The organism is Aminobacter sp. DSM 101952, from assembly GCF_001424795.1.
Classification (GTDB): Bacteria; Pseudomonadota; Alphaproteobacteria; order Rhizobiales; family Rhizobiaceae; genus Aminobacter; species Aminobacter aganoensis.
Map to the genome: position 1 here is coordinate 56,028 of NZ_LMCL01000012.1, position 53,775 is coordinate 109,802.

Below are 53,775 nucleotides of genomic sequence, written 5' to 3' on the forward strand. Positions count from 1 at the left end.
TTGCCTTTTTCGCTAAATTTCATTCCCCTGTTAAAATGAACATATCCGCGCTTTGTAACGCGCGGATGCTGATCAGAAGAGCCTAATGCAACAATCCAGAAACCACAAAACCAGTCAGCAATACTGCCAAATCGGTCACAATGATCCGCAATTTCCGTCACATCGACCAATTGTCTGTACCATTTTGAGAAATGGCCCACGTCACCCGTGTAACAGCTCTTGCAGTGAGCGGACAAAATTCGAACCAAACGAAAGGGCCGATGCAACTGCCTTGCATCGGCCCTTTCGAGTTCACCCGTTCGTGCGGATCGGCTCTGAAGCCCGCCGCCTTTGTCAGCTCTTCAGCACATCGGCCCATTCTGGATGTCGCCGGAACTGTGCCGCGGCGAACGGGCAGAGCGGGATGATCTTCTTGCCCGCGGCCCGCGCATCGTGCACCGCCCGGGTCACCAGCCTCAGGCCCGCGCCCTGGCCGCGGAAGGCATCGGGCACCCCGGTGTGGTCTATTATGATCTGGTCGTCGCCGACCTTCACGAACGTCATTTCCGCCTCTTCGCCGTTCGGAGCGCGAATGACGTAGCGTCCCTTGGCGCCATGATCCTCGAACTCGATCTCTTGAAGTTGTTCCGACATCATTCCTGCTCCGTCTTGGCGAAGAACCGCTTCGCGGCTTCGATTTCATTGGGCCGTACTTCGTGCCCGCCTTCATGCCATTCCAGGCTGACAGTCGCACCTGCGTCCCGCAGATGGGACTCGAGCCGGCTGGTCATGTCGGGCGGGCAGATCGGGTCGCGCCGCCCGGCCGTGATCAGCACGCGGCGCCCGGCCAGGCTGCCCTTCACGTCGGGTGCGAACGGGATCAGTGGATGCATCAGCGCCGTCGCATCGAACGCATCGGGCGCGGCAAACAGCACCGAAGCCAGGATGTTGGCGCCGTTGGAATAGCCCAGCGCGTAGACTTCCGAAGGCTTCTCCGCCTCGACATGAGCCTTCACGAACCCGGCCATCTTCGCCGTCGCCCGGGCAAGGTCGTCCATGTCGTAGACGCCCTCGCCGGTACGGCGAAAGAAGCGCGCCGCCCCCATCTCGGAAACGTCGCCGCGGGGCGACACAACGGTCGCCCCCGGCACCAGGTCCCTGGCAAAGCCGATCAGCTGGTTTTCGTCGCCGCCGGTGCCGTGGAAGGCAAAAACCAGCGGGCTGCCCGGATTGCCGGGCAGCAGCTTGTGAATGTAGGCGTCCTTGCTCATCTGTCCCTCCTCAGTCGCCCAGCGGCTGCAGGTTCTTTTCCAGGTAGTCGCGCAGATGCGCATGCTGCGATGGCAGCTTCAGCGCTTCGCCGAGATGAGCCGTATCCTCGTCGCGGTCGAAGCCGGGCTCGTTTGTCGCCACCTCGAACAGCACGCCGCCAGGCGTGCGGAAATAGATCGCCCAGAAATAATCGCGGTCGATCACCGGCGTCACCTGGTAGCCCGTATCCATCAGCGCCTTGCGAACTTCGAGCTGCTTTGCCCGGTTCTCCACCGCAAAGGCGATGTGATGAACCGACCCGGCGCCCAGTCCCGCTGCGCCGGCGCCCGGCAGCGTCTCGATGTCGATGAAGTCGGCGCCATTGCCATCCTTCACCGCCAGGCGCTTGGTGTTGCCCGACGCATCGACGTCCTCATAACCCATGAACTTCAGCAATTCCTCGGTAGCGCCACCATCGCGCAGCCGGAGCAAAGCCGAATGAAAACCGCGGATCGCCTCGTCGGCGGCCACGCCGCCCTTGACCCACGGGGCGCGGTTGTCGCCCTTGGCCTCGACGAGCGCGAAACCGTCGCCATCCGGGCCGGCAAAGCCGAGGCGCTGCTCGCCGAACTTTTCACCGCGGGCGAGCCCGCTCACGCCTGCATCGGTAAAACGCTTTTCCCAGAACGCCAGCGTACCCTCGGGAACGGAGAACACGGTCGTGCCCACCTCGCCGACGCCGGGGCGGCCCTTGCCGATATTGGGGAACGGGAAATAGGTCATCACTGAACCCGGCGTGCCGAGCTCGTCGGCATAATAGAGATGATAGACGTCGGGCGCGTCGAAATTGACCGTCTTCTTGACCCGGCGCAGACCGAGCTTGTGGGTGAAGAACTGATTGTTCTCGGCCGCATCCCTGGCCATCGAAGTGACGTGGTGAAGGCCCTTGATCTGGTTGAGCATGGTCTCGCTCCTTTCGCTTGCCCGGCCCTTGCCGCGGCGTCGGGAGGAATATGGGCGCATCGACCGGTGCGGCATAGGCGCCGGTCGCAGAATGGTCTGTACTCATTTTGTGAACAATAAAGACAAATCCGTTCACACTTTTTGGTATGGTTGTTCGTCGCACAATGGCGCTTGTCCGGACCGGTGAATCCCGCTTCCTTGGCCACGCTTCTGAACATTTGGGGACCAGCGTGGCAAACACCGGCCGACGAAAGAACATCCTGCTCATCACCTGTGACCAGTGGCGCGGCGACAGCCTGTCGGCCGTCGGCCATCCGGTCGTCCGCACGCCCAATGCCGACGCGCTCGCCCGCGAAGGCGTGCTGTTCAGCCGCCATTACGCCGGCACCGCGCCGTGCTCGCCGGCACGTGCCTGCCTCTATACCGGCCTCTATCAGATGAACAACCGCGTCTGCCGCAACGGCACACCGCTCGACGACAGGCACGACAACATCGCCCGCGCCGCCCGCCGCGTCGGCTATGACCCGACCCTGTTCGGCTACACCGACGTCTCGCCCGACCCGCGCACCCGCGCGCCCGGCGACCCGTTCCTGCGCACCTATGAAGGCGTCTTGCCCGGCTTCACCACCAGGCAGCTTCTGCCCGAACACCAGAAGGCCTGGCTGTCCTGGCTCGCCATGCGCGGCATCGATTCCAGCGCCGGCTTCCCCGACATTCATCGCCCGGCCGACACCGGGGCACCGGAAGTGAGCTCCGCCGTGCCCGTCTATTCCGCCGACGATACCCCGGCCGCCTTCCTCGCCGGCGAATTCCTGCGCTGGCTCGGCGAACAGGACCAAAGCGAGCCCTGGTTCGCCCATGTCTCGTTCCTCAGCCCGCATCCGCCCTTCATCGTCCCGGAGCCGTTCAACACCATGTACGACCCGGCCGAAGGGCCTGCCTATCATGGCGCCGCAAGCGTCGAAGCGGAGAAGGCCAGCCATCCCTTCCTCGCCTATCACCTCGAGCATCACCAGAAAAAATCGAGCTTCATCCCCGGGGCAACAGGCACCGTCGGCGATTGGAGCGAGGACGAGTTCCGCAAGATCCGCGCGCTCTACTACGGCATGATCTCGGAGGTCGATTCCCAGCTCGGCCGCATCTGGCAGGGCATCAGGGACAAGGGCGACTGGGACGACACCATCGTCATTCTTACTTCCGACCACGCCGAGATGATGGGCGACCATTTCATGCTCGGCAAGGGCGGCTGGTTCGACGGCAGCTATCACCTCCCGCTCATCGTCAAGGCGCCCGGTCACGACGCGGCGGCAGGCACCCGGGTCGACCATTTCACCAGTGCCGTCGACATTATGCCGACCCTGCTCGACCTGATCGGCGGCGAACCCTTGCCGCATCTCGACGGCCAGTCGCTGAAACCATTCCTGGACCGCAAAGAACCCGAAACCTGGCGCGACGCAGCCTTTTGGGAATATGACTTCCGCTCGGTCGCCGAAGGCACCACCGAAGCACATTTCGGCCTCGGCTCGCGCGCCCTCAACCTCGCTGTCATCCGCACGGTAGCGGTCAAGTACGTGCATTTCGGCGGCGGCCTGCCGCCGCTGCTCTATGACCTCGCCAACGACCCCGGCGAAACGCGCAACATGGCCGATGATCCGGCCTGGCTACGCATACGCCTGGAATTCGCCGAGCGGCTGCTTGCCTGGCGTGCACGGCATCTCGACCAGTCGCTTGCCCTGTCGGAACTCGCCGCCGGCGGCGCTACCGGCCATTTTGCCAGGCTGCCCTGAAACGCTCTCCTGAAACGCAGAAGACCCGCGCCGAAGCGCGGGCCTTCCGGCTCCGATGCCGCGCGACGGTTCTGTCGCGCGGCACCTGGTCCGCCGCATCTACTGGGTGATGATCAGGCGCTGCTCGTCACGCTTCGCAGCCCAGCTGCTGGCGTCGTAGGCCGGCTGGGCCTCGAGCTGCTCCTTGTTGAAGTTCGTGTAGAGATACTTGTTGCCATCGGCGTCGACCATGAAGGCAAGGTTGTCGCTGCCGACCGCGACCTTCTTTTCGCCCATGCCGAGGAAGCCGCCGACATCGATGACATAGGCGTCGATCTTGCCGTCCGCCGTCATCAGGATATCGCCGATCTCGCCGATGTTGGCGTCATCGGCACCATAGACCGTGGTGCCCATCAGCTCTTCGGCACGCAAGTCGGCGGCAGGCATTTCCTTGAGCGTCGACTTGTCGATCGCCGCGGTCTTGGTGTCGTCGGTCGTGGCCGCGTCAGGCGTCGTCGCCGCTGGGGCCTCGGCACTCTGGTCGGCCGGCGGGGTCGTGGCTTCCGGCGTTGCCGGCGCAACCGGTGCCTGCGCGGTCTGGTCGGCCGCCGGCGCTGCCGGATCGGTCGCCGCTACGGGTGCAGGGGCGGGATCATAGCCGCGGCGGTCGAAATCGGGCAGCGCCTGCAGCTGTTCCTTGGTCGTCGCCATCACCAGCCAGCGGTCGCCGTTCTTCTCGGCCCAGTCGAATTCCTTGTACGGCAGGGCGACGTTCTTTTCGCCGATGCCGAGGAACCCGCCGACGCCGATGATCAGCTGGTCGGCCGTGCCGTCGGCGGCAAGCACGATGTCGTTGACGTTACCGATGTTCTCGGCGTCGTCGGCAGCACTGTTGTAGACCTTCTCGCCGATGATGTTGGTGGCGAGGAAGCCGTCGGCGTGCGGAATCACCTCCGGGGTTGCCGGAGCTGCTTCGGTCGGGGCGGCCGGAGCCGGCGCAGGAGCCGTGGTGTCCTGGGCATAGGCTCCGGTGGCGAGCAGGGCTGCGATAGCGGTCGTGGCCAAAAGATTGCGGATCATGGTAAAGTCTCCTCGTGCGTGTTTCATGCATGCCGCGCCTGGATCAGTCTTTTGCGGGAAGGGTCCGGCGCGGCCCTTACCGGTTCACAACGTCGCGATCCCGTCATGGTTCCGAATTTTGCCCCGCTGATTTCCCCCGATACGGGTTCCGGTACCATGCTTCGCTGACCCAGCGGGCAATTCGAAAAGTTATTTGCTGACGTCTACTTAGCCCGGCGTCGTGGTCGACTGGGTGGCGTTCTTGTCGATCATCTCGCCGTAGAATTCTGCGCCGCCCCAGGCAGCGAAGGCCAGCAGCATTGCCGCCAGGAGCACGAGCAGCACATGGCGGCCGCGCGTCCCCTGACGCGCTTTCCGGGCTGGAATGATCTTGGTCATCGGTACTCTCCCTTCGGGTTCGGATAGGGCTAACGACCGTCTTCCGGCATGGTTCCGCTGTTTCGGCCAAGGCTTTTCAAGCGCGCTTCGCCCGTCTAGTTTCCATTCTGGGAAGGGGGCCGTCGTGCAGGACAACGAAACCATCGACGCTGGCGTGGTCGAAAGCGACCAGGACAAGGCAAGCGTTGCCGGCGCTGCCGAAGCCCTGCCCGATCCGGATTTCGACCGGCTGACCAGCCTCGCGGCGGCACTCTGTCAGGCACCCGCCGTCCTGCTCACGCTGGTCGATACGGCAGGTGTGCAATCGATCCACTCGCATGTCGGCATCGATGCCGGCGAGGCCGCCTACGTGATCGCTGCCGCTTCGCCGAGCCCGGCTTTCGCCTTCCGCTTCGCCGTGCCGATTGTCGCCGCTGGCAGCCAGGTCGGATCGCTCATCATCCTCGACCGCGAGCAGCGTCCGCCGCCTGAGCCTGTACAGGTCCAGCACCTCGAGGCGATCGCCGGGATCGCCGCCAGCCTGGTCATGCTGCGCACCCGATCGCAGGCTGGCGCCCGCGCCGAGGCCGCCCTGGCCCATGCCGAGACCCGCCGGGCGGTCGCGCTCGAAGCGGCAGCGCTGGCAAGCTGGGTCTGGGATCCGCGCACGGGCGTGGTCGAATGCGACACGCTCCTGCCCGAGCTCTTCAACATGCCCCCGGCAACCAGGATGCGGGCGCGCGACATCGTCGTTGCCATCGACCGGCGCGACATCGACAAGACGCGCAAGATGTTCCGCGAGGCGCTCGAAGGCAGTGACGACTACTCCGGCGAATACCGCATCAAGGGTCCCCATCCCCTGCGCTGGCTGGCGGCCCGCGGCCGGGTCGTCGAACGCGATGCCGACGGGCGGCCGACGCTGGTCTTCGGCGTCAACTACGACGTCACCGAACGCCGCCACGCCGAGGAGCGCCAGCGCCTGCTGCTGCGCGAGATCAACCATCGCGTCAAGAACACGCTGGCGACCGTGCAGGCGCTCGCCACCCAGACCGTGCGCTATGCCCGCGAGCCGCGCGAGTTCCTCGACGCCTTCAGCCAGCGGCTGCGCGCCCTCGGCCTCGCCCATGGGCTTCTGTCGGAATATGAGTGGCGCGGCATCGGCATCCGCGATCTCTCCAGGATGGAGCTCAGCCCGTTCGACGACGCCGACGTGCCGCGAATTTCGATCGTCGGCCAGGATGCGCTGCTGACGCCCGACCAGGCGCTGGGCCTCGCGCTCATCCTCCACGAACTCGCCAGCAACGCGCTGAAATACGGCGCGTTGTCGGTGCCGGGCGGCAAGGTGTCCCTGTCATGGACGATCAGGGGCGGCAAGGGCGCAAAGCGCCTGCACCTCGAATGGATGGAGCGCGGCGGCCCGGAAGTCGAACCGCCCCAGCATCATGGCTTCGGTTCGATCCTCATCCGGCGCAGCCTGGCCAAGGTGATCTCGAGCGAGGTCAGGCACGAATTCCCTCCCGAAGGCGTGCGGGCGGAGATCTCCTTGCCGTTCGGCGAGCCCGCAGAAACCACCGCCTAGCTAGGCGGTCATTCGCCGGCCACCCCGTCGCTGTCGTCCGGCTTCCTGTTTTCGCGGTAGATGGCATAGGCAGCCAGTGCCACGACCGGCCCCAGCATCGCGCCGATGCCGCCCTTGCTGCGCAGCAATGCCGGCAGCAAGGCTACGGCCGCCGTAGTGCCGAGTGCGGCAAGGTCGGTGCGCCGGCGGTTCCGGTCGGCGCGAGCGCGGGAGCCGGCGGCGAGCTTGTGGATGAGCAGGATCAGTCCGGCGAGCACCAGGAAGCCCAGGCCGAAGCCGAGCGCTGCCTCGACGTGACCAAACCTTCGTGCCGCCCAGACGAAGGCGGCGCCGACAAGGAAGCCCACGCCGCACAATGCGGCCAGTCCGGCCGCCAGATAAGCGACCGCCGCCCTGCGGGCGCGCCGCAGGGCCAGTGTCGTCTCGCCGGTGGCGAAACCCGCAATCAGTGATGCCAGCATGGGTCCCCCGGCCACCGACTAGCGCCGCGCCAGAAGCGCGACGAGAAAACCGACGCCGGCGGCGATGGCCAGTGACGTCACCGGCTTTTCGCGCACGGTGGCCATGAACTGTTCCTCGATGTCCCTGGCATTGCTGCGCAAGGCCTTGACGGCTGCATCGCTTTGCGCCTTCAGCTGGTCCGCGCCTTGTGCCGCCGCCCGTCGCGCCGCGCCATAACCGTGCTCTCCGGTCGCCGCCAGCTGCTTGGCGAGCGCTTCGATGTCGGCCTTCAATTGCTTGATGTCGGCTTCGAGGTCCGGGGGCGTCTTGGTGCCGTTGCCGGGCTTTCCTGCGGCTGTCGCCATGTCGATACTCCTTGCGTTCGATGGGGTCGAAACGCCCTATGCGCCCGTCGGTTCCCGTCGCCGCAGGAACCATCGCCGACCGCCGGACGTTTTGCCAGTCCCGTCGAGCTGGAAACCGTCGATGTCGAACCGCACCATCAAGAAGGCACCGACCGTTCGCCTGCCGCCGAAATCGAACTTCGAACTGCTGCTGGTGCGCGGTTCGCAGGTGTCGATCATCTTCGTCGGGATCATCGCCACCGTGTTCGCGCTCCACGCCGGCGAGTTCATCCTCACCCCGATCGGCCTCGGCGTCGTCATCGGCCTGATGCTGGGCCCGCTGGCCTCCCGGCTCGAGCGGCCCGGCGTCCCGCCGGCGCTGTCCGCCGCCGTCGTGGTGTTGCTGTTCATCCTCGCCGTCGGCATCTTTGCGCTTCTGGTCGCCTCGCCGCTCAGCTTCTGGCTTCAGCGCCTGCCGCAGATATGGGCCCAGCTGGCCACGCAGCTGTCCGAACTGCAGGGGCCTCTCGAAACCTTCAAGAGCATGCGCGAGCAATTGCGCCAGGTCACCGGCGGCGAAGGCGTTTCGGTTTCCGTCGACGAAGGCATGGGTGTCGAGACGATGGCGACCCTCGCTCCTGCCGTCGTCGCCCAGGTGCTGCTGTTTTTCGCCAGTCTCTATTTCTTTGTAGCAACCCGCTACCAGACCCGCACCGCCATCCTTCGCGTCTGCTTCAACCGCCGCCTGCGCTGGCGCGTCGCCCATATCTTCCGCGACGTCGAACAGCTCGTCTCGCAATATCTGCTGTCGATCACCGCGATCAACTTCGCCGAAGGCCTGACTGTCGGCATCGGGCTTTACCTTCTCGGCGTGCCCTCGGCACCCCTGTGGGGGGCGTTGGCGATCGTCACCAATTTCGTGCCTTTCGTCGGCCCCCTGGTCATGGTGGTCATCCTGTTCGCCGTCGGCCTGACCGAGTTCGACACCATCGGCACCAGCCTGCTGCCGGTCGCGCTCTATCTCGGCGTCAACACCATCGAGGGCCAGTTCGTCACGCCGATGGTCATCGGCCGCACGATGACGCTCAATCCCTTCGTCGTTCTGCTCGCCCTGGCGTTCTGGATCTGGCTGTGGGGCGCCATCGGCGGCTTCATCGCCATCCCGGCGCTGCTCGTCGGCTACGCCATCATCCGCAACGTGCTGCCGGGCGTGAACTGGGGCGTCGACGACCTGGACCGCCAGTACGGACGCTAGATGTCGCGTCCCGGCATTGGCCGTTGCGACCTAAGCCGGCAGCCGAAACCACAGGCTGCGCCGGCAAACCGGCGCAGTCGGTGCGAGCCCGGCTAAGTCCGTGGAATATCTAGAAACGCCACGTTGCGCCCAGAACCGGACCGCTTAGGCGCGTGTCGTAGACATGGCCGCCGCTGTCATAGTCGACATCGAGCACCTTGTACCCTGCCGACACGGAAAGACGATCGGTGACGACGTAGTTGGCCGTTCCAAGCACTGACCAGGTGAAGTCGGAGCCCGCACCGAAGCCGCCGATATCGGCCTGCCCCTGCAAAGACAGCTTTTCCGTCACGGGCACGAATGCGCGCAGCCCCACCACGGGATCCACCCAGCCGAAGCTTTCGCCATGGCTGGCGGAGCGGCTGCCAATGAGGGCGTGACTCGCAGTAACCGTGACGTCGTTTGAAATGTGCCAGAAGCGTACGCCGCCAAGCGCGTCGAGGGTGAATTGCGGCGTGTCGATGACACGGTAGCCGCCCTGAAGCGTGGCCATGAACTGCTTGCTGTCGACCTTGGCATCGACGCTCGCGCCCGCCGGGATCGGCACGCCCAGGCCCGGAATCTGCATCGCCGGCAACGGACCGGAACCGTGGCCGTCCGATGTGTCGACATACATCACATCGCCCGAGAAGACGAAGCGGTCATAGCGTCCCCACACATTGACGAAGCCGCCGAAATTGAGATCGTCCATGACGTCGGAGAACGATTTTTCGACGTGCATCGTCGGGCCGCGCTGGAACGGCGAGATGCTGCCCTCAAGGCCGGCGGCCCACATGTAGGGCGTGATCCGCAGCGTCCGCAGCGGGCGCTCGGTCACCTCAGGCGCCGGCTCCTCCGGAAGGCCGAGGACGGTGTCGGCGGCGTGTGCCGCCTGCAAGCCACAGAGGGACAGGGCAACGATGATGGCAAATCGGTTCAAGGCTCTTTCCTCTGTCAGGCCGAAAGCGTGTTCTTGTGAATGCGCCCATCCTTCATGACGAGCGTCATCGTCCGGTCCGGATCGGCAATCAACGAGATGTCCTCCAGCGGATTGCCGTCAACGACGAGAATGTCGGCATAGGCTCCCGCCTCGATGCGGCCGAGCCGTGCCGGATAGGGATTGCGCGGACCCGACAGAGCCGCAAGTTCGGCATTGCCGCTGGTCAGGAGGCGCAAGACGTCCGCATTGTCGTACCAGCGGGCAAACTTGGCGAGTTGCCGCCCTTGCGTCGCGGTTCCCTTCGGGTTGAACAAGATGTCGGTGCCGAGTGCCATGTTGACCCCGTGCTTGCGCCCCAGTTCGACCGCCCTGGCTGTGCCCTCGGCGATCTGCTGCTGCTGCGCCCGCTGCTCCGCCGAGGCATAGGTGTTGGCATCCTCGTCGGCAAGAAAGGGTTGGATGCTCCACCACGCGCCCGCATCCGCCATGCGCTTGACCGTCTCGTCGTCGGCCAGTTGGCCGTGCTCGATCGATTTCACCCCGCAGGCGAGCGCCCGCTGCACGGCGGCAGCCGTGTAGGCATGGATGCAGACATATGTGCCCCAATCCGCGGCTGCGCCCACCGCCGCCTTCATCTCGGCTTCCGAATATTGCAGGGCATCGACAGGATCGTAGGACGAGGCCACTCCACCGCCGCCCATGATCTTGATCTGGCTGGCTCCGAGCATCAGCTGCTCGCGTACCCGGCGAAGCACTTCCGCCTCACCGTCGGCGATCGCCGAAATGCCTGCTTGCTCCGCAGTGCTGAGATCGCTCTGCGGCGTACGCGGCAAATCCGTGCGCATGCGAAAGTCGCCGTGCCCGGACGTCTGCGAAATCATGGCGCCGGAGGGATAGATGCGTGGTCCCGCAATGCGCCCCTCGTCGATGGCGCGCTTGAGGGCAAACGATGGCCCTCCCACATCCCTGACCGTGGTGAAGCCACGCAACACGGTGCGCTCGGCCTCTTGGGCGGCGACGAGATGGACATAGGGGATATCGGCGGTCATCGCCACCATCTGGGAGATGCCGGCAAGGATCGAATGCCAATGCGCGTCGATCATGCCCGGCATCAGCGTGCGTCCGCCGCAGTCGATCACGTCGGCATCGGCGACCGTATCCGCGGATGCGACCAGGGCCTTGATGAGCTTGCCTTCGATCAGCACGCCCTGGCCCTCGACGCGCTTGCCATTCGTGCCGTCGAAGATGTTCACGTTCGTCAGCAGGATCGGCTTTGTCGCGGTTTGCGCGAAGGCAGGGCTGACGATGCCGAGGACAGGGGCGGCAAGGCTTGCTGCAACCCCCTTCAGCACCGAACGGCGCGACAGCCCCGTATCGAGGCGTGCAAGCAGTTGCTGCGCTTGCGGGCTGTGGCAGGCGCAGCCCTTGCCATGGGCCAGGTGCTGATATCTCGGACCAAAGCGAAACAACAAGATTCGTCCCCTCTCACGCGTTCAATCGTTCTATGCCAATCCGGCGAAGATCAATCAACTCATCAAGTCGGCTGGCTTCCAATAGGCGGCCGGCCTGATAGTAGTCGAGCAGTCGACCGGAAATTGAGGGCAAGAGAAGCCATGATCTTGAAAAAACGTTCATTCGCCGCTGTCTGCATCGCTGCGCTCATGGCAACGACCATGCTGGTTGTGCCGGCGGCTGAAGCTTGCACGCGCTTCGTCTATCATGGTGCGAACGATGAAGTTATCACCGCGCGTTCCATGGACTGGAAGCTCGATGTCGGCACCAATTTGTGGGTGTTCCCGCGTGGCATGAAGCGGTCCGGAGAGGCCGGGCCGAATTCGGTCGAGTGGACGTCGAAACATGGCAGCGTCATAGCAACCGGCTATGACATCTCGACAACCGATGGCATGAACGAGGCTGGCCTTGTCGCCAACGTGCTATGGCTGGTGGAATCCTCCTACCCGGAATACGACGGCAAGAAGCCCGGCCTGACGATCGCGGCGTGGGCGCAATATGTACTCGACAATTTTGCGACCGTGCAGGAAGCGGTCGATACGCTGGCCAACGAACCCTTCACCGTCGTCACCGACAGTGTTCCTGGCGAAGAGAGGCTTGCGACCCTGCATCTCTCGCTCTCGGATGCCAAGGGCGACAGTGCCATCATCGAGTATATCGACGGCAAGCAGGTCATTCACCACAGCCGCGATTATCAGGTGATGACAAACTCCCCGGTCTTCGAAAAGCAGCTTGCGCTGAACGAATACTGGAAGCAGATCGGCGGCACGGTCATGCTGCCTGGCACCAATCGCGCCTCCGACCGTTTCACGCGCGCCTCCTTCTATGTGAACGCGATCCCGAAGAGCGAAAACCCGGTCGAAGCGATCGCAAGCGCCTTCAGCGTGATCCGCAACGTATCGGTTCCTTTTGGCATCACCACGCCGGATCAGCCCAACATATCCTCGACGCGCTGGCGCACCGTATCCGACCACAAGCGCAAGCTCTATTTCTTCGAGTCGGCGCTGACCCCGAATGTCTTCTGGGTCGACCTGACCAGGCTTGATTTCACCGCGGAGACCGGCAAGGTGATGAAACTCGACCTCGGCCCCAACCAGACGCATATCTACGCGGGCATGGCCAACGATCAGTTCAAGGAAACCGCACCTTTCGAATTCCTGGGACTTTGAGCCAAAGGCACGATGCGTCTTGTGCCGATGTCGGCATAAGACGCATCGGACGGCGGCACCGTTTGGCCAGGCAGCGAAGACAGATCGGCGCGGCGGCGGGCTCGTCAGTGTTGGACCAGCCGCTAGAGCAGCGGACGCACATGCTCGGCAAGGCCGCCCCAGTCGGCCAGCGCCATCAGCCCCTCGATGTCGAGCACGGTGCACCCGCCGTCGCGCCATTGCACCAGCTTGCGATCGATCAGCTTTCGGATCGTCTTGTTGGTATGGACCAGCGAGAGACCGAGCGTGTCGGCAACATGTTGTTGCGTGATTGGAATATCGACCTTGCCCTTGCCGTTCATGCCGACCTTGCGTGCCCGGCTCGCGATGAAGGCGAGAAGATAGGCGGCCCGCTCCAAAGCCGAGCGGCGCCCGATGCTGAGCAAGGCCTCGTCGAGCATGCGCTCCTCGCGCGCGGCGATCCATGTGATGTCGTAGGCGAGACCAGGATAATCGCGATAGAGCTCCATCAGCCTGTCGCGTTCGAACATGCACAGCAGCATGGGTGAGAGTGCTTCGACCGAGTGCTGCATCTCGCCCATCAGGCTTCCCTGAAGCCCGATCATGTCGCCCGGCAGTACGTAGTTCAGGATCTGCCGCCGCCCGTCCTCCAGCAGCTTGTAGCGAAAGCCCCAGCCCGACAGCACCGTGAAAAGATGCGCGCTGTTGCTGCCTTCCGACAAAAGCGTTGCACCCTTGTCCACCGCCAGTTCGCCCCGCTTGAAGCTGCTGACGAAAGCCAGTTCCGGCTTCTCGAATTCCCTGAACGCCGGCATCTGCCGCAACGGGCAGCTCTCGCACGGAACCTGCCGCGTCATCTCGGTTGAGTCACCCCGCCCTGTCATGCAACCTCCTGATTGTGCTCGGCAACGCCGCGGCTGGATAAAGGTTCCGGACCGTCCCGACCATGTCTTTTTTAAATGACACAGGCTTCGACTACCGCCATCTTCGGCTGCGATTCCATGGAGTGTCAGCCACGTGCCAGCCCCGCTTTCAGGACTGCGTATCCTTGTGCTTGAAGACGAGGCGTTGATTGCGCTCGATGTCGACCAGCTCTGCCGCGACCACGGCGCCGAGGACGTCATCCTCGCCGCCAACCTGCGCGAAGCCCAACTGGCCGCGATGCCCTATGACGTCGCCATCATCGACGTCATGCTGGACGGCGAGCCGACGCTCGACTTTGCACGCAGCATCCAGGCCGCCGGCGTTCCTTTCGTCTTCGCCTCGGGATACGACCAGCTGGACGAACTCTTTGCCGGCTTCCCGGATGTCCGGCTGGTCAGCAAGCCCTACTCCGGCGAAGACCTCGTCGAGGCCGTCACCGCGAGCATCCGCAAGCTCTCGGCGTCAGCTGACGGTTGAGCCCATGACCTGGGCGGCGATCGCGTCCGGCCCGTAGTCGGCTTCGCCCGAAATGTCGAGGATCTCCTGCAGCCTGTTGCGGGCGCGGCTGACGCGGCTCTTGATCGTGCCCACGGCGCAACCGCAGATGTCCGCCGCCTCTTCATAGGAGAAGCCCGACGCGCCGATCAGGATGATCGCTTCGCGCTGGTCTTCGGGAAGCTGCTCCAGCGCCTTGCGGAAATCGTCGAGGTCGAGCCGGCCGGGCTGGCTCGGATGCACCGCGAGCCGCGCCGTCAGCAGGCCGTCGCTGTCCTGCACCTCGCGTCCGCGCTTGCGCATCTGCGAGTAGAACTCGTTGCGCAGGATGGTGAACAGCCAGGCCTTCAGATTGGTGCCGGGCTGAAAGCTCGACTGCTTGTCCCACGCCTTGACCAGCGTTTCCTGGACAAGGTCGTCCGCCCTGTCGGCGTTCTGCGACAGCGACATCGCAAACGCCCGCAGGCCGGGGATCGCCGCGAGCAAGTCGCCTTTGAAACCAAGGGATGCTGCCATGCCTGCTCAGTCCTTCTGCTGTGCGGGTTCAGCTTCTTCCAGCTGGCTGAGCAACTGTGCGAAACGATCCGGCACGTCGTCGGACACCAGGTCATCGTAATATTGTTTGAGTTTTCTGCCGATTTCGGAATTGGCCCCGAGAGGTTCGCCGTCGCGGCGATGAATCGGCCCGGCGCTGCTGACGCCACTGGTCTGCCTGGTCATATGCTTGCTTTGCCCTTTTGCACCGTCAGACGTCCCGCTCCCGATATGACGGCGCGCAACTACCTTGTCCGGTTTCCCGAATTTTGCACCCAACTCCCCAAATGCGGATAGGTTCCACGAGAGAGGAACTTTTGCACAGGCAACGCGTTGTGCCTCGCTTCCATGAAGATATGACAGCGTCACATGAGGGAAACGTCTAACATGACCCTATCCACGAGAATTGCACCGCACCTGCCCTATCTCCGTCGCTTCTCGCGTGCGGTTTCAGGCTCCCAGGCAAGTGGTGACGCATTGGTGGCCGCGATGCTCGAAGCGCTAATCGACGACATTGACGTGTTCCCGTCCGCCTCCAATGACCGCATCGCGCTCTACAAGGTCTTTGCCCGACTGTTCACCTCCGTTTCGATCCGGGTCCCGCAGGAGCAGTCGCCTTTGGCATGGGAAAAACGCGCCGCGGCCAACCTGTCGGCGATCGCCCCGCGCCCGCGCCAGGCCTTCCTTCTTGTCGCCGTCGAAGGTTTCAACGACGTCGAGGCGGCCGAGGTGCTCGATACCGACCAGGAAGAGTTCGCCCTGTTGCTGCAGGAGGCGAGCGGCGAGATTTCGCGCCAGGTCGCAACCGACATCCTGATCATCGAGGACGAGCCGCTGATTGCCATGGACATCGAGGAGATGGTGGAAAGCCTCGGCCATCGCGTCGTCGGAACGGCGCGCACCCACGCCGAGGCAGCCGCGCTGTTCAAGCGCACGCGGCCGCAGATGATCCTCGCCGACATCCAGCTCGCCGACGGCAGTTCCGGCATCGAGGCCGTAAACGAGATGCTGGCGGCACGGCCGCTGCCGGTGATCTTCATCACCGCCTTTCCCGAACGCCTGCTGACCGGCGAACGCCCCGAGCCGGCGTTCCTCGTCACCAAGCCGTTCAACCCCGAAATGGTCAAGGCTCTGATCAGCCAGGCATTGTTCTTTGACAGGCAGGCAAAGGCTGCGGCATAGCGCTTTTTACAACCGCCCCAGGGAACCAACCTTGGGGCGGCACGTTTTTCATTCATCATTTGAAGGAGATAGATCATGCTTTATTGGGCGCTCGTATTCCTTGTCGTTGCGATCATCGCCGGCGCCCTTGGCTTCGGCGGCATCGCCGGAACGTCTGCCGGCATCGCTCAGATTCTGTTCTTCATCTTCCTCGCCTTCCTGGTGATCTCGCTGATCGCAGGTCTGTTCAGGCGCGCATGATGTCGCCGACACGCTCGTCAAGATGAAGAACCCTCCCGAAACTGGAAGCCGGCCCCCTCAGTCGGAGTCCAGCGCCGCCGGGTAGCGCTCCTCAAAGAAGCGTTGCCCGGCGGTACCGTTTCAGCCGTACCGGAATGCCCGCATCGCGTCACCGCAAGGCCGAGGAACCAACGAAGGCGGCTCGTCCATGGCCAATCCCTCACCAGCAATGGGAAAAAGCTCGAGACTGGACGCCGCCTTTTTGCATGCCTCCCGCAATGCCGGAATTGCCGTCCTCTACCAGGATCGCAAGCTGCGGACCGTGTGGTCGCACAATCTCCAGCCGCCATGGCAGGACGTCATCGGGGGACATGGAACCGACGGCAACCTGCTGCCGCCGCAGCAGGCCGACCGCCTGGTCGCCGCCAAGAAGAACGCCCTCGCCACCGGCAATTCCGGCGGCCTCGAAATCAGCCTGGCCGACAAATCCTCCGGCATGCGCTGGTACGACGTCTGCATCGACGCCGACCGCTCGCCGCAGGGCCAGGTCCAGGGCGTGGTCGTTACGGTCATCGAAACCACCGAGCAGAAACGGCGCGAACAGGCATTGACCGCGCTGTTGCGCGAAGTCAGCCACCGCTCCAAGAACCTGCTCGCCATCATCCAGAGCATCGCCAGCCAGACCGGCCACTATTCCGACTCCATCGACGGTTTTCTCGAACGCTTCCGCGGCCGGCTCCAGTCCATTGCCTCGTCGCAGGATTTGGTCACGTCGTCCGACTGGCGCGGCGCCGGCTTCCGCGAACTGGTGATCGGCCAGGTCGCGCGCTGCAGCATCGACACCGGGCGCACCCTGCGCATCTCCGGCGACGACCCCTACCTCAATCCAAACGCCGCCTTGCACATTGGCCTGGCCGTGCACGAACTGGCCGTCAACTCGGCAAGCTATGGCGCCCTCGCCCGCACTGACGGCTACGTCGAGGTGACCGCCCGCTCGGCGGCGGACGCCCACGGCGCGATGCAAGTCACAGTCTGCTGGATCGAGGCGATCGGCGCGGTTCCCGACGGCGAGGTGCGCAAGAAGCGCTTCGGCAGCGTGGCGCTCGAGCGGGTCGTCCCGGCCGCGCTCGACGGCAGTGCCAAGCTCGAGATCGGCCCCGACAGGCTGGAATATCGGCTCGTTATGCCCAGGGCCAATTTCCAGCTGGATTGAGTCGGCTCGATCGGTCGGTTTCAATCGATCGAGCTATGTTTTGCGGCGGAACCTTTGGCCCCGTCTCCTCGTTTCTTGGCGAAGGTGATTTGCCATGGAACACATCGCAGCACTTCTTTTTGTCGTTTCCTGCTCGCAGGATCTCTCCGGCTGCCGGGAAATCCCGGCGCCGACACCATTGTTCGAGGTTTTCGAGGATTGCCAGGCCGAACTGCCCAAGGCCATCGGCATCCTCGCGCCGCAGTATCCGCGCATCCTTGCCAAATGCCTCGAAGTCGACCCCGCGCTTGAGGATGATTACAACCAGCTGACCTGGAATGTGCTGCCGAACGGCACGCTCGACGCTTCTCTTTCCGTCACCAGCGTCATTGCCGCTTCCGAGCCGGCTCAACCGGGGGAAGCGTACCTTCACTAACCGAATCGCAGCGCGCATAGCCGCGGCCCACGCCGCAATCCTTGTCATGTGCGCGCGCTTGCCACCCCTAACCGCTTGAATTTACGTATGGCCTCGAAAAATGATTCCGCATGTCGAGGCGATGCGCTAAGTGTCCAACGGGACGATGTTAAAGTGAGAGGACTGATTGAATGAAGAAAGTTATTCTTGCGCTTGTAGCCGTCGTTGCAATCTCCGGCTGCACGACCACCGAACGTGACGTTGTTACCGGCACGGGCGTTGGTGCAGTCGCCGGCGCCTTGATCGGCGGCGGCAGGGGTGCGGTCATCGGCGGTGCCGTCGGCGCGGCCTCCGGCCTTCTGGTTCGAAACCTGCGCAACGGCTACTGCGAATACCGCAACAGCCGTGGCCAGATCTACACCGCGCGCTGCCGCTAAGCCTGCGGCACGACCAAATCGCCCGGCGACGGCTCTGCCCGTCGGCGGGCTTTTCTTTGCCCGAACAGCCCGCTCAGCCGCGATAGGGAATGTCGATCTCGACCTTCAGGCCGTCAGCGCCATAGGTCCGCTCGATCCTGCCATCCAGTTCGCGCGTGATGTTCATGTCGATCAGCTTGGTGCCGAAGCCGACCTTTTCCGGTTTGGTCACGCCATTGACGTTGCGTTCGGTCCAGCTGAGCAGCAACCGCCGCCCCTTTCCCTTGCCGGACAGGCGCCAGGCCACCTTCAGCCCGCCCACGGAATTGTCGCCGTCGCCATATTTCAGCGCGTTGGTCGCCAGCTCGTGGAAGGTCAGCCCCAGCGCCTGCGTCGTCGTTTCGTCGAGCTCGACGGCCTGCCCGGCGATCACGCCTTCGGGCAGTTCCTTGCCGAACACCTGGCCCAGTTCGGTGCGCAGCAATTCGCCGAGGTCGGCTTTCTGCCAGCGCGAGCGCGTCAGCATGTCCTGGGACGCCGCCATCGCCTGCAGCCGCGCCGAAAACGACGCGGAGAACTCCTCGATGTCCTTGGCGCCCGATGCCGTCTGGCGCGCCATGGCCAGCACCCGGGCGATCGAGTTCTTGATGCGATGCTTCATTTCCTGAAGCATCAGCTCCTTTTCGAGCAGGCTCTTTTCCGTCGTCTCATGCAGTTGCGCCGCCACCTGGTAGGCGCGCTGCTGATAGCGCGCCACCAGCGCGATGGCGGCAGCGAGCACCAGTCCGAACAGCCCGAGCATCAGCGGCGCGGCGCGCGGCGACGGAGGCTCGAAGGCCGTGCTGGGACGGAAATTGACGATCCACTTGCGTCCCGCCACCGTGGTCTCGCGCGTCACCGAAAAAGCCTCGGCATAGCCAGTGTCGGGCCGCGCCTGCGAGCGAAACAGCAAGCTGTCATCATCCCGCGTCCCGTCGAACACCTCCACCGCCACAGGCAGCAACGGCGCCTTGCCGAGTGCTGCCTGGAACAGCTCCGCGGTGCGGAACGCGACATAGAGGAAACCGGCCGGTGCCGCCCCTTCCCCCTCGGGGCGGTCGACACGCGCAAACACCAGAATGCCCGGTTCCCGCACGCCGTCCTTGCTTTGACCGAGCAGGACGCGCCCTGTCCCGCGCGGATCGCCCTTGGCCGCCATCGCCGCCTCGATTGCCGGGCGTCGCAGGGGATCGGTGGCCATGTCGAAACCCATCGCGTCGAGGCTGGCCTTGCTCATCGGCTCGAACAACACCACCGGCGCGCGCCAGTTCAGGCTGGTTTGAGGGAACGGCTTGCGGTCGATGCCATAGCCGGCCTTCAGCTCGCGGGTGATCGCGTCGTCCCGGCTGGCCTCGGCAAAGCGGAGGAAACCGATGCCGCGCAGGCCGGAAAAACCCTTGGCGACGCCCAGCGAGGTGAAGAAGGCGCGAAACTCGTCGCGCGAGATGTTGCCCTTCTGGGCGGCAAACATCGCCTGCGTTGCATGCAGCAGGGCGAGATCGAACTCGACCCTGCCCTCGATGCGGTTGAGGGCGTCATCGGCCACCGACTGGAACTTGATGCGGGCCGCCTCGATGGTGGCAAGGTATACGAGCCCCGCCATCGTCAGGCTCACCAGCGTGACGCCAACAAAGATCAGGCTTGGAAAGTACTTTCTCAATTCTGGCCGGCTCGTCTCACTCCTCGCTCATTAAAGCATGATCGCGAAAAGTCGAAACTGCTTTTCGCGATCACACATTGAGGTGGTGAGCCGGCTCCGCCGGTTGGCGCGGAACTCAGGCTGCGATTTGCATCGCGCCAGGCCCAGGAATCGCCCCGGGCGGGCACTTGCCGAGGATGATCATGCCGAGCACCTCGTCCTTGGTCACGTCCTGGGTGCGGGCCGTGCCCACCACCTGGCCGTTCTTCATCACGCAGACGCGGTCGGCAAGGTCGAACACATCGTGGATGTCGTGGCTGATCAGGAAGATGCCGATGCCATCGGCCTTCAACTGCTTGACCAGCTCGCCGACCTGGGCCGTCTCCTGGGGGCCGAGCGCCGCCGTCGGCTCGTCCATGATCAGGATGCGGGCGTTGAAGAGGATCGCCCGCGCAATCGCCACCGACTGGCGCTGGCCGCCCGACAGCTTGCTCACCGGCTCCTTGAAGCGCTGGAAGCGCGGGTTGAGCCGGCCCATCACCTTGCGTGCCTCGGCCTCCATGGCGACGTCGTCGAGCGTGCCGTAGGCGGTCATGATCTCGCGTCCGAGGAAGAGGTTGGCGGCGGCATCGACATTGTCGGCCAGCGCCAGCGTCTGGTAGATCGTCTCGATGCCATATTTCTTGGCGTCGCGCGGGTTGGAGATCGATGCCTCCTCGCCGCGGACGAAGATCGCGCCGCTGTCGCGCTTGTAGGCACCCGACAGGATCTTGATCAGCGTCGACTTGCCGGCACCGTTGTGGCCAAGCAGCGCCACCACCTCGCCGGGATAAAGATCGACCGAGGCATCGTCGACGGCGCGGATGCCGCCGAAGGCGATGGAGATGTTCCTGAGGTCGACGAGCGGGATACGGGTCTGTTCCATGATCTTGGCTCCCGGATTTCGTTAGACGCGCTTGCGGTAGAGCGTGTCGAGCCACACGGCCACGACCAGCACCAGGCCGACAACGATGTTCTGCAACGGCGTGTCGAGGCCCAGCAGCACCATGCCCGACTGCAGCGACTGCATCAGAAGCGCCCCCAGCATGGCACCTGCGACAGTGCCGGAACCGCCAGCGAGCGACGTGCCGCCGATGACCGCCGCAGCGATGACCAAAAGCTCGTCGAGCGTGCCCATGACGTTGGTCGAGGCATTCTGGCGCGCCGACGAGATGGCGGCGCTGATCGCCGTCAGCAGGCCCATGATCATGAAGATCTTCATCGTCACCCAGCGGGTGTTGATGCCGGCGAGTTCAGCCGCCTCCGGATTGCCGCCAATGGCAAAGACATAACGGCCGAAGCGCGTGCGGGTGGTGATGAACGTCATGATGACGCCGATGGCGACTGCGATCAGGACCGGAATGGCGATGCCGTGGGCGATGAACAGGCCGCCCTCGGGGATGGTGATGCCATTGGCCTCGGCGTAGCGGCGCACGATGCCGATCGGCCAGGGATACGAATTGGCGACCCAGATCGCGCCGAGGATGGCGCCGCAGGTGACTGTCCCGAGGAACACTTCGGCCCAGACGGGACGCAGCGGGAACTTGAAGCGCTGGCGCTGGCGGCGGCCGTTGAGCAGCATCACCACCACAGCCACACAGGCGACGACCGCGATGATCCAGCTGGCAGTCGCCCCGATGGAACCGGCCGGACCGCCGCCCATCAGTTGGAAGGTCGGGTCGAGCGGCGCGACCGTGCGCCCCGACGTGACCCACCAGGCAGCACCGCGCCACACCAGCAGCCCGCCCAGCGTGACGATGAAGGCCGGAATGGCGAGATAGGCGATCAGGAAGCCCTGGAAGGCGCCGATGACAAGGCCCATGGCGAGGCCGACGCACAGCGCGATGACCCAGATCCACGGGTCGCCGAGCGGCAGGCCGATGATGCGCGGCAGGAACTCGGCCTGTGTCACGCCCATCACCATGCCGATGAAGCCCTGCACCGAACCGACCGACAGGTCGATGTTGCGGGTCACGATGACCAGGACCATGCCCGTCGCCATGATCGCCACCGAGGCCGACTGGACCGACAGGTTCCAAAGGTTGCGCGGCGTCAGGAACAGCCCGCCCGAGAGGATGTGAAGCCCGACCCAGATCAGCAGCAGCGCGCCGATCATGCCGAGCATGCGGGTGTCGATCTCCGTGTCGCGGAGAAAGCGTCCGACAAGGCTGAGTTCGGTCGTTCGCGCTCGGTCGGCCGGCGCGTTGGTTGTCGTGTCTGTCATTGTTACCTCCCGACCGGATGGCCGTCTAAGCGGCAGCCGGTGTGCGCATGATAGGGTCAATCCGCCATGTCATGAAGCGGGCGCTTTTGAAAAACGCCGCGGCAAGCCGCGGCGTTTGACCGATCGGATGAAGCCGATCCTCAGTTGCAGGCAGCGACCGAACCGGCGGCCACGCCCTGGCAGACCACGTCCTTGCCAACCCAGCCGGCGTCGATGACGACGTTGAGGTTGTCCTTGGTGATCGGAACGGGGGTGAGGAAGACGGAGTTCAGTTCCAGGCCGCCGGGCGTCTTGAACTTGGTGACGTTGGCGATCTCTTCCATCTTCTTGCCGTCGGCGAGCTGCGAAGCGATCTCGGCGGCATTCTTGCCGAGTTCGCGCGCGTCCTTCCACACCGACACGGTCTGCGTGCCGAGCGCGATGCGGTTCAGCGCGGCATGGTCGCCGTCCTGGCCCGACACCGGCACCGAGCCGGCAAGGCCCTGCGCCTGAAGGGCAGCGATCGCACCGCCGGCGGTACCGTCGTTCGATGCCACCACCGCGTCGACCTTGTTGTCGTTGGCGGTCAGGAACTGTTCCATGTTCTTCTGGGCGTTGGCCGGCAGCCAGCCGTCGGTGTAGGCCTCGCCGACATTCTTGATCTTGCCGGCGTCGATGGCTTCCTTGAGCACTTCCATCTGGCCGGCGAACAGGAAGTCGGCGTTCGGATCGGCTCCGCTGCCCTTGATGAAGACGTAGTTGCCTTCAGGCTTGGCGGCGAACACGCCCTTGGCCTGCATGCGGCCGACTTCCTTGTTGTCGAAGGTCAGGTAGAAGGCGTCCTTGTTTTCGATCAGGCGGTCGTAACCGACGACCGGGATGCCTTCGGCGACGGCCTTGTCGACGGCCGGACCGATGGCGCTGGCGTCCTGTGCCAGGATGATCAGCGCGTTGGCGCCCTGCGAGATCAGGCTTTCGACGTCCGTCAGCTGCTTGGCCGGCGACGACTGCGCGTCAGCTGAGATGTACTTGTCGCCGGCAGCCTCAATGGCGGCCTTCATGGCGGCTTCGTCGGTCTTCCAGCGTTCTTCCTGGAAGTTCGACCACGACACGCCGACGACCTTGTCCTTCGCCTCGGCAACTGCCGCAAGCGACAGCGACATGGCGACGCCCGCCAGGATGGCGGTGGTAAACTTCTTCATGATTTCCTCCCTGCGCCCAACGGGCGCGCCTGCTTCGCGATAGCCCTTGGAGAAGCTCTTTTTTTCGAGCCTCGAAAAAATAGTGACTCAACCGCCTGTCGCTGTCAACATGGTTTCGCAGCGCCCTGGTATTTTTTTCGGAGCTCGAAATAAATAAAGACATTTGCCCTCCGCTCTGTCACAATGGCTTGGCGCGATAGGGACTGCCGCATAACAAGGCAGCGCTTCGCCGGGAGGAAGACGAGCACATGTCGGTCGGCATACGTCACGACGATCTGAGACGACGCAATCGAGCTATGGTTATATCCGCAGTTCGCCGCGCCAGCCAGCCTTCGCGCACGGAGATTGCAGCGACCACCGGCCTCAGCCATTCCACGATATCGACCATCTCCTCCGACCTCATCGCCGAGGGCATCCTTGCCGAAGCCAAGGGCTTCGAACCGGCCGCCATGAAGCGCGGCCGGCCGCAGGTCGCGCTGGCGCTCGAACCCAGGGCGGCGTCCATCGTTGCCGTCGTGCTTTCGCTCAACAGCCTTTCGGCCGCGGTCATCGACTATGCCGGCAACACCATGGCCGAGGACACCCGGCGGCTGGTCACCCAGCGCATGCCCGCCGAGGCGCTGATCAGCGAATGCATCGCCATGATCCGGCGCCTGATCGACGGCGCCGACACCTCCGCCGGGCCCGTCCTGCGCATTGCGATCGCGGTCCAGGGCATCACCGATTCCGGCTCGCGCAAGCTGCTGTGGTCGCCGATCACCCGGCACGACGACATCCCCTTCGCCGACCGCCTCGAACAGGAGTTCGGCGTGCCGGTGACGGTGGAGAATGACTGCAACATGATCGCCGAGGCCCTGCGCTGGCGCGATCCCCTCCGCTATCGCGACGACTTCATCGCCATCCTCCTGTCGCACGGCATCGGCATGGGCCTCGTCATCAAGGGCGAGTTGTTTACCGGCACCCAGTCGTCCGGCGCCGAATTCGGCCATATGATCCACCGCCCCGACGGCGCGCTCTGCCGCTGCGGCCGCCGTGGCTGCATCGAGGCCTATGCCGGCAACTATGCCATCTGGCGCAACGCCAGGCTGGGCGACGAGAATGCCGAGCCGCTGGCCGACCTCTCCGACGACGACATCACCGCGCTCGCCGATGCCGCCCGCGACCATGACGGTCCCGAGCGCGAAGCCTTCCGCAAGGCGGGCGAGGCCATCGGCTTCGGCCTCGGCTCGATGTTCGCCCTCTTCGATCCAGCACCGCTCGCCTTCGTCGGTGTCGGCGCCACGGCGTTCGACCTGATGGAGCCGCATGTGCTGTCGGCCATCGCCAAGACCGCCGGCGGCCTGCACTCGAAGGCGATCTCGTTCGACACCGAGCCCAACGAGGTTCCGCTCAAGCGCGAGGGCGCGATGATGCGCGCCCTGCTCCATGTCGACCAGGAAATCTTCGCCGCAGGCCCGGCGTCGCGACCGCCTGCGACCGACGTCGCCTAGAGCAATTCCAGGAAAAGTGTGCAGCGGTTTTCCGTCCGGAATTGCGCAAAAACAAGAGCATGGAGCGTTTTCGCGTTTCGAAGAAAAGCGGAAACACTCTAGCCGTCAGCGGGCGCTGTTTCTCTTCCTGCTCCAGGTCGAAAGGAAGGCCGCAGCGCGCAGCAAGAGCACCGACAGCACCGCCGTCACGAACGGCCATTGCAGCGGGTTCGGCTCGGGCGTCTGGCGATGGAAGCTCAGGAAGTGCATGAACAGGAAATAGCCCGTGTGCAGCACGGCCAGCCCCCACAGCACCGCTGCGCCGTTCTGCAGGAACTTCCACACCGGGGAACCAAGCAGCCGGATCGAGCGGTCGTTCGAGGTCAGCATGAGCATGAGCGCATAGGCCAGCGCGGCAATGCCGAGCACGTTGGCAAGGCCGAAGCCATGCTGGAACATCACATACTCCCCCGTCTGCGGCACGATTTCGAAGCCGAAGAGCCGCGCAAGATCCCACTCGACCCAGCCGCCGAGGATGACCACCGTATGCACAGCCGCCAGAAGCGTCGCATGGATGCCGGTCTCGCGCCGATAGGCGACTATCCGCAGCAAGACGGGCCACAGGCGCGAGCCTGGCCCGATCGACATGGTGATCGCCAGCATCGCCAGCGATGCGTCCGCGAATGCGCGGTTCCATCTGTGCATCGGGCTCCACTGCCCGTGCACGAGGGCGAACGCGTAGACCAGCGCCGACGAAAGGCCGATGACCACGACATGGCGAAGCAGCGTCCGGCGCCAGGCAAAGGCAACGGGCCGGTCGGCGCGCGCGGCGGGGACGGTCACTTCGGAAACTCCAATTGCGTTGCGTCTGCATGCTCCGCGCGGCGAGCCCGCATTTCATGCCATGACGCGATGGCAAGAAGCGCAATGCCAAGTGCTGCAATCAATGGCCGGATCGGGTCGAACCAGGTCATCAGCAATTCGCCTCCGAACAGCAGCATGAGCAGTTTGTTGCAGGTCGGGCATGCGATGCCGATGAAGCCCGCCACGCCGCCGGCGCCCGCCCGGCGGGCCGAACAGAAGGGGCGTCGCACGGCAACGTAGAGCCCCGAGAGCGCCGACAGGACCGCCAAGGCAGGCAGTTCCCATCCCGCGACGGGGGTCATCCGGACAAACAGCGGATTGTCCCAGAGCGCCGAGACGGTGCCCAGCGCGGCAAAGCTCAGGATGGCCATGGCCATCCCCTTGAGAACGGCGCCGCGGTTCCAGGGCCCTGGCGGCGCGAGGTCGATGATGCGGTCACTCATGTCGTCTCTGCTCCTGCTTGGCCGGATGGCGCTTCGCACGCCGTCCGGCGGGAACCTGTCGGGATGGCTGCTGCATCAGCCGGCGGCTTGCGGAGCGCTGCCGCCGGCGACCTCATGCGAATGGGGTTGGGTCGGATCGCCCAGCACGAGGATCGGAGACTGGCTCGGCACCCGTTCGTACAGGTCGATGATGTCCTGGTTCATCAGGCGGACGCAGCCGCTCGAAACCGCCTTGCCGACGGTCCAGTATTCCGGCGTTCCATGAACGCGATAGAGCGTGTCGACCTTGCCCTGGAACACGTAGAGCGCCCGCGACCCCAGCGGATTTGTCAGGCCGGGCGGCATGCCGCCCCTGTCGGCGCCCCACTGGGCGAGGTTCGGCTGGCGCGCGATCATCTCGTCGGGCGGCGTCCATTTCGGCCATTCCTGTTTCCAGCCGATGCGGCCCCTTCCCGCCCAGGTGAAGCCGGCCCGGCCGAGCCCGACGCCGTAGCGCATGGCCTTGCCGTCCGGCTGGACGAGGTAGAGGTAGAAATTGTCCGTGTCGACGACCAGCGTTCCGACCGGTTCCTCGGTGACGTAGTCGACCTGTTGCCGGTAGAACTTGCTCGGGACCTTGGTCAGGTCGATCGCAGCAATGGGAAACTTCTCGTTCGGCAGCGGGCCGTACAACGCCAGGGCATTGCTGTCGATGACCGGCGGTGCCTTCTTGACCGGCGCGACTGCGGCCGGCACGGCCGCTTGCTGGGTGCTGACGCAGCCGGACACGCCAAGCATGCCCAGCCCGGCTACGCCGACGAGAAAACGCCGGCGGTTCAATGCGGAGCCACCTCCTGGCACCGGCGCGGCGTCCGCGGCGTTCGTTTCAAAAGTGTACGTACTCATTGGCAGTCTCCTGGAACCATTTCCTGTATTTCGGGCGACACGCCGTCAGGGAGGTCGATGACGCGGTCGTTGATCACGTGCACGCAGCCGCTCGGCACCGAGCCACCGACCGGTGACGGTCCACGCGTGCGGGCGCTCATCATGTCGCGGTTGCCGCTGATGAGGCGCGCCGGCGCCTGGCGGGCTGGCGGCAAACGCCGGCCCGTGACGCCGATATGGCGGACGCGCTCGGGCCTGGCCCAGGCGCAAGAATTCTTCGGGAAGATCATCCGTCTCCTCATCGCAACTGATTTCGGACGGCCTCGCCGGTGCGAGGGCCGAACGGTCGGAAATCAGGCGGCGATGGGAGGCCGAAGGAGCGATACGTTCGCCACGCGATGCGGCATGGAATCTGGAAGCAGCTTCCGAAGCGTCGTGCGGATCGGCGTGGCAAGCTCGATACGCGCCTGCCACGCAGGGCAGTCGCCCAGGCAATGCGTGCTAGGTCCGCGTTCGTCGGAAGTCTCGCCGGCGCAGTGCTTCGGCGACGGCAGGCACGCGTCGTGCCCGGCGGCAGCTTCCGCCTGCGCGGTTATCCCCGGCAGTTCGCCAATGTTCATGCCTGTGGCCGCTGCCCGCTCTAAGGGCAGTCCGTAAAGCATGGTGACCAGCACCAGAACAATGGCCGAGACAAAGTTGCGCACGAGGCGCCAGCTAGCATGAAAATGGACAATTTTTGATATCGATGACATCACGAAAACGTCATCTATGGCCTTTTAAACTACCGTTTCTGAGAAAGATTCTCATCAGCATCACGGATCACCAGTTGTTCTTTCAGAACAACTATCCTGTCGCCAGAAGGTTTTTTGCAATGGCGGCGAACCAGGCATCGCGACGCAGGCGAACCGTCATGATCTGGCGCCCAGGCGGCCGGGCCACCCTGCCGGCACAGCGATGAAACGGCGACGCCGACGGCTAGTCCTCGCGGATGGCGTAGCCGGCGCCGCGAATGGTGCGGATCACGTCGGGCATGCGCCCGGTGTTGACCGCCTTGCGCAGGCGCCCGACATGCACGTCGACCGTGCGCTCGTCGATGTAGATCGTCTCGCCCCAGACATTGTCGAGCAGCTGGCTGCGCGAGAACACCCGCCCCGGATGCCGCATCATGAATTCGAGCAGGCGGAACTCGGTCGGCCCGAGCTTGATCTCGCTTTTCTTGCGGTAGACCCGGTGCGATTCACGGTCGAGCATGATGTCGCCGACCTTGAGGATGGACGACAGCACCTCGGGCTTCGCCCGGCGCAGCAGCGCCTTGACCCGTGCCATGAACTCCGGCGTCGAGAACGGCTTGACCAGATAGTCGTCGGCACCTGTCGACAGGCCGCGCACCCGGTCGCTCTCCTCGCCACGCGCCGTCAGCATGATGATCGGCAGCCGCTCGGTTTCCGGCCGCATCCTCAGCCTGCGGCACAGTTCGATGCCTGACAGCGCCGGCACCATCCAGTCGAGCACCAAAAGATCGGGCACGTTTTCCTGGAGACGGATTTCCGCCTCGTCGCCCCGGGTGACGACCTCGACCTGGTAACCTTCGGATTCGAGATTGTAGCGAAGCAGCACGCCCAGCGGCTCTTCGTCTTCAACGACCATGACCTTTGGAGCGATCATCGCCTGTACCTTGTCCTGGCGCACGGCCCTGTCGGGCCCGTGCGTTGATTTAAGCTATGCAGCGCCCCCGCGCCAAACGCATGCGGTTCGGAAGTCTTCAGGCCGACACGGCCGTCGTGGTCTCGTCGACCTTCGGGCGGTTGAGCGGCAACTGCGTGCCGGTGACCACGAAATAGGCGTTCTCGGCGACGTTGGTGACATGGTCGCCGATGCGCTCGAGGTTCTTGGCGCAGAACAGCAGATGCGTGCAGGCGGTGATGTTGCGCGGATCTTCCATCATGTAGGTCAGGAGTTCGCGAAACACTGCAGTGTACTGGATGTCGATCTTCTGGTCGTCGGCGCGCAGTTCCTTCAGGCCTTCGGCCTGGCGCGCGACATAGAGATCGACCACGCCGCGGACCTGGCCGAGCACCAGCTGCGCCATCGCGTCGATGGAGTGCGAAAGGTTGCGCGGCGTCGGCGACTGGCCGACGGCGCCGACACGCTTGGCGATGTTCTTGGCCAGGTCGCCGATGCGTTCGAGATCGCCGGCCATGCGGATGGCGCCGACCACGGCGCGAAGATCCTGCGCCATCGGCTGCCGCTTGGCGATCAGCGTGATCGCGCTGTTGTCGAGCTCGCGCTGCTTGGCATCCATGATCGTGTCGTCGGCGACGACGTTCTGCGCCAGCGCCTGGTCCGACGAAAGCAGCGCGCGGATCGCACCTGCCACCATTGCGCCGGCCAGGTCGCCCATGTCGCGGATGACCTGGTCGACATGTTTCAATTCTTCGTCGAAGGACCGGACTGTGTGCTCGCCCATGATGTGTTCCTCGTCTGGTGCTGGTCGGAGCTGCTATCGCTCAGCCGAAACGGCCGGTGATGTAGTCCTGCGTCCGCTTGTCGTCAGGGTTGGTGAACATCTTGTCCGTCGGCCCTTCCTCGACCAGGTAGCCGAGATGGAACATCGCCGTGCGCTGCGACACGCGTGCCGCCTGCTGCATCGAGTGCGTCACGATGACGATGGTGTAGTTCTCGCGCAGCTCGTCGATCAGCTCCTCCACCTTGGCGGTGGCGATCGGATCGAGCGCCGAGCACGGCTCGTCCATCAGGATCACCTCGGGCGCAACCGCGATGGCGCGGGCGATGCACAGGCGCTGCTGCTGGCCGCCCGAAAGACCGGTGCCCGGCTCGTTGAGACGGTCCTTGGCTTCGTTCCAAAGCGCTGCCTTCTGCAGGCTCTTCTCGACGATCTCGTCGAGCTCGGCCTTGTTCTTGGCGAGGCCGTGGATGCGCGGGCCGTAGGCGACGTTCTCGTAGATCGACTTGGGAAACGGATTCGGCTTCTGGAACACCATGCCGACGCGGGCGCGCAGCTCGACGACGTCGATCTTGGGATCGTAGATGTCTTCGCTGTCGAGGGTGATCTTGCCGCCGACACGCGCGCTGTCGATGGTGTCGTTCATGCGGTTGAGGCAGCGCAGGAAGGTCGACTTGCCGCAGCCCGAAGGGCCGATCAGCGCCGTCACCTGGTTCTGCCGGACATCGAGGTTGACGCCGAACAGCGCCTGCTTGTCGCCATAGTGAACGGTGACCTGGTCGCCACGCATCTTGATGGGTTCGTTGGGTCTGTTCATCTCGGCATTCACCGCGTCTTCGAGGGATTTCTCGGTCATGATGTTCATAGCAGGATGCTCCTTGTCCATGCCCTACCAGCGACGCTCGAAGCGGCGGCGGAGGACGATGGCGACGATGTTCATGGCCATCAGGAAGATCAGAAGGATGATGATTGCGCCCGACATGCGCTCGACGAAGGCACGCTCGGCCTCGTTCGCCCACATGTAGATCTGCACCGGCAGGGCCGTCGCCGGGTCGAAAGGCGTCTTGGGATAGTCGGCCACGAAGGCAACCATGCCGATCAAAAGCAGCGGCGCCGTCTCGCCGAGCGCACGCGCCAGGCCGATGATCGTGCCGGTCAGGATGCCGGGGGCGGCCAGCGGCAGGATGTGCTGGAACACCATCTGCATCTTCGACGCGCCGAGGCCGAGTGCTGCCGAGCGGATCGACGGCGGCACGGCGGCAAGGGCTGCGCGCGTCGCGATGATGATGGTCGGCAGCGTCATCAGCGTCAGCACCAGTCCGCCGACGAAGGAGGCCGAGCGCGGCAGGCCGAGGAAGTTGATGAACACGGCGAGGCCGAGCAGGCCGAAGACGATCGACGGCACGGCGGCCAGGTTGTTGATGTTGACCTCGATCAGGTCGGTGAAGCGGCTCTTCTTGGCGAATTCCTCGAGATAGATCGAGGCGGCGACGCCGATCGGCAGCGCCAGCAAAAGCACGATCACCATCATGTAGAACGAGCCGATCAGGGCAACGCCGACGCCCGAAGTCTCCGGCCGGCTCGACGCGCCGTAGCTGAACAGCCCGGTGTTGAAGTGCTCGGCCATCACGCCCTCGGCCTTGAGCTTGTTCATCCACTCGACCTGCTGATCCGACACCTTGCGGCGGCTTTCCGGCACGTTGAGGTCGATCTGGCCCTTGTAGGCCGAGTCGAGATTGGCCGCGGCCAGGATGTCCACGTTGCGCGTCGTGCCGATGACCGACGGATCGGCGGCGACGATGGCGCGCAGCTGGACGCGGGAGCCGTCCGACAGGAAGCCCTTGAGCTTGCGCACGGTGGCGCGGTCGCTCGGGTCGATACCGAGCTTTTCGATCAGCGCAGCCTCGGCCAGCTTGGGATAGTTCGCCGTGATCAGCACGTTTGGATCGGTCGCCCGCTTGTTCTCGGGATCGATGATCTTTTCGTCGAAATGGACCGCCAGCGTCACCGTCGTCTGCCAGAAGGCGGTGTAGCCCTTGGAGACGATCGTGGTCAGCATGACCGCCAGGAAGGCCAGGCCGACGGCGATCGCCAGCACGCCGTAGAGACGGAAGCGGCGTTCGGCGGCATAGCGCCTCTTGAGGCCGATGTCGCGGCGCGGACGAGCCGCGGGCGAAGCAAGCGTGTCGAGCGAGATATCGGTCATTCGTACTGCTCCCGGTACTTCCGGACGATGTAAAGCGCGACGATGTTCATCACCAGCGTCAGCGCGAAGAGCGTGATGCCGAGCGCGAAGGCGACAAGCGTCTGCGGCGTGTTGAACTCGAGGTCGCCGGTCAGCTGGTTGACGATCTTGACGGTGATGGTGGTCATCGCCTCGAACGGGTTGAGCGTCAGGTTCGCCGCCACGCCCGCCGCCAGCACCACGATCATCGTTTCGCCGATGGCCCGCGAGGCGGTCAGCAGGATGGCGCCGACGATGCCCGGCAGCGCGGCTGGGAGGATGACGCGCTTGATCGTTTCAGAGCGCGTGGCGCCGAGGCCGAGCGAGCCGTCGCGCATGGCGCGGGGCACGGCGGTGATGATGTCGTCGGAGAGCGAGGAGACGACCGGGATCAGCATGACGCCCATCACCAGGCCGGCGGTCAGGATCGACTGCGCCTGGATGAACGGTGTGCCGCCGGCGAGCGCCGCGCTGATGTCGCGCAGGAACGGCCCGAGCGTGACGAGCGCGAAGATACCGTAGACGATGGTCGGGATGCCGGCGAGCAGCTCGAGCGCCGGCTTGACCACGGCCCGCACCTTGGGTGCTGCGTATTCCGACATGTAGACCGCCGACATCAGGCCGATCGGCACGGCGACCAGCAGCGCCACGAAGGCGATGTAGAGCGTGCCGGCAAGCAGCGGGATCAGGCCGAACTGGCCCTCCGCGCCACCGGAACCGGCGGCTGCGAAGCGCGGGTCCCAGACCGTCCCGAAGAAGAAGTTGGTCAGCGGGATCTTCTCGAAGAACGCAATCGTCTGGAACAGCATCGACAGCACGATGCCGATCGTCGTCAAGATGGCCAGCGTCGAGGCGCCGAGCAGGCTCCACAGCATCACCTTCTCGACGTGGTTGCGTGCCCTGCCGCGCGGCGTGATGCGGCTGAGGCCGTAGACCGAACCGATCAGGACCAGCCCGATCGAAACGACAGCGACGATCATGTCGAGGCGATCGGAGACGCGGTTGGCGTCCGCGGCGATCGGGATCATGTAGTCCTGCGTGTCGGGCGCCAGCGCCACGCCCTTTGCGGCGAGCATCGGCTGCAATTCGGCGAAGGTCTGGGGCAACGCGGCAAGCGTCTGGCCGTCGAGCCGGCGCATGCCGCTGGCAAGGCTTTTGACCAGGCCCGCTGCGAGGTCTTCATGCGCCACCGTTCCGTCGGCGACATCGGCAGGCAGGGCGGCATGGATGTGGCTGTTCAGATAGGCGCTGGCGCCGATGTCCCACGCAGCCAGGAACAGGACGGCCGGGATGACGCCGGTCAGGAACGCCAACCAGCCATGGTAATGCGCCCGCGAGTGCGGCTTGACCGTTCCGTCGTCCTGCACGCGCGCCCTTTGCCGGCCGACCGCGAATGCGATCAGCCCGATTGCGAGTACGATGGCGAAGACGAGCAGGAAAGACATGGGCCGGCCTCGGTGAATTCGGTTCTCTGTGCCGAACGGGACAGTCGGCAAAATATTCCACGGGGCAGCGGATTTTTCCGCCGCCCCGTGGCAGTTCACAAATTACATGGTCTTGCCAGCGGTGAACGCGTCGCGCTGGGCAGCGCGTTCTGCGTCCGGAGCGGCAACCAGGCCGTAGTCGGCGAGCGGGCTTTCCGGGCCGACCATCTGGTCGTCGAGGAAGAACTCGACATATTCCTTCAGGCCCGGAATGACGCCGAGATGCGCCTTCTTGACGTAGAAGTACAGCGGACGCGACACCGGATATTCGCCCTTGGCGATGGTCTCGACCGAAGGCGTGATGCCGCCGACGGTGGCAACCTTCAGCTTGTCGGCGTTGTTCTCGTAGAAGGCCAGGCCGAACACGCCGACGCCGGTCTTGTTCGAGTCGATGCGGGCCAGCGTCTCGGAGTAGTCGCCATCGATGTCGACAGCCTTGCCGTCCTTGCGCACGGCCTTGCACGAAGCGTCAGCCGCCTTTTCGTCGAGGCCGGCAGCCTTGGCAGCTTCGACGCCGCCGAGTGCCTTGCAGCCGGCGATCAGCAGCTTCTCTTCGAAGACTTCGCGGGTGCCGTGCTTTTCGCCGGGGATGTAGGCGGCGATGTCCCAGTCGGGCAGGTTCGGGTTGACCTGGTTCCACTTGGTGTTCGGGTTCTCGACCAGCTTGCCGTCGACGACGATCTTGGCGGCCAGCGCCTTGTAGATGTCTTCAGCGGTCAGCGCCCAGTCCGGACCGTTGACGTCGGTCGCAAAGACGATGCCGTCATAGCCGATCTTGACTTCCTGGATGTCCTTGACGCCGGCGTCGATGCAGGACTGCACTTCGTCCTTCTTGATGGCGCGCGACGAGTTGGCGATGTCGATGGTGTTTTCGCCGACGCCCTTGCAGAATTCCTTGATGCCGGCGCCCGAACCGCCGGACTCGACCACCGGGGTCTTGAAGTTCGAGAAGGTTTCGCCGAACTGCTCGGCAACGATCTTGGCATAGGGCAGAACGGTCGAGGAACCGGCAACCTGGATCTGGTCGCGGGCCGAGGCGTAGCCTACCGAGGCGGCAATCGCGAAGGCAGCCGCCGACGCAGTGAGAAGAGCTTTTTTCATTGGGGCCTGCTCCTGTTGGAGGATCTCGTATGACGCCTTTCTTCGGCGCCCGGTGAGCCAATAACCCCCCTCTATTACAGTTGCATGACAGTTTCGTGTCACCCCTGTAACGGTCGCTGTGCAATGCCGCCAAGGCTTGGCTGACGCGGTCCTTTGCCGGCGCGAGGCAAACAACAGACCGGCGCCGAAAGCAAGCCGTCTACCCAACGGCAGGCCGCGCTTTGCCGCTTCGGGCTGTCACATTTCCACAGTCTTGAAAGTCGAGGCCTGGCGGATGCTGCAGATTCAGTTCAGGCCGGCATCACCTCGACACCTAGACGGCGCCGCGGCGCTCCTCGTCGCGCCACGACCAACGCTCGATCTTTTCGAGCAGCGCACGCGGGCTGATCGGCTTGGGCAGGTAGTCGTCCATGCCGGCTTCCAGGCAGCGTTCCTTGTCGCCCTTCAGCGCATGTGCGGTCACGCCGATGATCGGCACGCGCGTGCCCGTTCCGCGTTCGAGCTTGCGGATCTCGCTCGTCGCCTCGAGCCCGTTCATCTCGGGCATCGACACGTCCATGAGGATCATCCGCGGACGGCGTTCGCCGAAAGCCGTCACCGCGCGCCGGCCGTTGCCGACGATCTCGAACGACAGCTCGGTCTCGGCCAGGATCTGGCTGAACACCATCTGGTTCACTTCGTTGTCCTCGGCGACGAGTATGTCGAGCCCGCCCTCGCCGGCCGGCCGCTGCCCGCCGCGCAGGCGCGTCACACTGGCCGCCTGGCCGTTGGCGTCCCTGGCCGGCATCTGCGCATCGGCCACCTGCACCGGCGTCAGGTTCGGCGCCCGGCGACGCTGGATGCTGCCGACAAGCGCCTCGAGCAGCGCCGACGATCGCGCCGGCTTGATCAGTTGCGCATCGATGGCGAGGTCGCGGTGGGCAGGCCCCGACAACGACTGGTCGACCGAGGTCAGCATGACGATCGGCGTGTCGCTGAGGCCGGGCGTATGGCGCACGATGCGTGCCATCTCCGCGCCGGTCATGCCAGGCATCTGGTAGTCGAGCACGATGCAGTCGACGTTGACGCCCATCGCCTGCGCCGCGGTCAGCACGCGCAAGCCCTCGTCGCCGCTGCGCGCCGCGCAGGAATCGAAGCCCCACGACACCATCTGCTCGGTCAGGATCGTCCGGTTGACGGCGTTGTCGTCGACGATCATCACGCGCGCGCCGGTCACGTCGATCAGCGCCGCCGGCCGGCTTTCCAGCCGCCCGGCATCGGGCAGCGTCAGCGTGAACCAGAATGTCGAGCCCGCGCCTTCGGCGCTGTCGACGCCGATCTCGCCGCCCATCATGTCGACGAGCCGCGACGTGATGGCGAGGCCAAGCCCGGTGCCTTCATGCCGGCGCGTCGAGGACGCATCGACCTGGCTGAACTTCTCGAACACCAGCTTGAGCTTGGCCTCGGGAATGCCGATGCCGGTGTCGGTCACGGCGATATGCAGCTTCGTCGCGTCGCCTTCGCTGCGGCCGGTGACGTCGACCAGCACATGGCCGGAATCGGTGAACTTGACGGCATTGCCGAGAAGGTTGGTGATGATCTGCCTGATGCGCCCGACATCGCCGACATAGAGATGCCGGAGGTCGGGCTGCAGCCGCACGATCAGTTCGAGGTCCTTCTCCTTGGCCCGCGTCGACATCAGCGTCGCGACGTCCTCGATGGCCTCGGCCAGGTTGAACGGGATCGGGTCGAGCACCAGTTGCCCGGCGTCGATCTTCGAGAAGTCGAGGATGTCGTTGATGATCGTCAGCAGCGCATTGCCCGACTTGACGATGATGTCGGTGAACGTCTTCTGCTTCGGATCGAGATCGGACTTCGCCAGCAGCTCCGCCATGCCGAGCACGCCGTTCATCGGCGTGCGGATCTCGTGGCTCATATTGGCCAGGAACTCCGACTTGGCCCGGTCGGCCAGCACGGCGCGGCGCTGCGCTTCCTCGAGCTCGGCTTCGCGCTGCTTGAGTTCGGTGATGTTGGTGGTCGAGCCTATCAGGTAGAGCGAGCCGTCCGACGCCACCATCGCGCTCTTGCGGGCAAACTGGTGGCGGGTCGAACCATCGGTATCCGTCGCCGTCTCCTCGACCTCCACCGTCGCGCCGCTGCGCATCACTTCGCGGTCGGCCTCCATGAAGGGTTCGCCTTCGGGACCGAAGATCTCGGCGTCGGTCTTGCCGATCGCCTCCTGTTTCGAAAAGCCGGTCAGCTCGCACCAGCCCTGGTTGACATACATCAGCCTGAGGTCGTCGTGCTTGGCGTAGATCGACACCGGCACATTGTCGATCAGGCTGCGGAAAACCTCGTTCTCGCGCATGCTCTCCTGCAGCTCGCGCTCGCGCTGCTTGAGTTCGGTGATGTCGACGCGCACGCCGATGAAGGTGCCGTCGGCGAGGCGCTGGTCGAACACCTGGTACCAGCGCCCGTCCGGATTGCGCCGCTCGCGCTCGGCATGGCTGGTGTGATAGCGGCCGATCATGCCTTCGATCCAGGCTTCCGGATCGGCATCGTACAACGCGTCGAGCTCGGGCTCGCCGGTATCGCGGTAGTAGCCCGCGCGCTGCGCCAGCACCAGGCTGTCGCGCAGCGTTCTGCCCTCGGCCATGGCCTCGCCGATGGCCGGCAATGCGCTCTTGAGCTTGCGGTTGGCAAGCACGAACCGGTCGTCGCGGTCGTAGATGACGACGCCGGCGGGCAAGGATTCCAGCACCTCGGCGAGCCGGTGGCGTGCCTCGACGGCCTCGACCTCGCGGCGTTTCATCTCGCTGACGTCATAATAGGAGACGAGCCGCTTGCCGCCCGAAAGGGCCGTCACCGAATAGATGATGGTGCGCCCGTCGGCGCGGCGGAACTCGCGAGGCGCGACATCGCCGGCCAGGATCTCGTCCTGCCGCGCGGCAACGTAGGTTTCCCATTCGGCGTCGGCGATGGCATAAACGCCGTTGTGGCGGTTGACGTCCATCAGCGCGCGGAACGGGCAGCCGGCGGCGACCTGTTCGGCGGTCACGTTCCAGATGCCGTAGAAGGCCTTGTTGATGAACTGCACGCTGAGCGCGGCGTCGACGAGCACCACGCCCATGTTCATCGAATCGATGGTGCGCTCGAGATCTGCATAGGGCAGGTCCTCGACGGGCCGCGCATTTCCGGTTCTCATCGGCCGCGCCACGCCATCGGTCGGCTCGCTGGCCGGATCGCTGGCGTCCGACCCAAGATTTTTCCGCATCCGTCAGTCCTGCATGCAAGGGCGATGCTGCTCCCCCGCAGCTCGCCGCAATTAACCTTGCAGCAGAAGCATTAACGATCGACTAACCTTAATTCGCATGCCCTGGCGGATATCTAGTCGTCGTTGGCGGCGTTGAGTTCTTCCGGCCGCATGCCGCCATTGGGATCGGTCAGGCCGAGCGACGCGGCTAGGATCAGCCGGCGCGACTTGAGCAGCGGCGACAGTGCCGCCTGCACGTCGGGCATGCGCGGGTTGCGCTCATGCGTCGCGACCGCCGATTCGTCGGCATAAAGCTCGTTGACCATCACCTTGTTGGGGATCGGCGTGCCGTCGCGCTCGACCGGCTTGATCACCTCGAAGCGCAGGCACCCCACCTCTTCCTGCAACGTGGCGCGCGCATGTTCCGAGATCAGGTCGAGAAACTGTTCCTCCGCTCCGTCCACGGTCTCGAACTCGACGATGATGGTCATTTCAGCCAAGGGTTCATGCCTTCTTCTCGAGGTCCGGCTTCGTCCGCCGGAACGATGCCCACAGGCTAACGCATCGGCCCGCAAAGCGGAATCGATTTCGGCATCGACGATGCCGGTCGCGATGACCGATGACATGCCGCCAACGGCGGGCCGGAAGGGCAGGAGTTTCAGGCTTGCGACGCACCGGCGGGCAGAAGGGTTGTGCAGCCCGCCGGGCGTTGCCGAAGACGCGCACTCGATACACTGCGCATGGGGAAGGTGCGGGCGCGATGGTGAACGATTTGTGAATGCTGCCGTTCAACGACGATGACAGGCTGTAACGAAAGGGGTCCTTCGCGGAACCATTCGCCCGGTTCCGAGTTCAGTTCAGGCACACCGAGCGTGGCCTTTTCCTTTCAGCCACGCTCCGAAAGGGCCCACCGCTCCCTCTGCGGTGGGCTCCTTTCGTGGTTGAAACCCGCCCCGGGCCTGCAATCTCGGTGCAACCCAGGGTGACTCGACAGGATGCAGGTTGTGGCGCAGAGTTCCTGCCCCTGAATGAAATGCGGTAGCATGCAACCTTTGCCTCAAGGAGGCATTTCGATGCAGTCGCCTGCGGCAGACACTTCCACGATACGCCTCGATGCCGGTCTCGGCTCCCACACGTTATGCGTGGGCGTCGGAGATAGATCGCGCGATTGGCGCATCGTTCGCGCTCGGCTTGACTGACCGCGACAGCAAGCAGGCAACAAACCAGCAGCAAGCATAAGTCAAAAGAACAAGCACCATATGGGAGAAGACTATGGAGCACGTACTTTTCACACAGCCTAACTCCCCGATCTACCCCAAGGATCTCGCCCTTCTTCAGCAGGTGTTCGACCAGATTTGCGTCGAGCGCGGCGAAGACCCGAGCTCCATCTGGGCAAGCGAAATAGCGAGGACACTCCTCAAGCTTTACAGAAGCGGCGTGCGCGACGAGGATCTGCTGCTGGCAAGCATACCGCGGTTCCGGACAAGAAACGCTGCCTGACCCCAGGCGCGTCATCGCTGGGCACCTGGTCCCGAAAGCGGCCACCGCTTTCGGGAGACGGTGAGTGTAGCCCCGGCACGGCTCCCCGACATCATCCGTCCTGCAATCCGGCGCTTCGGCGTCCGGAGCGTGCGGGCCGACGCATTCTCCCCGACGCATTTCGTGATCGGGCACGGTGTCGATCGCCCCATTGATCCTGCGCCGTTCCGCGCAGACAATGCCGCTCGGCATGTCCATGAAGCCAGGACGCATGACGCAACGTCTCGCCACGCTCGTCGCCGCGGTCGTCGTCGCCCTCGCCGCATCGCCGGCGGCCCGGGCAGAGGCCATGCGTGGGCGAAACCTGCTCGGCGACACGCACCAGCACGGCATGGCAGCGCTATACGCGCGCTGGCCGGCGATTGCCGCCGACTATGCCACCGCGATGATGCGCTACCGCGGTGCCGCCGCGCATGAGGACCTGCCGCCCAGCGTCTATCCCTTCATCCTGTTCGCCCGCCCGCCGCTTGGCGGGCCCTGGACATGGACGGCCCCGAACGGTTCGCACGCCCGCCGCCTGCGCGACGGCGCCTTGCGCATCGGCCTGACCGACCGGCTCGGCAACTGGTTCGTCGAGATCCTGTGCACGGATGCGGGCTGGCCGGTCTATTCCTGCAGCGATGGCGTCGAGCGCGTCGCCGAGGCGCCCGAGCCGCGATTGCTCGTCATCGACGGCGTCGAGTTTTCCCGCCTCCTGCCGCCACAGGACGATCCGCCAGTGGAGGAGAACCCCTAGAATTTGAACCTGCCGCCGGAGCGGCAGGTTCGGCGGTCCGGTTTCAGTGCGTGTAGAAATAGCCCGCCGCCAGCACGACGGCGACAAGCAGGCCCAGCACGATCCAGCCGCGCAGGGCCTCCTTGCTTCCGGCGGAATCGGCGGCGTTGGCGGCTGGTGTCTTGTTTTCGTTCATTGGATTTCCCTTTTCGGGCGAAGTTTGCATGCAGCGATGCCGACGCCGACCCGGTCGACCGGGAGCGTCTGGACGTCACTGCGGAGAATTGGCGAAAGGTCGTCAGGCGCCTTGCGGCGGCGCCCGTGCCGAAAACGCTGCAAACTTCTCTGTCGGCTCGGCCGTATCGAGGCGCCGGCTCGAAACCAGGCGCTGCTGCTCCGGTTGCCGAAGCCGGATGCCGGCCTCGAACAGCGCCTTGCCGGCACCGCCGGAGGACTTGCCGGACTGTACCGGATCGGAACTGCGCAGGGCGCTCTGGCCGCGATCGTAGCTCGACAGCGACAGCACCACATTGCCGTCGCGGACGACGGCCTGCTTGCCCGCCCGGTCCAGGGTCGGCACAGGCGACGCACCGAAGCTCGAAGGCAACAACAGCAACGCCCATGTCAGCACGAGCACCATCAGCCGCATCAGCACGGAGGTCTCCCCGCGATGCGCTTCCGAAGGCTGCTGGTGGTCGAACGGCGTTAGGATGGCGTCTGCCCCGTTGCGCGCCCCTTTTCGCATTTCGGGTCGCCCGGTTCAACCATTTGCCTGCGGCCAGGTTTCCGGCTGTAATCCGCAAACGCAATCGAAGTGCCCGTCGTCAGCCGAAGGCGGGACGGGGAGACCGGAAAAACTGATGGCCAAGACCGATTTCAAGTCCGTCGACGAATACATCGCGGCACAGCCGCAAGCCGTCCAGCCTATCCTCGAACGCCTGCGCAAGATCATCCGCGATGCCTTGCCCGGCGCCGAAGAAGTCATTTCCTACCAGATTCCTGCCTACAAGCTGGACGGCGGCCATCTACTTCTCCGGCTGGAAGGAGCACTATTCGCTCTACCCGGTCACCGAGCGTCTCGTCGCAAGGCTCGGAGCCGAGGTCGCCCCCTATGTCGCCGGCAAGGGCACGCTGCGCTTTTCGCTCTCCGAACCGATACCGGCAAAGCTGATCGAGCGGATCGCCCTGCTGCGCGCCGAGGAAGAGGCCGACGCCCGCAAGGCCAAGGCGGCGGCCAGCCACAAGGCGCGCGGCTGACGTCGTCTGGAATGTGCCGTGCGCCCAGACCGTCAGGGCCAGGGCCGTCACGGAACGTCGTCGCTCGCCACCGAGCCGCCTTCGCCTTCCAGCGCCGACAGCCGCCTGGTCACCGACCTGCTGAATTTCAACCGCACGCCGGCGCCGTTCGCGCCTTCTTCGGCGATGAAGGTCGCGCCGAGGCTTTCCAGCGCTGCCTGCAGCGCCAGCACGGTGTCCTCGTCCGGCGTCGAGATCTTGCGTTCGAACGCCTCGATGACCTGCTCGTCGACGTTCGATGCCTGCGCCAGTTTCGATCGGGTGATCTCCACGATCGCACGGGCTGCCTTGCAGATCGGTCCGGTCATCATGTCCTGCGCCTCCTGGTCAAATCCGGCAAAATCCATTGTCGCCCAGCCATTTAGGCAAATAGCGGCGCATACCGAAAGGGGGTGCGACGTTGTTGTCGGCCTGGGCCCCGTTTGGCGCGTTTGGCAGCAGAAAACGCGGCGACGTTGATCGCTGGCGCGGTTTGGAGGATAGTCACCGGAGCGTGCATGGAGCCTCGGGCCAATGCGTACACCGGTTGCCAACCAGATCAGCAAGCGCAAGGCCGTGGCCGATGCGCTGAGCCGGCAGAAGGTTTTCGTCAGTTCCAGGCGGTTCCGCGGCGACGGGCAGCCCATCTCCCGCGTGCTGGTCTCCGGCCGCTATTACGACGTCAGCGACCAGTTGCTCGACAGGCTGCAGCATGGCGCGACGCCGGGCGAGCTCGAACTGGAGCCTGCGTCCGACGACGCAGCCGGCCTGCAATAGGCGCATGGCAGCGGAAAAGCTTCGCACCTACCGGCAGAAGCGCGATTTCACCCGGACGCGGGAACCGCCCGGCGCATCGGCCGGCCACGACAGCAACCGCTTCGTCGTCCACAAGCACCACGCAACCGCCGATCACTACGACCTGCGCCTCGAACTGGGTGGGGTGCTGAAAAGCTGGGCCGTGCCGCGCGGCCCTTCGCTCAACCCGGCCGACAAGCGGCTTGCCGTCCAGACCGAGGACCACCCCGTCGAATACATCGACTTCGAGGGCCTGATCCCCGAGGGCGAATATGGCGGCGGACCGATGATCGTCTGGGACACCGGCGTCTGGGCGCCGATGGAGGATGCCGAAAAGGCCCTGGCCAAGGGCGCCTTCAAGTTCCGCCTGTCGGGCGAAAAGCTGAACGGCGGCTGGATGCTGGCGCGGCTGAAGCCGAAGCCCGACGAGGACAAGCACAACTGGCTGCTGTTCAAGGAGCATGACCCCGCAGCCGACGACAGGCTCGACATTCTCCAGGCACGCCCCGAAAGCGTGAAGACCGGCCGGCTCATCGAGGAACTGGCCGCGCCGCCGAAAAAGCCGCCGTCGAAACCCGCCGACCTCAAGCCCGGCAAGCTTGCCGGAGCCGCGCGAGGCGCAATGCCGGCCCGGATCGAGCCCCAGCTCGCCACCGCGCTGCCCAAGCCGTCCAAGGAAGAGGGCTGGCTGCACGAGATCAAGTTCGACGGCTACCGCACCATGGCCCATGTGACGGATGGCGCAGCCACATTCATCACCCGCAGCGGCCTCGACTGGACCAAGCGTTATGCTGGCCTCGCCAGGGCCTTCGCCCCGCTTCCATGCAGCGAAGCCGTCATCGACGGCGAGATCGTGGTGCTCGACGACAAGGGCGTCAGCAGCTTCGCGGCACTTCAGGACGCGCTGGCCAGCGGCCACGGCGAGCGGCTGGTGTTCTATGCCTTCGACCTGCTGTTCCTCAATGGCTGGGACCTGGCCGGGGTCGCGCTCGCCAGGCGCAAGGGCCTGCTCGAACAGCTGCTTGCCGGCCATGTCGACGGCCGCTCGGCGCTCCAGTACAGCGACCACGTCGCAGGCGACGGCAAGGCGCTCTATGACAAGGCGAGCGAGATGGGCCTGGAGGGCATCGTCTCGAAGCGCGCATCGGCAATCTACAGTTCGGGACGCAGCCACAGCTGGACCAAGACCAAGGCGCTCAAGACCGGCGACTTCGTCATCGCCGGCTACACCACCTCGCAGGCAGCGGAAGGGCTCGCATCCCTTGCGCTCGGCGAATGGGTCGACGGCGAGCTGCAATATCGCGGCAAGGTCGGAACCGGCTTCGACTCTGAGACGTTGCACTCGTTGCTGCACCGGCTGGAAGGCCTGCGCGAAGGCGCCGACAAGCTCGATGGTGCGCCGAAGGAGATCATCCCCGTGCGTCCGGTATTGAACGCCCACATCCACTATGCCAACCGCACCACCGACAACGCGTTGCGGCACGCCGTGTTCAAGGGCCTGCGCGAGGCCGAGCTGACCGCGAGTGCGTCCGCGCCACGCAAGCGGCTGATCTCGGACGCCGACCTCGCCGGAATCTCGATCACCAATCCGACCCGCCGCGTGCTCGGCAAGGCTGGGCCGACCAAGCTCGACGTCGCGGTCTATTACGCTGCGGTCGGCGATTTCATGCTGCCCCACATCATCGGGCGGCCGGTGTCGCTGTTTCGCTGCCCGAGCAGCCGGCCGCAGGATTGCTTCTTCCAGCGCCACGCCTTTTCCGGCATGCCGCCGACGATCGCCTCCTTCGAAACCAGGAACTCCGAGGGCGAGACCAAGGGCTACATCTCGGTCGAGGACGCCAAGGGCTATCTCGCACTGGCGCAGTTCGGCGTCGTCGAGTTCCACGCCTGGGGCGCCTTGCGCAAGCATCTCGACAAGCCCGACCGCGTCGTCTTCGACCTCGACCCCGGCGAAGGCATCGGCTGGCGCGAGGTCGTGGAGGCGGCCGTCCATGTCCGCGGCGAGCTGGAAAAGCTCGGCCTCGTTCCCTTCGTCAAGACATCCGGAGGGCGCGGCATCCATGTCGTGGTGCCGACGACCGGCAAGCTCGGCTGGAAGCCGTTCCATCAGGCGAGCGGCGAAATCTCGGCGCGGATCGCCGCCACCGCGCCAGAGACTTTCACCACAGTCATGGGCAAGGACAACCGCAAGAAACGCATTTTCATCGACTTCCACCGCAATGCCCGCAGTGCAACGGCCGCCGCTCCCTATTCTCTTCGCGCGCGCACCGGCATGCCTGCTTCGACACCTCTTGGCTGGAGCGATCTTGAGTCCATCGACGCTCCCGAAGATTTGAACTATTCTTCGCTTCCCGGCCTCGTGGCCAGGTCAGGCGATCCCTGGGCGGACATTGGCGATCACGCCCGCGACCTGACGACTGCAATCAGTGCCAAACGTTAGTCTGTTTATGGTTTCGCGTAGGAGACAAGCATGGCCCCCAGGGCAAGTTGGAAGGGATATCTGAAGCTCAGCCTCGTCAGTTGCCCGGTGCGACTTTACCCGGCGACAAGTTCGAGCGACCGCATCAGCTTCAATCAGTTGCACAAGGACACCCACAACCGGATCAACATGAAGCCGGTCGATCCGGAGCTCGGCCTCGTCGACCGCGCCGACCTGGTCAAGGGCTACGAATACGAGGACAAGAAATACGTCATCATCGACGAAGCCGACCTCGACAGCGTCAGGATCGAATCAAACCACACGATGAACATCGAGGCCTTCGTCGACGAGAATTCCGTCGACGTCATCTACCAGGACGCGCCCTATTATCTCGCCCCCGACGGGGCGATGGCCGAGGAAACCTTCGCCGTGCTGCGCGAGGCGCTGCACAAGTCCGGCAAGCTGGCGATTGCCCGGCTGGTGCTGTCGAGCCGCGAGCGCGTGGTCACCATCGGCGCGCGCGACAAGGGCATGTTCGTCTGCACGCTGCGCAATCCCAACGAGGTCCGCGGCACGGCCGAGTATTTCGGCAACATCACGGCGGGCAAGCCCGACCCGGAGATGCTCGAACTCGCCGAGGCCCTGATCAAGCAGAAGCTGACGACCTTCGATCCGAAGAACTACGAGGACCGCTACGAGATCGCCTTGATGAACATGATCAAGGAGAAGCTGAAGGGTCACAAGCCGATCATCGCCGCCGCGCCCGAGCGCGGCAACGTCATCAACCTGATGGACGCGCTGAAAGCCAGCCTCGGCCAGGCCAAGCCGCCGGCCAGGAGCAAGACCAAGGCCGAACCGGCCGAGAAGCCGGCGGCCAAGCTGACGGCCGTCGCCGGCGGCAAGCAGGCCAAGGGCAAGAAGTGAACGAAGGCCGTATCTACGGACTGATCGGTGCGCTTGCAGCCTTCCCCCGTCGCCTCGCCGTCCGCGAGGTGGCGCGGCAGGGCGGCGAGCTGCAGCATGGCGTGACCCGGCGCACGACGCACGTCGTCTTCGGGCGCACTTTGCTGCACAAATCCGACGAAGCAAGGCTCGCCGCCCGGTACGATTCTGCCACCGCTTCCGGTCGCCCCGTGCTCAGCGAAAACGGCTTTCTGCGCGCGCTCGGCCTGCTCGACCGGGTCGAGGGCGCCGGCATGACACGGCAATCCCTGCTCGACCAGGCGAAGCTGGCGCCGCGCGACCTCGACCTCCTATCGCTCTTCGATGCCTTCGAGAGCGATGCCGAACCCTACGCCTTTCGCGACCTCATCCTTGCCAGGAAATATGCCTCGCTGCTTGCCGGCGGCTCGACCTGGAGCGCCATCGCGAGATCGGTTCGCCGTTCCGGCGCGGTGGCGCAGTTGAGCGCGCTGTCGCTCCATGCCAGCGGCAAGGACACGATCTATGCCCACCTCGGCGCCGACCTGGCCGAACTGGACGGGCAACGCCTGCTGCCGCTCGGCCCTGCCGGCGACGCCGAACTGGAGGAACTGTTCGCGCTGGCCGAGGACGCTGAAGAAGATGGGCGCTTCGGCGAGGCCGCCGCCCTCTATGCACGCTGCCTTGCCGCCGACCCCGGCGACAGTGTCGCCGCCTTCAACCGCGCCAACTGCCTGCGCTCGGCCGGCCTGGGAAGCGAGGCGATCCAAGGCTACATGCGGGCGATCAAGCTCGATCCCCAATTCGTCGAGGCCTGGTTCAACCTTGCCGGCCTGTTCGCCAGCGAAGGCAAGGCGCATACCGCGCGCCGTCACCTCGAAAAGGCCATCGCGCTCGATCCCGCCTATGCCGACGCCATGTTCAACCTCGCCAACCTCGCCTACGAGGCCGGCGACCTCGCCGAGGCGCGGCGCTGGTGGGAAGCCTATCTCAGGCTCGACCAGACCTCGGAATGGGCAAAGACCGCAGCCAAGGGCATCCAGTATGCCGACCTGCGGCTGAAGGAACGGACGGCAAGCTAGATGGCGGTGCATTTCCTCTTCGACGGTCCGGAGGACGCAGCCGTCACCATCCTGCTCGCCCACGGCGCCGGCGCGCCGATGGATTCGGCCTCGATGACGGCAACGGCCGCGGCCCTTGCCGCGACAGGCCTGCGTGTCGCCCGCTTCGAATTCGGCTACATGGCGGCGCGTCGGACCGGCAGCCGCAAGCCGCCGCCGCGCGCGGAAACGCTCAATCCGGAATTCAGGACCGCCATCGACGAACTCGGCGCCAGGGCAAAGCTGGTCATCGGCGGCAAGTCGATGGGCGGGCGCGTCGCCAGCATGATCGCCGACGAGATGCGCGATGCCGGCAGGATCGCCGGTCTGCTGTGCCTCGGCTATCCGTTCCACCCGCCGGCCAAGCCGACGCAGTTGCGTACAGCGCATCTCGCCGGCCTCCGGACGCCGGCACTGATCGTCCAGGGCACGCGCGACGAATTCGGCACCCGCGACGAGGTGGCAAGCTATGGGCTGTCCGACGCCATCGAAATCCTCTGGCTCGAGGATGGCGACCACGACCTCAAGCCGCGCAAGAGCATCTCGGGCTTCTCGGCCGCCGATCACCTGAAGACGACAGCCGAAGCCGTCGCGGCCTGGACGGCCCGGCCAGAGGCCTGAGGTCCATGGCGGCGCGATGAAGATCGCCACCTTCAACGTCAACAACGTCAACCGCCGGCTCGACAACCTGCTGGCATGGCTGGACGAAGCCAGGCCCGACGTCGTCTGCCTTCAGGAACTGAAGGCGGCCGACAGCCAGTTTCCGCGCGCGGCCATCGAAGCGGCCGGTTATGGCGCCGTCTGGCGTGGCCAGCCGACCTGGAACGGCGTTGCCATCCTTGCCCGCGCTGCCGAACCTGTCGTCACCCGCTGGGAACTGCCGGGCGATCCCGGCGACACGCAGAGCCGCTACATCGAGGCCGCCGTCGCCGGCGTGCTCATAGCCTCGCTCTACGCCCCCAACGGCAATCCGCAGCCCGGGCCCAAATACGACTACAAGCTTGCCTGGCACGAGCGGCTCAACGCGCATGCGGGGACCTTGCTGGCCGCCGGCGTGCCGGTCGTGCTCGCCGGCGACTACAACGTCGCCCCCGGCCCACTCGACGTCTACGCCTCCAGATCCTACGACGACAACGCGCTCGTCCAGCCCGCAAGCCGCGCCGCCTTCCAGCACCTGCTCGACCAGGGCTGGACCGACGCCGTGCGAAAGGCCTTTCCGGACGAAGCGGTCTACACCTTCTGGGATTACCGCCGGAACCGGTGGCAACGCAACGCCGGCCTCAGGCTCGACCACCTGTTGCTCAGCAAGCCGATGGCAAGACGCCTTCGTTCGGTCGGCATCGACCGCGATGTCCGCGGCCGCGACGAGGCCAGCGACCACGCGCCGGTGTGGATGGAAGTGAAGTAGTATTTTGCCTGGGGCGCTGAACGCCTGGAAAGCCGCCCCTGCCCGCAGGTCTGCATCCGCCCCGATGCCGCGCATCGAGCTGCCGATGCAACCGTCTTTTCACAGACGCGTTTTTGCCGACAGGTATCGGGTGAACCTGAAAGGAACCCTGCCATGAACGACCGTATCGACGAAACCCCTCGATTTGGCAGCTGCTATTGTCGCGCCGTTTCGTTCCGCGTCATCGGCCAGCCCCTGCGGGTGGGAATTTGCCATTGCGCGGACTGCCGCAAGACCAGCGGTTCGGCGTTTTCCGCCTATGCGGTCTGGCCCGTTTCAGCCTACGAACAAACCGGCCAGGTAGGCACATATGGCAACCGGAGCTTCTGCGTCACCTGCGGCAGCCGCGTGACCTGGGTCCACGACGGCGAGGCCGAGGTCATGATCGGCAGCCTCGACGTCGTGCCCACCGACCTGGCACCGGAGTACGAGCTCTGGGTTGGCCGTCGGGAGAACTGGCTGCACCCGCTGCCGCAGGCACGGCAGTTCGACCACGATCGCGACACCGCAACCGAGCCGACGCCGCTCGAACCCGGACAGCCGGACCGGCCGCGCAACGTCGAGATCCCGCCAGCCTGAGGCTGGCGCGACGCAACCTCGAATGCGCGCTGTTCGGCACCGCCGCCAGCCCGATTATTTGGGCTCGGCGCGGCAATTTTCAGCGTCCATTGAGATCAGCTGAAACATGCACTCCTGACAGGTGCCGTCGCGAATCGGCAGCCGAGGCTGCGCGTCGGACCAATGCTGACAGTGCTTGGAGAGGTTGGTACGCCCAAGGGGAATCGAACCCCTGTTCCCGCCGTGAGAGGGCGGTGTCCTGACCGCTAGACGATGGGCGCAGCCGAGATCGGCGATATAGGCTGGCGTTTTCGAAAAAGCAACAGCCCCCGTCGGGATATTATTGCGGCGACCTGCCGCTCAACGCCGATGTTCGATCAGATCCCACAGATTGCCGTGCAGATCGGCAAACACCGCGACCGTGCCATAGGCCTCGTGGCGCGGCGCCTCGCGAAACGCCACGCCCTTCTTCAGCATCAGCGCGTGGTCGCGGGCAAAATCGTCGGTCTCGAGAAACAGGAACACCCGCCCGCCGGTCTGGTTGCCGATGGCGGCGGCTTGCGCCTCCCCGTCGGCCCTGGCGAGCAGCAGCCTTGCCCCTTGCCCGCCGCCCGGTTCGACCGTCACCCAGCGCTTGCCACCGCCGAGATCGACATCGTCGACAAGCACGAAGCCGAGCTTGTCGACATACCAGGCGATCGCCGCATCATAGTCCGCGACCACCACCGAAACCGTGGCGACGCGGCGGCCCGAGGCGGGAAATCCGCTCACTGCGCCTTGACCGCGAACTGGCCGATCAGCCGCCGCTCGGCGATGTCGTAGAGAAAGATGGTCCGGCTGCCGTCGGCAAGCTCGGCATCGATCGAGATGCGGTTGCCCGACAGGGCCTGCGACATGACCTTGGCGCCCGCCGGCAGCATGATCTCGCCGCTGATCTGGGAACCCGCAGGCACCTTGATGTCGCCGCCCGCCACCGAGGCAGGCGGTGTCGCCGTCCGCGATTTGTAGACAACGCCGCCAATGACGGCCATAAGGGCGATGAACAACAGCCCCAAATTGATGATGAAAAAGCGGATGAGTTTCCTGCGGACGCGCTCAACCGACGGGTCGAGCGGCTTGTCTTCTTCGTCTATGTCGGGCCGAGACATGTCAAAACTTCCGGAACAATTGTGATGAGCGCATCAGATAGCGAAGCGGCAGGCACTTTGATAGTGCTCGAAGCCGGTGCCGATGCCGCAGGCCTTCGGCTCGACCAGTGGCTGGCCGCCCGCCTCGCGCCCGACCTGTCGCGCAGCCGCGTCCAGGCGCTGATCAAGCAGGGCGCCGTCAGCGTCGGCGGCAAGGTCGTCGACGAGGCCAAGCGCAAGCTCACGCCAGGCGACCAGGTCGCCATCGACATGCCCGAGCCCGAGCCGGCCGAACCGGAGGGCGAAGAGATCGCCCTCGACATCCTCTTCGAGGACGACGAGCTGATCGTCATCAACAAGCCCGCCGGCCTCGTCGTTCACCCCGGTGCCGGCAACTGGACGGGCACGCTGGTCAACGCGCTGATCCACCATTGCGGCGACAGCCTGTCGGGCATCGGCGGCGTCAAGCGGCCGGGCATCGTCCACCGCCTCGACAAGGAAACATCCGGCGTCATGGTCGTCGCCAAGACCGACCGCGCCCACAAGTCGCTGTCGGAAGCGTTCGCCGACCACGGCCGGACCGGCGATCTCGAGCGCGCCTACGATGCGCTGGTCTGGGGCATCCCGCAGCGGCTGACCGGTACGGTCGATGCGCCGCTCGGCCGCCACGCCGACCGCGTCCGCCGCGCCGTCGTGCCCGAGCACCGCGACGACGCCCGCCACGCCATCACCCATTTCACCGTGCTGGAGCGGTTCGGCGCCGAGCAGGGCGAGTTCGCCGCCGCCAGCCTGGTCGAGTGCCGGCTCGAAACCGGCCGCACCCACCAGATCCGCGTCCACATGGCCCATATCGGCCACCCCGTCGTCGGCGATCCCGACTACGGCCAGGCCTTCCGCACCAAGTCCAACCGCCTGCCCGAGCCGTTGAAATCGGCGGTCAAGGCGTTTCCGCGCCAGGCCCTGCACGCCAGGCTCCTTGCATTTCGCCACCCGGCTACCCATTTGATCATGCGGTTCGAGGCGCCTTTGCCTCGCGACATGGGGGAGTTGGTCGAAGGCTTTCGGAATCTCTGAACCTCCGATCAGAAAACCTGACTCGCATTGTTCACTTTGGCGTGACACACTGTTTCGCATTGAACAAATCGTGTCTTTTCCGGTTTTGTTCCTGTATAAGACCCATGGCGCGACAGTGCATTCGGCAGCCGCGCCACATGCTCGCCTGGATCAGGGAGCATTTCTCGTGCAGAGGGAGGGCGCTTTATGGCCCAGTCACTACCCAGTATCGTCTCCGGTGAAGGCGGCCTCAGCCGCTACCTGGAAGAAATCCGACGCTTTCCGATGCTCCAGCCGCAGGAAGAGTACATGCTCGCCAAGCGGTACAATGAGCATGAGGACACCGGCGCAGCCCACAAGCTGGTCACCAGCCATTTGCGTCTCGTGGCCAAGATCGCCATGGGCTATCGCGGCTATGGCCTGCCCATCGGCGAAGTCATCTCGGAAGGCAATGTCGGCCTGATGCAGGCCGTCAAGAAGTTCGAGCCGGAGCGCGGCTTCCGGCTGGCCACCTACGCCATGTGGTGGATCAAGGCCTCGATCCAGGAGTACATCCTGCGCTCGTGGTCTCTGGTCAAGATGGGCACCACCGCCAACCAGAAGCGCCTGTTCTTCAACCTGCGCAAGGTCAAGGGCAAGATCCAGGCGCTTGACGACGGCGACCTGAAGCCCGAGCACATCACCGAAATCGCCACGCGCCTCAATGTCTCCGAGGCCGAGGTGGTGTCGATGAACCGGCGGCTGTCGGGCGATGCCTCGCTCAACGCGCCGATCCGCGCCAGCGAAGGCGAGTCGGGTGAATGGCAGGACTGGCTGGTCGACGACCATGACAGCCAGGAAACCATGCTCATCGAGCAGGACGAACTCGACAACCGCCGCGGCATGCTCGCCAGTGCCATGTCGGTGCTCAACGACCGCGAGAAGCGCATCTTCGAGGCACGCCGCCTCGCCGACGAGCCGCTGACGCTGGAAGAGCTCTCGTCCGAGTTCGACATCTCCCGCGAGCGCGTCCGCCAGATCGAGGTTCGTGCCTTCGAAAAGGTCCAGGACGCGGTCAAGGCCGCCGCCAAGAAGCAGGCCCAGGCGCTCCGCACCATCGACGCCTGAGCTTTTGGCTCGCAGGTTGCGCGTCTGAACGCGCCTGCAAGCGAGAATGCGACCTGAACCATCCCTGCAGCGCCGTGTGTCACCCCGTGACGCACGGCGTTTGTGTTTCCGGACCCGTGCCGATTTGGGGGTCGGTAACCGCATCTCAATGCTTGGCGCATAGCGTCAATCAATGTTCTGGAATGACCTTCGAAAAGCGCTCGTGGCGGCGGTGCTGAGCCTCGTGATGCTTGCATCTCTGGGCGCTGCCCCCCTTGACGCAGCTGAAGCCAGGGACATTCGCAACTCCTGCTGGGCATCAAGCAGTTTGTCGGAGGATTTGGGCTCCGTGATCCATTCGCCCGGGCGCTGGGCCTGCGGAGAGCGGATCTATTCGCTCGAAGGCGAGCGGGCGCTGCTGCGTTTCGAAATCGGTCCGCGCGATGCCCTTCCCCAGTATCTCTTCACAAGGCGAAGCGCGCTCGCGGCAGTGCATCTGCTGGCGATCGACCGAGACGGCGCAATGCGCCAGACCTCCTTGTCGGCCGATGAGCTGCGCAGCGCTCTGCGCGGCGGCTATTTCAAGGCTCCCCTGCCGGCCGTAACCCGCGACACGCTGCAGGTCGTTGTCGCGATCGATTTGCCGAGCCACCAGATGACGCTGGAAAGAGCCTATCTGTCACCCTCTGACATTGCCCTGGGCCCAGACCTGATGCGGTCGCTCCTTTTCCTGGCGATCCTTGCGGGAATGCTCTCCATGCCGCTCATTTTCAACGCGGCCTTCTACCGGATCCTGCGCGAGCCGTTCTTGCTTTGGCATTCCATGCTCACGATTTCCCTGTTGCTGACCATCCTGGTCTCTTCGGGTCTCGCAGTCGTTCTCTTCGATCCACCGGCAATGACGTTGAGCTGGATGACGACTGTGATCTTCGGCCTTACGGTCGCTTCCGGGGCTATGTTTACGCACAGCTTCATCGAACCCGGCCGCATGCATCCGCTCCTGAGGCGGGCGCTGTTCTGGTGCGCCGTATGGGCGATGTTTCTAGGCACGTCACACGCGGCATTTCCGTTCGCCGGGCGCCAATTTCAGTCGACGGTGTACACGGCGGCTTTTGCACCGGTGCTCATCATCTTCATGGTGTCGGTCGCCGACGCGCTGCTGCGCGGAAGTCGGGCCGCCAGGTTCCAGGCGATCGGCTACATACCGGTGCTCATGACTGGATTGGTGCGCCTGGTCACGGGTGTGGTTCCCGGGTTGCAGAGCAACGATGCCATGTTGCTGTTCTATGTGGGCTGTGCTTGCGAGGTTCTGTTCACCACGCTCGGCGTTGCGGACCGCTTCATGACGATCAAGCGCCAGCGCGACAGCGCACGTTTCGAAGCCGACATGCTGGAGCGCCTGTCCGAACGCGACGCACTGACGGGACTGCTCAACCGGCGGGCAATCGAGCAGAATTTCGAAAGGTTCCGCTCCGAAGGCTACCGCACGCTGGCCGTTCTCGACCTGGACCACTTCAAGGCGATCAATGACGTTCACGGCCACGTGGTCGGCGACGCCGTGCTGAAGGCCGTGGCCGAAGCCCTCCAGGCAGACCCGCAAGTTCACGCATTCCGCCTCGGCGGAGAGGAATTCGTGCTGCTTGTTCGGGGAGAGGATGCCCAGGTTCGAGCGGAACGTCGGCGGCAGGCGATCCCCGCCGTCGTCGCCAATGCCGTTCCAGGCCTTGGGCGGCCCGTAACCGCCAGCATGGGCATCACTGATGATGCGCCGCCAAATGCCGAGTTCGCTGCGCTCTACGAACAAGCCGACAAGCTACTTTACAACGCCAAACTTGCTGGCCGCAATCGAACCCAAATCGCCTCGGCGCAAGGATCGGAAATGACGCGGATTCCGTCTCTGATCTTGTTGCCCAGCGAGCCTGCGCCACATGGGGAACATGGCAGCAAAGACGCGCACGTCCATCGCAGCACGCATAGACAGACTGAAAGTGCGGCAGCTTCACGGCGTTGACCAGCCACTTTGGCCCGGACTGGGCAACACCCGCCATGAGCGACGGCTGTCCGCGCGCGAGATCGAGTTCCCAGCCTATGCCTTTCGTGTCAGGCCCAGCGCCAGCTGTTCCATGCGCTCGGCCAGCGAGCCCAGCGCGCCGGTCAGCGCCGCGTCGTTCTTGTCGGCCTTGGTCAGCGCGTCGTCGCGCGTCTTGCGCAGCGTCTGGACTTCGGTTTCCATGCCCTTGACGCGTTTCTGCAGCTCGGAAAGCTCGTCCATCACCATGATGCCAGCCATCACGGTCAGCCTCTGATCGCCGATTTCGCCGAACGAATCCTTGAGATGCAGGACATAGCGGTCGAAGCGGTTGGCGAGATCGATCAGATGCTCTTCCTGCCCTTCGTCGCAGGCCATGCGGTATTGTTTGCCGTCGATGGTAACTGTGACTT

Annotated in this window: 59 protein-coding genes and 1 tRNA gene (1 of these 60 cut by a window edge); 24 read left to right on the forward strand and 36 right to left on the reverse strand. The window is 64.7% G+C overall.

Going from position 1 to position 53,775, the window contains the following annotated elements:
- Positions 1-333: 333 nt before the first annotated feature.
- Genes ASC75_RS10305 through ASC75_RS10315 form a run of 3 tightly spaced genes read right to left on the reverse strand, consistent with a single transcriptional unit; the run spans position 334 to position 2,193 of the window.
- Entirely contained in the window at positions 334-633 is a 300-nt protein-coding gene (locus tag ASC75_RS10305) for a GNAT family N-acetyltransferase (RefSeq protein ID WP_055974129.1), read from the reverse strand.
- Entirely contained in the window at positions 633-1,250 is a 618-nt protein-coding gene (locus ASC75_RS10310; protein WP_055974132.1) for an alpha/beta hydrolase, read from the reverse strand. Before ASC75_RS10310 ends, ASC75_RS10305 begins: the two co-directional genes overlap by 1 nt.
- A 10-nt stretch (positions 1,251-1,260) precedes the next feature.
- Positions 1,261-2,193: a VOC family protein gene (locus ASC75_RS10315; protein WP_055975361.1), complete on the reverse strand. Its 933-nt coding sequence runs from the start codon at positions 2,191-2,193 to the stop codon at positions 1,261-1,263.
- A 230-nt stretch (positions 2,194-2,423) separates the two neighbouring features.
- On the opposite strand from ASC75_RS10315, the gene ASC75_RS10320 reads away from it, so the two are divergent.
- On the forward strand, positions 2,424-3,980 hold the full coding sequence (locus ASC75_RS10320) for an alkaline phosphatase family protein (RefSeq protein WP_055974139.1): 1,557 nt from the start codon (positions 2,424-2,426) through the stop codon (positions 3,978-3,980).
- A gap of 99 nt (positions 3,981-4,079) precedes the next feature.
- Here ASC75_RS10320 and ASC75_RS10325 read toward each other — a convergent pair whose 3' ends face one another.
- Together ASC75_RS10325 and ASC75_RS26420 are read right to left on the reverse strand one after the other, a co-directional pair.
- The gene (locus tag ASC75_RS10325; RefSeq protein ID WP_055974143.1) at positions 4,080-5,039 is read right to left on the reverse strand and encodes a PRC-barrel domain-containing protein; all 960 of its coding nucleotides are present in this window, start codon (positions 5,037-5,039) and stop codon (positions 4,080-4,082) included.
- A 207-nt stretch (positions 5,040-5,246) separates the two neighbouring features.
- Complete coding sequence (locus ASC75_RS26420) at positions 5,247-5,417, reverse strand: hypothetical protein (RefSeq protein ID WP_184117371.1); 171 nt, start codon at positions 5,415-5,417, stop codon at positions 5,247-5,249.
- 154 nt (positions 5,418-5,571) lie between these two features.
- Between ASC75_RS26420 and ASC75_RS10330 the strand changes: the two genes are divergently transcribed.
- Positions 5,572-6,975, forward strand: a complete 1,404-nt coding sequence (locus ASC75_RS10330) for a sensor histidine kinase (RefSeq protein ID WP_244487820.1) — start codon at positions 5,572-5,574, stop codon at positions 6,973-6,975.
- Positions 6,976-6,983: 8 nt separating this feature from the next.
- On the opposite strand, the gene ASC75_RS10335 is transcribed toward ASC75_RS10330, so the two are convergent.
- Both ASC75_RS10335 and ASC75_RS10340 read right to left on the reverse strand, forming a co-directional pair.
- Complete coding sequence (locus tag ASC75_RS10335; protein ID WP_055974146.1) at positions 6,984-7,436, reverse strand: hypothetical protein; 453 nt, start codon at positions 7,434-7,436, stop codon at positions 6,984-6,986.
- Positions 7,437-7,454: 18 nt separating this feature from the next.
- The gene (locus ASC75_RS10340) at positions 7,455-7,781 is read right to left on the reverse strand and encodes a DUF883 family protein (protein ID WP_055974150.1); all 327 of its coding nucleotides are present in this window, start codon (positions 7,779-7,781) and stop codon (positions 7,455-7,457) included.
- Between the two features lie 121 nt (positions 7,782-7,902).
- On the opposite strand from ASC75_RS10340, the gene ASC75_RS10345 reads away from it, so the two are divergent.
- Entirely contained in the window at positions 7,903-9,015 is a 1,113-nt protein-coding gene (locus tag ASC75_RS10345) for an AI-2E family transporter (RefSeq protein ID WP_055974153.1), read from the forward strand.
- A 109-nt stretch (positions 9,016-9,124) separates the two neighbouring features.
- On the opposite strand, the gene ASC75_RS10350 is transcribed toward ASC75_RS10345, so the two are convergent.
- Both ASC75_RS10350 and ASC75_RS10355 read right to left on the reverse strand, forming a co-directional pair.
- Complete coding sequence (locus ASC75_RS10350; protein ID WP_244487821.1) at positions 9,125-9,871, reverse strand: hypothetical protein; 747 nt, start codon at positions 9,869-9,871, stop codon at positions 9,125-9,127.
- Positions 9,872-9,987: 116 nt separating this feature from the next.
- A complete protein-coding gene (locus ASC75_RS10355) occupies positions 9,988-11,445 on the reverse strand; it encodes an amidohydrolase family protein (protein WP_348271288.1) in 1,458 nt (485 codons plus the stop codon).
- Positions 11,446-11,634: 189 nt separating this feature from the next.
- On the opposite strand from ASC75_RS10355, the gene ASC75_RS10360 reads away from it, so the two are divergent.
- Complete coding sequence (locus ASC75_RS10360; RefSeq protein WP_244487822.1) at positions 11,635-12,654, forward strand: linear amide C-N hydrolase; 1,020 nt, start codon at positions 11,635-11,637, stop codon at positions 12,652-12,654.
- A gap of 122 nt (positions 12,655-12,776) precedes the next feature.
- On the opposite strand, the gene ASC75_RS10365 is transcribed toward ASC75_RS10360, so the two are convergent.
- Positions 12,777-13,511 (reverse strand): Crp/Fnr family transcriptional regulator, encoded by a 735-nt coding sequence (locus ASC75_RS10365; RefSeq protein WP_244487807.1) that lies wholly within the window; start codon positions 13,509-13,511, stop codon positions 12,777-12,779.
- Between the two features lie 160 nt (positions 13,512-13,671).
- Between ASC75_RS10365 and ASC75_RS10370 the strand changes: the two genes are divergently transcribed.
- Positions 13,672-14,055 carry a response regulator gene (locus tag ASC75_RS10370; RefSeq protein WP_055974163.1) on the forward strand — a complete coding sequence of 128 codons (384 nt, stop codon included), beginning with the start codon at positions 13,672-13,674 and terminating at the stop codon, positions 14,053-14,055.
- Here the strand turns inward: ASC75_RS10370 and ASC75_RS10375 are convergent.
- Entirely contained in the window at positions 14,041-14,589 is a 549-nt protein-coding gene (locus tag ASC75_RS10375) for a sigma-70 family RNA polymerase sigma factor (protein ID WP_055974166.1), read from the reverse strand. The genes ASC75_RS10370 and ASC75_RS10375 overlap by 15 nt on opposite strands.
- A gap of 6 nt (positions 14,590-14,595) precedes the next feature.
- A complete protein-coding gene (locus ASC75_RS10380; protein ID WP_055974169.1) occupies positions 14,596-14,793 on the reverse strand; it encodes a NepR family anti-sigma factor in 198 nt (65 codons plus the stop codon).
- 201 nt (positions 14,794-14,994) lie between these two features.
- Between ASC75_RS10380 and ASC75_RS10385 the strand changes: the two genes are divergently transcribed.
- The 5 genes from ASC75_RS10385 to ASC75_RS10400 all read left to right on the forward strand — a co-directional run bounded on the left by ASC75_RS10385 (position 14,995) and on the right by ASC75_RS10400 (position 18,052).
- A complete protein-coding gene (locus ASC75_RS10385) occupies positions 14,995-15,789 on the forward strand; it encodes a response regulator (protein ID WP_055974171.1) in 795 nt (264 codons plus the stop codon).
- 75 nt (positions 15,790-15,864) lie between these two features.
- Positions 15,865-16,029 carry a DUF1328 domain-containing protein gene (locus ASC75_RS25405; RefSeq protein WP_018429836.1) on the forward strand — a complete coding sequence of 55 codons (165 nt, stop codon included), beginning with the start codon at positions 15,865-15,867 and terminating at the stop codon, positions 16,027-16,029.
- A gap of 241 nt (positions 16,030-16,270) precedes the next feature.
- Positions 16,271-17,221, forward strand: a complete 951-nt coding sequence (locus tag ASC75_RS10390) for a sensor histidine kinase (RefSeq protein ID WP_343065627.1) — start codon at positions 16,271-16,273, stop codon at positions 17,219-17,221.
- Between the two features lie 94 nt (positions 17,222-17,315).
- The gene (locus ASC75_RS10395) at positions 17,316-17,636 is read left to right on the forward strand and encodes a hypothetical protein (RefSeq protein ID WP_055974176.1); all 321 of its coding nucleotides are present in this window, start codon (positions 17,316-17,318) and stop codon (positions 17,634-17,636) included.
- A 170-nt stretch (positions 17,637-17,806) separates the two neighbouring features.
- On the forward strand, positions 17,807-18,052 hold the full coding sequence (locus ASC75_RS10400) for a YMGG-like glycine zipper-containing protein (protein WP_055974179.1): 246 nt from the start codon (positions 17,807-17,809) through the stop codon (positions 18,050-18,052).
- A 73-nt stretch (positions 18,053-18,125) separates the two neighbouring features.
- Here the strand turns inward: ASC75_RS10400 and ASC75_RS10405 are convergent, their stop codons facing one another.
- The 4 genes from ASC75_RS10405 to xylF all read right to left on the reverse strand — a co-directional run bounded on the left by ASC75_RS10405 (position 18,126) and on the right by xylF (position 23,153).
- A complete protein-coding gene (locus ASC75_RS10405) occupies positions 18,126-19,673 on the reverse strand; it encodes a CHASE domain-containing protein (RefSeq protein ID WP_244487808.1) in 1,548 nt (515 codons plus the stop codon).
- A 172-nt stretch (positions 19,674-19,845) separates the two neighbouring features.
- On the reverse strand, positions 19,846-20,634 hold the full coding sequence (locus ASC75_RS10410) for an ATP-binding cassette domain-containing protein (RefSeq protein WP_055974184.1): 789 nt from the start codon (positions 20,632-20,634) through the stop codon (positions 19,846-19,848).
- A gap of 21 nt (positions 20,635-20,655) precedes the next feature.
- Entirely contained in the window at positions 20,656-21,972 is a 1,317-nt protein-coding gene (locus ASC75_RS10415) for a sugar ABC transporter permease (protein ID WP_055974187.1), read from the reverse strand.
- Positions 21,973-22,112: 140 nt separating this feature from the next.
- Complete coding sequence (xylF, locus tag ASC75_RS10420) at positions 22,113-23,153, reverse strand: D-xylose ABC transporter substrate-binding protein (protein WP_055974190.1); 1,041 nt, start codon at positions 23,151-23,153, stop codon at positions 22,113-22,115.
- 248 nt (positions 23,154-23,401) lie between these two features.
- Between xylF and ASC75_RS10425 the strand changes: the two genes are divergently transcribed.
- Positions 23,402-24,643 (forward strand): ROK family protein, encoded by a 1,242-nt coding sequence (locus ASC75_RS10425; protein WP_055974193.1) that lies wholly within the window; start codon positions 23,402-23,404, stop codon positions 24,641-24,643.
- Between the two features lie 105 nt (positions 24,644-24,748).
- Here ASC75_RS10425 and ASC75_RS10430 read toward each other — a convergent pair whose 3' ends face one another.
- The 13 genes from ASC75_RS10430 to ASC75_RS10490 form a co-directional block, all read right to left on the reverse strand.
- The gene (locus ASC75_RS10430) at positions 24,749-25,465 is read right to left on the reverse strand and encodes a ferric reductase-like transmembrane domain-containing protein (protein WP_200943449.1); all 717 of its coding nucleotides are present in this window, start codon (positions 25,463-25,465) and stop codon (positions 24,749-24,751) included.
- Complete coding sequence (locus ASC75_RS10435) at positions 25,462-25,857, reverse strand: hypothetical protein (protein WP_156381194.1); 396 nt, start codon at positions 25,855-25,857, stop codon at positions 25,462-25,464. Before ASC75_RS10435 ends, ASC75_RS10430 begins: the two co-directional genes overlap by 4 nt.
- A gap of 147 nt (positions 25,858-26,004) precedes the next feature.
- A complete protein-coding gene (locus ASC75_RS10440) occupies positions 26,005-26,814 on the reverse strand; it encodes a L,D-transpeptidase (protein WP_055974198.1) in 810 nt (269 codons plus the stop codon).
- On the reverse strand, positions 26,811-27,083 hold the full coding sequence (locus tag ASC75_RS10445; protein ID WP_055974201.1) for a hypothetical protein: 273 nt from the start codon (positions 27,081-27,083) through the stop codon (positions 26,811-26,813). The genes ASC75_RS10440 and ASC75_RS10445 overlap by 4 nt, the downstream gene beginning before the upstream one ends.
- Before the next feature lie 63 nt (positions 27,084-27,146).
- Positions 27,147-27,545 carry a hypothetical protein gene (locus ASC75_RS10450; RefSeq protein WP_156381195.1) on the reverse strand — a complete coding sequence of 133 codons (399 nt, stop codon included), beginning with the start codon at positions 27,543-27,545 and terminating at the stop codon, positions 27,147-27,149.
- A gap of 223 nt (positions 27,546-27,768) precedes the next feature.
- Entirely contained in the window at positions 27,769-28,458 is a 690-nt protein-coding gene (gene phoB, locus ASC75_RS10455; protein WP_055975374.1) for a phosphate regulon transcriptional regulator PhoB, read from the reverse strand.
- A 97-nt stretch (positions 28,459-28,555) separates the two neighbouring features.
- Positions 28,556-29,260 carry a phosphate signaling complex protein PhoU gene (phoU, locus tag ASC75_RS10460; protein WP_055974209.1) on the reverse strand — a complete coding sequence of 235 codons (705 nt, stop codon included), beginning with the start codon at positions 29,258-29,260 and terminating at the stop codon, positions 28,556-28,558.
- Between the two features lie 40 nt (positions 29,261-29,300).
- Entirely contained in the window at positions 29,301-30,122 is an 822-nt protein-coding gene (gene pstB, locus ASC75_RS10465) for a phosphate ABC transporter ATP-binding protein PstB (protein WP_055975377.1), read from the reverse strand.
- 24 nt (positions 30,123-30,146) lie between these two features.
- Positions 30,147-31,463 (reverse strand): phosphate ABC transporter permease PstA, encoded by a 1,317-nt coding sequence (gene pstA, locus ASC75_RS10470; protein WP_055974212.1) that lies wholly within the window; start codon positions 31,461-31,463, stop codon positions 30,147-30,149.
- The gene (gene pstC / locus ASC75_RS10475) at positions 31,460-32,926 is read right to left on the reverse strand and encodes a phosphate ABC transporter permease subunit PstC (RefSeq protein WP_055974215.1); all 1,467 of its coding nucleotides are present in this window, start codon (positions 32,924-32,926) and stop codon (positions 31,460-31,462) included. The genes pstA and pstC overlap by 4 nt, the downstream gene beginning before the upstream one ends.
- A gap of 102 nt (positions 32,927-33,028) precedes the next feature.
- A complete protein-coding gene (locus ASC75_RS10480) occupies positions 33,029-34,066 on the reverse strand; it encodes a substrate-binding domain-containing protein (RefSeq protein ID WP_055974217.1) in 1,038 nt (345 codons plus the stop codon).
- Positions 34,067-34,379: 313 nt separating this feature from the next.
- On the reverse strand, positions 34,380-37,319 hold the full coding sequence (locus ASC75_RS10485; RefSeq protein ID WP_082496511.1) for a response regulator: 2,940 nt from the start codon (positions 37,317-37,319) through the stop codon (positions 34,380-34,382).
- Between the two features lie 113 nt (positions 37,320-37,432).
- Positions 37,433-37,789 (reverse strand): putative quinol monooxygenase, encoded by a 357-nt coding sequence (locus tag ASC75_RS10490; RefSeq protein WP_055974221.1) that lies wholly within the window; start codon positions 37,787-37,789, stop codon positions 37,433-37,435.
- A 781-nt stretch (positions 37,790-38,570) separates the two neighbouring features.
- Here ASC75_RS10490 and ASC75_RS10495 point away from each other — a divergent pair.
- Together ASC75_RS10495 and ASC75_RS10500 are read left to right on the forward strand one after the other, a co-directional pair.
- Positions 38,571-38,798 (forward strand): hypothetical protein, encoded by a 228-nt coding sequence (locus tag ASC75_RS10495; RefSeq protein WP_055974224.1) that lies wholly within the window; start codon positions 38,571-38,573, stop codon positions 38,796-38,798.
- Positions 38,799-39,048: 250 nt separating this feature from the next.
- On the forward strand, positions 39,049-39,573 hold the full coding sequence (locus ASC75_RS10500; protein ID WP_156381196.1) for a hypothetical protein: 525 nt from the start codon (positions 39,049-39,051) through the stop codon (positions 39,571-39,573).
- 43 nt (positions 39,574-39,616) lie between these two features.
- Here the strand turns inward: ASC75_RS10500 and ASC75_RS26875 are convergent, their stop codons facing one another.
- Both ASC75_RS26875 and ASC75_RS10505 read right to left on the reverse strand, forming a co-directional pair.
- Positions 39,617-39,748: a hypothetical protein gene (locus ASC75_RS26875; protein WP_280137946.1), complete on the reverse strand. Its 132-nt coding sequence runs from the start codon at positions 39,746-39,748 to the stop codon at positions 39,617-39,619.
- Positions 39,749-39,850: 102 nt separating this feature from the next.
- Positions 39,851-40,297, reverse strand: a complete 447-nt coding sequence (locus ASC75_RS10505; RefSeq protein WP_055974232.1) for a hypothetical protein — start codon at positions 40,295-40,297, stop codon at positions 39,851-39,853.
- A gap of 212 nt (positions 40,298-40,509) precedes the next feature.
- Here ASC75_RS10505 and ASC75_RS26725 point away from each other — a divergent pair, with 212 nt between their 5' ends.
- Entirely contained in the window at positions 40,510-40,809 is a 300-nt protein-coding gene (locus tag ASC75_RS26725) for a DUF1801 domain-containing protein (RefSeq protein ID WP_244487809.1), read from the forward strand.
- 47 nt (positions 40,810-40,856) lie between these two features.
- Here ASC75_RS26725 and ASC75_RS10515 read toward each other — a convergent pair whose 3' ends face one another.
- Positions 40,857-41,159 (reverse strand): helix-turn-helix transcriptional regulator, encoded by a 303-nt coding sequence (locus tag ASC75_RS10515; protein WP_055975384.1) that lies wholly within the window; start codon positions 41,157-41,159, stop codon positions 40,857-40,859.
- A 202-nt stretch (positions 41,160-41,361) separates the two neighbouring features.
- Between ASC75_RS10515 and ASC75_RS10520 the strand changes: the two genes are divergently transcribed.
- The 7 genes from ASC75_RS10520 to ASC75_RS10550 all read left to right on the forward strand — a co-directional run bounded on the left by ASC75_RS10520 (position 41,362) and on the right by ASC75_RS10550 (position 48,088).
- Positions 41,362-41,604, forward strand: a complete 243-nt coding sequence (locus tag ASC75_RS10520; protein WP_055974235.1) for a hypothetical protein — start codon at positions 41,362-41,364, stop codon at positions 41,602-41,604.
- A 4-nt stretch (positions 41,605-41,608) separates the two neighbouring features.
- Positions 41,609-44,062: a DNA ligase D gene (gene ligD / locus ASC75_RS10525; protein WP_055974238.1), complete on the forward strand. Its 2,454-nt coding sequence runs from the start codon at positions 41,609-41,611 to the stop codon at positions 44,060-44,062.
- A 30-nt stretch (positions 44,063-44,092) separates the two neighbouring features.
- Positions 44,093-44,965, forward strand: a complete 873-nt coding sequence (locus ASC75_RS10530; protein WP_055974241.1) for a Ku protein — start codon at positions 44,093-44,095, stop codon at positions 44,963-44,965.
- Positions 44,962-46,044, forward strand: coding sequence for a tetratricopeptide repeat protein (locus ASC75_RS10535; RefSeq protein WP_055974248.1), 1,083 nt, complete (start codon positions 44,962-44,964; stop codon positions 46,042-46,044). Before ASC75_RS10530 ends, ASC75_RS10535 begins: the two co-directional genes overlap by 4 nt.
- Positions 46,045-46,683 (forward strand): alpha/beta family hydrolase, encoded by a 639-nt coding sequence (locus ASC75_RS10540; protein WP_055974250.1) that lies wholly within the window; start codon positions 46,045-46,047, stop codon positions 46,681-46,683.
- A gap of 16 nt (positions 46,684-46,699) precedes the next feature.
- Positions 46,700-47,470: an exodeoxyribonuclease III gene (locus ASC75_RS10545; RefSeq protein ID WP_055974253.1), complete on the forward strand. Its 771-nt coding sequence runs from the start codon at positions 46,700-46,702 to the stop codon at positions 47,468-47,470.
- 153 nt (positions 47,471-47,623) lie between these two features.
- Positions 47,624-48,088, forward strand: a complete 465-nt coding sequence (locus ASC75_RS10550; protein ID WP_082496512.1) for a GFA family protein — start codon at positions 47,624-47,626, stop codon at positions 48,086-48,088.
- A gap of 185 nt (positions 48,089-48,273) precedes the next feature.
- On the opposite strand, the gene ASC75_RS10555 is transcribed toward ASC75_RS10550, so the two are convergent.
- The 3 genes from ASC75_RS10555 to ASC75_RS10565 form a co-directional block, all read right to left on the reverse strand.
- Positions 48,274-48,348: transfer RNA gene (locus ASC75_RS10555), tRNA-Glu, on the reverse strand.
- Positions 48,349-48,427: 79 nt separating this feature from the next.
- On the reverse strand, positions 48,428-48,838 hold the full coding sequence (locus ASC75_RS10560; RefSeq protein WP_055974256.1) for a VOC family protein: 411 nt from the start codon (positions 48,836-48,838) through the stop codon (positions 48,428-48,430).
- The gene (locus ASC75_RS10565; RefSeq protein ID WP_055974259.1) at positions 48,835-49,215 is read right to left on the reverse strand and encodes a hypothetical protein; all 381 of its coding nucleotides are present in this window, start codon (positions 49,213-49,215) and stop codon (positions 48,835-48,837) included. Before ASC75_RS10565 ends, ASC75_RS10560 begins: the two co-directional genes overlap by 4 nt.
- Before the next feature lie 24 nt (positions 49,216-49,239).
- On the opposite strand from ASC75_RS10565, the gene ASC75_RS10570 reads away from it, so the two are divergent.
- The 3 genes from ASC75_RS10570 (at position 49,240) to ASC75_RS10580 (ending at position 53,344) form a co-directional block, all read left to right on the forward strand.
- Positions 49,240-50,268, forward strand: coding sequence for an RluA family pseudouridine synthase (locus tag ASC75_RS10570; protein ID WP_055974262.1), 1,029 nt, complete (start codon positions 49,240-49,242; stop codon positions 50,266-50,268).
- 186 nt (positions 50,269-50,454) lie between these two features.
- Positions 50,455-51,354 carry an RNA polymerase sigma factor RpoH gene (gene rpoH / locus ASC75_RS10575; protein WP_055974265.1) on the forward strand — a complete coding sequence of 300 codons (900 nt, stop codon included), beginning with the start codon at positions 50,455-50,457 and terminating at the stop codon, positions 51,352-51,354.
- 172 nt (positions 51,355-51,526) lie between these two features.
- The gene (locus tag ASC75_RS10580; protein WP_082496513.1) at positions 51,527-53,344 is read left to right on the forward strand and encodes a diguanylate cyclase; all 1,818 of its coding nucleotides are present in this window, start codon (positions 51,527-51,529) and stop codon (positions 53,342-53,344) included.
- Between the two features lie 75 nt (positions 53,345-53,419).
- Here the strand turns inward: ASC75_RS10580 and ASC75_RS10585 are convergent, their stop codons facing one another.
- On the reverse strand, positions 53,420-53,775 hold the 3' portion of the coding sequence (locus ASC75_RS10585; protein WP_055975387.1) for a cell division protein ZapA. The gene runs 7 nt beyond the window's last position; the window shows 356 of its 363 coding nt (coding positions 8-363); the start codon falls outside the window, past its right edge — the gene reads right to left on this strand; the stop codon is at positions 53,420-53,422.

What these genes read in the sequence shown, in the direction of transcription:
- ASC75_RS10305 (WP_055974129.1), bottom strand. Translation starts at nt 633, where the DNA reads ATGTCGGAACAACTTCAAGAGATCGAGTTCGAGGATCATGGCGCCAAG.
- ASC75_RS10310 (WP_055974132.1), bottom strand. Translation starts at nt 1,250, where the DNA reads ATGAGCAAGGACGCCTACATTCACAAGCTGCTGCCCGGCAATCCGGGC.
- ASC75_RS10315 (WP_055975361.1), bottom strand. Translation starts at nt 2,193, where the DNA reads ATGCTCAACCAGATCAAGGGCCTTCACCACGTCACTTCGATGGCCAGG.
- ASC75_RS10325 (WP_055974143.1), bottom strand. Translation starts at nt 5,039, where the DNA reads ATGATCCGCAATCTTTTGGCCACGACCGCTATCGCAGCCCTGCTCGCC.
- ASC75_RS26420 (WP_184117371.1), bottom strand. Translation starts at nt 5,417, where the DNA reads ATGACCAAGATCATTCCAGCCCGGAAAGCGCGTCAGGGGACGCGCGGC.
- ASC75_RS10335 (WP_055974146.1), bottom strand. Translation starts at nt 7,436, where the DNA reads ATGCTGGCATCACTGATTGCGGGTTTCGCCACCGGCGAGACGACACTG.
- ASC75_RS10340 (WP_055974150.1), bottom strand. Translation starts at nt 7,781, where the DNA reads ATGGCGACAGCCGCAGGAAAGCCCGGCAACGGCACCAAGACGCCCCCG.
- ASC75_RS10345 (WP_055974153.1), top strand. Translation starts at nt 7,903, where the DNA reads ATGTCGAACCGCACCATCAAGAAGGCACCGACCGTTCGCCTGCCGCCG.
- ASC75_RS10360 (WP_244487822.1), top strand. Translation starts at nt 11,635, where the DNA reads ATGGCAACGACCATGCTGGTTGTGCCGGCGGCTGAAGCTTGCACGCGC.
- ASC75_RS10365 (WP_244487807.1), bottom strand. Translation starts at nt 13,511, where the DNA reads ATGACGCGGCAGGTTCCGTGCGAGAGCTGCCCGTTGCGGCAGATGCCG.
- ASC75_RS10375 (WP_055974166.1), bottom strand. Translation starts at nt 14,589, where the DNA reads ATGGCAGCATCCCTTGGTTTCAAAGGCGACTTGCTCGCGGCGATCCCC.
- ASC75_RS10380 (WP_055974169.1), bottom strand. Translation starts at nt 14,793, where the DNA reads ATGACCAGGCAGACCAGTGGCGTCAGCAGCGCCGGGCCGATTCATCGC.
- ASC75_RS10385 (WP_055974171.1), top strand. Translation starts at nt 14,995, where the DNA reads ATGACCCTATCCACGAGAATTGCACCGCACCTGCCCTATCTCCGTCGC.
- ASC75_RS25405 (WP_018429836.1), top strand. Translation starts at nt 15,865, where the DNA reads ATGCTTTATTGGGCGCTCGTATTCCTTGTCGTTGCGATCATCGCCGGC.
- ASC75_RS10395 (WP_055974176.1), top strand. Translation starts at nt 17,316, where the DNA reads ATGGAACACATCGCAGCACTTCTTTTTGTCGTTTCCTGCTCGCAGGAT.
- ASC75_RS10400 (WP_055974179.1), top strand. Translation starts at nt 17,807, where the DNA reads ATGAAGAAAGTTATTCTTGCGCTTGTAGCCGTCGTTGCAATCTCCGGC.
- ASC75_RS10405 (WP_244487808.1), bottom strand. Translation starts at nt 19,673, where the DNA reads ATGGCGGGGCTCGTATACCTTGCCACCATCGAGGCGGCCCGCATCAAG.
- ASC75_RS10410 (WP_055974184.1), bottom strand. Translation starts at nt 20,634, where the DNA reads ATGGAACAGACCCGTATCCCGCTCGTCGACCTCAGGAACATCTCCATC.
- ASC75_RS10415 (WP_055974187.1), bottom strand. Translation starts at nt 21,972, where the DNA reads ATGACAGACACGACAACCAACGCGCCGGCCGACCGAGCGCGAACGACC.
- xylF (WP_055974190.1), bottom strand. Translation starts at nt 23,153, where the DNA reads ATGAAGAAGTTTACCACCGCCATCCTGGCGGGCGTCGCCATGTCGCTG.
- ASC75_RS10425 (WP_055974193.1), top strand. Translation starts at nt 23,402, where the DNA reads ATGTCGGTCGGCATACGTCACGACGATCTGAGACGACGCAATCGAGCT.
- ASC75_RS10435 (WP_156381194.1), bottom strand. Translation starts at nt 25,857, where the DNA reads ATGGCCATCCTGAGCTTTGCCGCGCTGGGCACCGTCTCGGCGCTCTGG.
- ASC75_RS10440 (WP_055974198.1), bottom strand. Translation starts at nt 26,814, where the DNA reads ATGAGTACGTACACTTTTGAAACGAACGCCGCGGACGCCGCGCCGGTG.
- ASC75_RS10445 (WP_055974201.1), bottom strand. Translation starts at nt 27,083, where the DNA reads ATGATCTTCCCGAAGAATTCTTGCGCCTGGGCCAGGCCCGAGCGCGTC.
- ASC75_RS10450 (WP_156381195.1), bottom strand. Translation starts at nt 27,545, where the DNA reads ATGTCATCGATATCAAAAATTGTCCATTTTCATGCTAGCTGGCGCCTC.
- phoB (WP_055975374.1), bottom strand. Translation starts at nt 28,458, where the DNA reads ATGATCGCTCCAAAGGTCATGGTCGTTGAAGACGAAGAGCCGCTGGGC.
- phoU (WP_055974209.1), bottom strand. Translation starts at nt 29,260, where the DNA reads ATGGGCGAGCACACAGTCCGGTCCTTCGACGAAGAATTGAAACATGTC.
- pstB (WP_055975377.1), bottom strand. Translation starts at nt 30,122, where the DNA reads ATGAACATCATGACCGAGAAATCCCTCGAAGACGCGGTGAATGCCGAG.
- pstA (WP_055974212.1), bottom strand. Translation starts at nt 31,463, where the DNA reads ATGACCGATATCTCGCTCGACACGCTTGCTTCGCCCGCGGCTCGTCCG.
- pstC (WP_055974215.1), bottom strand. Translation starts at nt 32,926, where the DNA reads ATGTCTTTCCTGCTCGTCTTCGCCATCGTACTCGCAATCGGGCTGATC.
- ASC75_RS10480 (WP_055974217.1), bottom strand. Translation starts at nt 34,066, where the DNA reads ATGAAAAAAGCTCTTCTCACTGCGTCGGCGGCTGCCTTCGCGATTGCC.
- ASC75_RS10485 (WP_082496511.1), bottom strand. Translation starts at nt 37,319, where the DNA reads ATGCGGAAAAATCTTGGGTCGGACGCCAGCGATCCGGCCAGCGAGCCG.
- ASC75_RS10490 (WP_055974221.1), bottom strand. Translation starts at nt 37,789, where the DNA reads ATGACCATCATCGTCGAGTTCGAGACCGTGGACGGAGCGGAGGAACAG.
- ASC75_RS10495 (WP_055974224.1), top strand. Translation starts at nt 38,571, where the DNA reads ATGGAGCACGTACTTTTCACACAGCCTAACTCCCCGATCTACCCCAAG.
- ASC75_RS10500 (WP_156381196.1), top strand. Translation starts at nt 39,049, where the DNA reads ATGACGCAACGTCTCGCCACGCTCGTCGCCGCGGTCGTCGTCGCCCTC.
- ASC75_RS26875 (WP_280137946.1), bottom strand. Translation starts at nt 39,748, where the DNA reads ATGAACGAAAACAAGACACCAGCCGCCAACGCCGCCGATTCCGCCGGA.
- ASC75_RS10505 (WP_055974232.1), bottom strand. Translation starts at nt 40,297, where the DNA reads ATGCGAAAAGGGGCGCGCAACGGGGCAGACGCCATCCTAACGCCGTTC.
- ASC75_RS26725 (WP_244487809.1), top strand. Translation starts at nt 40,510, where the DNA reads ATGCCTTGCCCGGCGCCGAAGAAGTCATTTCCTACCAGATTCCTGCCT.
- ASC75_RS10515 (WP_055975384.1), bottom strand. Translation starts at nt 41,159, where the DNA reads ATGATGACCGGACCGATCTGCAAGGCAGCCCGTGCGATCGTGGAGATC.
- ASC75_RS10520 (WP_055974235.1), top strand. Translation starts at nt 41,362, where the DNA reads ATGCGTACACCGGTTGCCAACCAGATCAGCAAGCGCAAGGCCGTGGCC.
- ligD (WP_055974238.1), top strand. Translation starts at nt 41,609, where the DNA reads ATGGCAGCGGAAAAGCTTCGCACCTACCGGCAGAAGCGCGATTTCACC.
- ASC75_RS10530 (WP_055974241.1), top strand. Translation starts at nt 44,093, where the DNA reads ATGGCCCCCAGGGCAAGTTGGAAGGGATATCTGAAGCTCAGCCTCGTC.
- ASC75_RS10540 (WP_055974250.1), top strand. Translation starts at nt 46,045, where the DNA reads ATGGCGGTGCATTTCCTCTTCGACGGTCCGGAGGACGCAGCCGTCACC.
- ASC75_RS10545 (WP_055974253.1), top strand. Translation starts at nt 46,700, where the DNA reads ATGAAGATCGCCACCTTCAACGTCAACAACGTCAACCGCCGGCTCGAC.
- ASC75_RS10550 (WP_082496512.1), top strand. Translation starts at nt 47,624, where the DNA reads ATGAACGACCGTATCGACGAAACCCCTCGATTTGGCAGCTGCTATTGT.
- ASC75_RS10565 (WP_055974259.1), bottom strand. Translation starts at nt 49,215, where the DNA reads ATGTCTCGGCCCGACATAGACGAAGAAGACAAGCCGCTCGACCCGTCG.
- ASC75_RS10570 (WP_055974262.1), top strand. Translation starts at nt 49,240, where the DNA reads ATGAGCGCATCAGATAGCGAAGCGGCAGGCACTTTGATAGTGCTCGAA.
- rpoH (WP_055974265.1), top strand. Translation starts at nt 50,455, where the DNA reads ATGGCCCAGTCACTACCCAGTATCGTCTCCGGTGAAGGCGGCCTCAGC.
- ASC75_RS10580 (WP_082496513.1), top strand. Translation starts at nt 51,527, where the DNA reads ATGTTCTGGAATGACCTTCGAAAAGCGCTCGTGGCGGCGGTGCTGAGC.